This window comes from Bacillus cereus (assembly GCF_002577405.1).
Classification (GTDB): Bacteria; Bacillota; Bacilli; order Bacillales; family Bacillaceae_G; genus Bacillus_A; species Bacillus_A cereus_AU.
This window is the reverse complement of sequence record NZ_NULR01000017.1, coordinates 1-48,360: the sequence shown is the minus strand read 5'-3', so window position 1 is coordinate 48,360 and position 48,360 is coordinate 1. Positions and strand designations below refer to the sequence as shown.

The following is a 48,360-nucleotide window of genomic DNA, read 5'->3' as shown; positions in this document are numbered from 1 at the left end:
AGTAGGACGTCGCCAAGCAAGATAAAAACACAAGTCATTTGACTTGTGTTTTTTTGTGTTGTTAAACAGTATGTAAAAGAAGTAAAGGTAATACAAACACGTTGCCCAAGAGTAAATCATATTATATAAGAGATTGATGTATATTTTTCTGTAAATTGTTAAGGAATAGTAGTACAAAATATGTCCATTTAAATAAGGGAGGAAAGGATATGAAATTACAAAGTGAAATTTGCATTGTTTGTGAGACAAAAAGAAGAGAAGGTATATATGTTTATAATAATTTGATATGTCATGAATGTGAAAAGGCTATGGTGAATACCGAGACAGATGATCCGAAATATATACATTACTTAAAACAACTTCGAAAATTAGAAGTATCATATTTTTAAATAGGCATATGCCTATTATTTTTTTTGTCTTAATATCTGTATAATAGATACAGAATGAATAATAAGGAAGAGATATATATGAACCAAAATCGTATGCCTTTATATGAGGCGTTAATAGAGTTTAAAGAAAGAGGACCACTATCCTTTCATGTTCCAGGTCATAAGAATGGCGTAAACTTCCCTCAGGAAGCCGCTAGGGAGTTTAAAGATATACTATCCATTGATGTAACCGAACTAACAGGATTAGACGATTTACATAGCCCGTTTGAATGTATAGATGAAGCACAACAATTATTAGCTGATGTATATGGTGCGAAAAAAAGTTATTTTTTAATTAATGGTTCAACAGTGGGAAATTTAGCAATGATTTTGTCTTGCTGCGGGGAACATGATATTGTCCTTGTGCAAAGAAACTGTCATAAATCAATTATTAATGGTTTAAAACTAGCAGGAGCGAATCCAATCTTTTTAGACACATGGATTGATGAGGTGTATAACGTACCAGTGGGGATTCGTGATGAAGTTATTAAGGAAGCAATTGAAAGATATCCCAATGCTAAAGCGCTCATTTTAACGCATCCCAATTATTATGGTATGGGAATGGATTTGGAGGCAAGCATCGCTTATGCACATGCACATAAAATACCTGTTCTAGTAGATGAAGCACATGGGGCACACTTTTGTATAGGAGAGCCATTTCCAAAGTCAGCATTAGCATATGGTGCAGATATCGTAGTTCATTCTGCGCATAAAACATTGCCCGCGATGACGATGGGATCCTATTTACATATAAATAGTCGTTTAGTGAAAGAAGAAAAAGTTTCTACTTATTTGAGTATGCTACAATCTAGTAGTCCGTCATATCCAATTATGGCTTCTCTTGATATAGCTCGCTTTACACTAGCGAGTATAAAAGAAAAAGGTCATGATGAGATTGTCGAGTTTTTCCGGAGATTTAAAGAGGGGTTGTGTTCTATTCCACAAATAGCTATTTTGCAATATCCATTGCAAGATGAGTTAAAGGTTACTGTACAAACTCGTTGTCAGTTATCGGGATATGAATTACAGTCTTTATTTGAAAAGGCCGGGATATATACAGAAATGGCAGATCCATATAATGTCCTATTTATTTTACCCATGCAAGTAAATGAGCAGTACATGAAAGCTATAGATATAATGCGAGTAGCGTTGCAACGTTATGAGGTGAAAGACAAGAGTGAATCTATTCGTTATACTTATAAAGGGGGATTTTCTCCTTTACCGTATACGTATAAGCAATTAGAGGGATGCAAAACGAAGGTAGTACCTATAGAAGAAGCAGTTGGGATGATAGCGGCGGAAATGGTAACTCCATATCCACCTGGAATTCCATTAATTATATATGGGGAAAGAATTACTTCAGAACATAAAGAGCAAATTATGTATTTAGAGAAAATGGGAGCCCGTTTTCAAGGTAGCACGAAAGATATGAAAGTGTATGATATAGAAAGTAGGTTTTAGGATGAAGGGATTATTTGTAACAATTGAGGGGCCAGAAGGTTCGGGTAAAACAACGTTAATTAAAAAATTATTACCATACTTTGAGCAGAAAGAACAAAAGGTGATGGCGACGAGAGAACCAGGCGGTATTGCAATTTCTGAGGATATTAGAACGATTTTACATAAACAAGAATATACGATGATGGAAGCACGTACAGAGGCGCTTCTGTATGCTGCTGCACGTAGACAACATTTAGTGGAAAAAGTTATGCCAGCACTTGAGGAAAACTGTCTTGTACTATGTGATCGTTTTATAGATAGTTCTTTAGCGTATCAAGGATATGCAAGAGGCTTAGGTATGGATAAAGTATTTGAGATTAATCGTTTCGCAACGGAAGATTGTATGCCTAGTTTAACAATTTATTTAGACATTGAGCCAGAGGTTGGGTTAGCGCGAATTGAAAAGGATGCAGGACGCGAAGTAAATCGACTAGATATGGAAGACATCTCTTTTCATAAACGCGTGCGTGAAGGGTATTTACAAGTTGTAGAGCGCTTCCCTAATCGCATTGTAGTAGTAAATGCTGATCAGCCAATGGAACAACTTATAGAAGAAGTTGTTCAGATTATAGAAGAGAAATTGTTATAATAGAAGGAAAGAATGAAATAAGTGAGGTATGCATTATGATTAAGACGTGGGAGCAGCTTTCTGCTATACAGCCCATCGGTGTCAAAATGTTGATGAATAGCATTGCAAAAGAGCGTATATCCCACGCTTACTTGTTAGAGGGAGGGAAAGGAACGGGGAAGTTTACGACAGCAATTCAAATGGCAAAGAGCTTTCTCTGTTCTCAAAGGGATGGGGTAGAGCCTTGTCATGTATGTACAAATTGTAAGCGAATTGATTCAGGTAACCATCCTAACCTACATATTGTAAAACCAGACGGATTATCTATTAAGAAGCAGCAAATTCATGATTTACAAGAAGAGTTTTCAAAAACAGGATTAGAGGCAAATAAAAAAGTATATATTATTGAGCATGCAAATCGCATGACAGTAAATGCAGCGAATACACTTTTGAAATTTTTAGAAGAACCAAGTAGTGATACGACAGCCATTTTACTTACTGAACAAAGTCATCAAATTTTAAATACGATTTTATCTCGCTGTCAAGTTGTTACGTTTAGGCCGTTACCTACGGAATCTTTAATTAGAAGATTACAGGATGAAGGGATTACAACGTCTTTATCGACTCTTGCTGCGCAACTTACGAATAGTTTTGAAGAAGCTTTAGCTTTGTGTAATGATGAATGGTTTGCACAAGCACGAGCTTTAGTGATAAAATTATGTGAAGCGCTCGAAAAAGATAAAGCCTCTATTTTTTTTGTACAAGAAAAATGGGGAAAACACTTTGGAGAGAAAGAACAATTACAGCAAGGTTTAGATATGTTACTCCTTATTTATAAGGATTTATTATATGTTCAACTTGGAGAAGAAGATCGTCTTGTTTTTCATGAGCAGAAAGAGATGTTTGAATCTTTCTCATATGCTCAGAAGCGCATTGTATCAGCTCTCTTTAATATATTAGAGGCAAAAAATAGAATCAACGCTAATGTAAATGCGCAGCTTGTGTTCGAACAGTTAGTGTTGCGGTTGCAGGAGGGATGACCGTTTTGTATGATGTAGTAGGTGTTCGCTTTAAGAAGGCCGGAAAGGTATATTACTTTGATCCGAATCAGTTCGATATCTCTGAAAATGAGTTTGTAATTGTAGAAACGGTAAGAGGTATTGAATACGGAAAAGTAGTTATTACCAAAAAGCAAGTTGATGAAAACGACGTTGTATTACCGCTAAAAAAGGTTATTCGTATTGCAAATGAAAATGATCGTACCATTGTTGAAGAGAACAAACATGCTGCGAAAGAAGCATATCAAGTTTGTCAACAAAAGGTAGTAGAGCATAATCTTGACATGAAACTTGTAGATGTAGAGTATACGTTCGATCGTAATAAGATTATTTTCTATTTTACTGCGGATGGTCGGATTGATTTCCGCGAACTCGTGAAGGATTTAGCGGCAATTTTTAGGACAAGAATTGAACTAAGACAGATTGGTGTTCGTGATGAAGCAAAGATGCTTGGTGGTATTGGTCCATGTGGTCGTATGCTTTGTTGTTCTACTTTTTTAGGAGATTTTGAACCTGTGTCCATTAAAATGGCTAAGGATCAAAATTTATCATTAAATCCTGCAAAAATCTCTGGTTTATGTGGTCGCTTAATGTGTTGCTTAAAATATGAGAATGATGAATATGAGGCAGCAAAGGAACAACTCCCTGATTTAGATCAACGTATACAAACCCCGCATGGTACTGGCCGTGTTATCGGATTAAATATTTTAGAAAGATTAATTCAAGTGGAACTAGTAGACAAGGAACGGATAGTAGAATATACGTTAGATGAATTAGTGAATAAAGGGGTCGTTTCGAGTCAAACCACAGATTAATGAGGTGGGTGCTTGTGGAGAAAAAAGATATTTTTGCATCGGTTTCTAGTATGGAAGAGCAAATTGGACATTTATACAAACAGTTGGGAGAATTAAAACAACATCTTGCAGAGTTGTTAGAAGAAAACCAACATATAAAAATGGAAAATGAAAATTTGCGACACCGTTTTGAAGAAGTGAAGATTAAAGAAAAACAAAAAACTCAAAAGCGTAAAGAAGTGAAGCCGAAGACCGATATTGGTGAAGGCTACGATAATTTAGCAAGATTGTATCAAGAAGGGTTTCATATTTGTAATCTACATTATGGAAGTTTGCGCAAAGAGGGAGATTGTTTATTCTGTCTTTCATTTTTAAATAAAAAGTGAAATTACCTTTCCAATTATAATTGGAAAGGTAATTTTTTATACATGAGAGTAGAATGACATGGTTTTTATATTAGTAGAAGATCAAATAGGGTAGGTTAAGTGTAAGAAAAGGAGTAATATATGAATTTATATGAAGATGAACGTTTAGATTACTTATTAGCGCAAGATATGAAGATTATACAAAGTCCATCAGTGTTTAATTTTTCTTTGGATGCTGTTTTACTTGCGGATTTTGCTTGGGTGCCAATTCAAAAAGGTAATTTACTTGATTTGTGTACAGGTAACGCAGTTGTACCTCTTCTATTAAGTACAAGAACAAAAGGGAATATTACAGGCGTGGAGATTCAAGAACGTTTATACGATATGGGAATAAGAAGTGTCCAGTACAATAAGTTAGAAGAAAGAATTCACTTAATACATGGAGATTTGAAAGATATGCCAGAGAAACTTGGACGCCATCAATATGATGTCGTCACGTGTAATCCTCCTTATTTTCAAACACCACAAACTTCTGAGAAAAATATGAATGAACATTTAGCAATAGCTCGTCATGAAATTATGTGTACACTAGAAGATGTTGTATATGCAAGTAGCCAGCTAGTGAAGCAGGGCGGGAAAGTAGCATTTGTGCATCGCCCAGGTCGGTTACTCGACATCGTTACATTAATGCGTAAATACAAAATCGAGCCGAAACGTGTGCGATTTGTTTATCCTAAGGCTGGTAAAGAAGCAAACACATTATTAATTGAAGGAATTAAGGATGGAAATGCAGATTTAAAAATCTTGCCACCCCTTTTTGTGTATGAAGAAAATAACGAGTATACGAAGGAGATTCGTTCAATTTTATATGGAGAAGAATAAGCATTGTTTTTATGTGGTAGAGTGTTCTGATGGGAGTTATTATGCTGGCTATACGAATCATCTAGAAAAGAGGATTCAGACGCATAATAGCGGGAAAGGGGCTAGGTATACACGAGCTAGACTTCCTGTCGTTTTAAAATATGTAGAGTATCATGATGATAAACGAACGGCTATGCAAGCTGAGTATCACTTTAAGCAATTAATCAGGAAACAAAAAGAAGAATATATGCAAAAAGGAGAACGCTATGTGGCAGCAAAAAAGCTTTCAGCAAACTGAAAAAGGAATGTTATATCTAGTACCGACCCCAATTGGAAATTTAGAGGATATGACATTCCGTGCGATCCGAATTTTAAAAGAGGCAGATGTTATTGCAGCGGAAGATACAAGGCAAACGAAGAAGCTTTGTAATTATTTTGAAATTGAAACACCAGTTATGAGTTATCATGAGCATAATAAAGCAGTAAGTGGACGTAAAATTTTAGATAAGTTAGAAGAGGGTCAGACTGTAGCTATTGTAAGCGATGCTGGTATGCCGTGTATTTCCGATCCAGGCTATGATATTGTTGTCGAGGCAGTAGCTGAGCAATATCACGTAATTCCGCTTCCTGGAGCAAATGCAGCTCTTACAGCATTAATTGCCTCAGGCCTTGAAACAAAACAGTTTTATTTCTATGGGTTTTTACAAAGAAATAAAAAGGAAAGAAAACTGGAATTAGAAAAGCTTCGATATGTACAAACTACAATGATGTTTTATGAAGCACCTCACCGTCTAGATGATACTTTAATCTCGATGAAAGAAGTATTGGGAGATAGAGAAATTGTATTATGTCGAGAGCTAACGAAGAAGTTTGAAGAATTTATTAGAGGCACAATTGAGGAAGCAATTGAGTGGACAAAGCAAAATGAAGTCCGTGGCGAGTTTTGTATTTTAGTAGCTGGTTCAACGGAAGAACCTGCTCCAGAAGAACAATGGTGGGAATCTGTTTCAGTATATGATCATATTGAACATTATATAAATGAAAAAGGCATGAATTCAAAAGAAGCGATTAAAATAGTCGCTAAAGATCGAGATTTGTCGAAAAGGGATGTATATCAAATCTATCATGTCGATAAAAAATAAGCTTCTCATAATTGAGAAGCTTATTTTGCTGTTTCGATATAATCTTGAAGCTCGTTTAAGATTTGCTCAGCGCCTTCTTTGCTTAAGATAATTTTACCTTCAGCTAAAGATAGGTTACCATCAGATACTTCACCAGTTACTTGGCAAGTCATGTTTGGTTTATATTTCTTTAAGATGATCTTTTCGTCATCAACGTAGATTTCAAGAGCATCCTTTTCTGCAATACCTAAAGTACGGCGTAATTCGATTGGAATTACCACGCGACCTAATTCATCAACTTTACGAACGATACCAGTAGATTTCATAATTCTTTTCCTCCTAAATAAATAGTTTATAAGTTACGAGTCTATTTTTTGATTCGTCATTTTTCGACAAAATACCCTATGGACATATGATACCAATCATTTACATTTCCGTCAATTCTTAAATTCTATATTTTTTAAAAAGATTTATAGATTTCTTACTTCTTATATATAATAGAATGTAAGTAAATTCTACAATTATTTCACTTTAATTTCTGAAAAGTCTATGAATTACGGATGGGTATTGTATATTTTTTGAAATATGAGTAATAGATGGTAAAGATATATTGAGAATTAGCTCGTTTTTATCCAGCTATTTGTGAGTAGTAAGACTCGCACCTTAAAATTAGGCTGGAGCAAAGAAGTTAAGTGGGAGTCGGGTTATTAGTAAAAGCCTGTTTGGTGAAGGGAAATAATCAGCGGGGGAGGAACAAAACCCTTGCTGATTAAAGTTTCACTTTATATATGAGTTTTTGATATACTGTTTATAAATACATATGAGGTTATTCGGGAGGTCCAAAACAATGACAGAGGAAAATAAGTCCTTTTATATCACTACCCCAATTTATTATCCAAGTGGAAAATTACACATTGGACATGCTTATACGACAGTAGCAGGAGATGCAATGGCGCGATATAAGCGTATGCAAGGATACAATGTTCATTATTTAACAGGAACTGATGAGCATGGACAGAAGATCCAAAAGAAAGCAGAAGAATTAAATGTTACGCCACAAGCGTATGTGGATAACATTGTTTCAGGAATTAAAGAACTTTGGGAAAAAATGGATATATCTTATGATGATTTTATTCGCACAACTGAAGATCGTCATAAAGATGTTGTTGAAAAAATCTTCAAGCAACTAGTAGACCAAGGTGATATTTATCTTGATGAATATGAAGGTTGGTATTCTGTACAAGATGAAACATTCTATACTGCACATCAATTAGTAGATCCAATTATGGAAGGTGACAAAGTAGTTGGAGGAAAAAGCCCAGATAGTGGTCATGATGTAGAACTTGTTCGTGAAGAATCATATTTCTTTAGAATGGGTAAATATGTCGACAGACTATTAAAGTTCTATGAAGAGAATCCTCATTTCATTCAGCCAGAGTCTCGTAAAAATGAAATGATTAATAACTTCATTAAACCGGGATTAGAAGATTTAGCAGTTTCTCGTACTTCATTTGACTGGGGAGTTCGTGTTCCAGGTAACCCAAAACACGTTATTTACGTATGGGTTGATGCATTATCTAACTATATTACGGCATTAGGATACGGAACAGCAAATGAAGAAAAGTATAAGAAATTCTGGCCGGCAGATGTGCATTTAGTTGGAAAAGAAATTGTTCGTTTCCATACAATTTATTGGCCAATCATTTTAATGGCATTAGATTTACCTCTTCCGAAAAAAGTCTTTGCTCATGGTTGGATTTTAATGAAGGATGGAAAAATGAGTAAGTCAAAAGGGAACGTAGTAGATCCAGTTACATTAATTGATCGTTACGGATTAGATGCATTACGTTATTACTTACTTCGCGAAGTTCCATTCGGATCTGATGGCGTGTTCACACCAGAAGGATTTGTTGAACGTATTAACTTTGATTTAGCAAATGACTTAGGTAACTTATTAAATCGTACAGTAGCTATGATTGATAAGTACTTTAACGGAGAAATCCCTGCATATAAAGCAAATGTAACGGAGTTTGATGAAACGTTAGTAACGTTTGCAAAAGATACATTGAAAAAAGTAGAAGAAGCAATGGAGAATATGGAATTCTCTGTAGCGCTAAGCTCAATTTGGCAATTGGTTAGCCGTACGAATAAATATATTGATGAGACACAACCATGGGTACTAGCGAAAGATGAGAATGATCGTGAGAAATTAGCCTCTGTAATGGCTCATTTAGCAGAAGTTCTTCGTCAAACGGGTATTATGCTTATGCCGTTCTTAACAGTAGCACCAAGCAAAATGTTTGCTCAACTAGGCCTTACTGATGAAGCGCATAAATCTTGGGAAAGTCTATCTGCAATTGGCTGTATTCCAGTTGGAACAAAAGTAGAAAAAGGACAACCGATCTTCCCGCGCTTAGAAATGGAAGTAGAAGTAGAGTATATTAAAGAACAAATGAAAGGTTCTGCTCCGAAAGTCGAGGAGAAAAAAGAAGAAGAACCGAAAGCAGAAGAAATTACAATTGATGATTTCTTCAAAGTAGAATTACGAGTAGCGGAAGTAATATCGGCTGAACCTGTGAAAAAAGCAGATAAGTTATTAAAAATTCAGCTTGATTTAGGTACAGAAAAGCGTCAAGTTGTTTCGGGAATTGCAAAATTCTATTCTCCAGAAGAACTAAAAGGTAAGAAGGTTATTTGTGTAACGAACCTAAAGCCTGTAAAGTTACGCGGTGAATTATCACAAGGTATGATTTTAGCGGGTGAAGAGAATGGCGTATTGTCATTAGCATCAATCGATCAAAATCTACCAAATGGTACGAAAATCAAGTAATTAAGACAAGAAAAGAGATGTTTCACGTGTAACATGTGTGAAGCGTCTTTTTTCTTTTTACACTCTCTATTTTTGCATTAAAATTGTAGTATTGTTATCGTTAAGTTATTAAAGGGCTTATTGTTGTAGAATAAATTTGATTTCAATATAAAAGGAGTTATTTATTATGTTGTTTGATACACATTCACATTTGAACGCAGAGCAATTTGAAGAAGATTTACAAGAAGTTATTGCACGAATGAAAGAAGTGGGAGTTACATATACAGTTGTTGTTGGATTTGATGAAGTGACGATAAAAAAGGCGATTGAATTAGCGGAAACTTATGATTTTATTTACGCTGCGGTTGGATGGCATCCTGTGGATGCCATCGACATGAAAGAAGAACATTTAGCTTGGTTAGAAGAATTAGCTTCCCATCCTAAAGTAGTTGCAATTGGAGAAATGGGACTAGATTACCACTGGGATAAGTCACCAAAAGAAATACAGAAGGAAGTATTCCGTAAACAAATTGCATTAGCTAAAAAGGTGAAATTACCGATTATTATACATAACCGCGATGCAACTCAAGATATTGTTGATATTCTAGAAGAAGAGAATGCAGCTGAAGTAGGGGGCATTATGCATTGCTTTAGCGGTAGTGTAGAAGTAGCACAGCGATGTGTCGATATGAACTTTTTAATTTCATTAGGCGGTCCAGTTACATTTAAAAATGCTAAGAAACCGAAAGAAGTTGCTGTGGAGATTCCGTTAGAGAAATTGTTAATAGAGACAGATTGTCCATATTTAACACCACATCCATTTCGCGGGAAACGAAATGAACCGAGTTATGTAAAACTCGTAGCAGAAGAAATTGCGAATTTAAAAGGAATTTCTTATGAGGAAGTAGCAGAAATAACAACAAAAAATGCAAAAGCTTTATTTGGTGTTGAATAAAAGGAATGGGGAATCCCATTCTTTTTTTGTTTTTTTGAGAAATGAAATAGTAGAAGTGACAGGAAAGTAATGGCGAATCAGGGAGGTGTTACAATAAGGAGGGAGAACAAAGATTTTAGCCATCTACTTTTTAAAATGTAAGAATGGGGAAAATAATAATGGAAAAGTCGCCGTTTTTTTGTTTTACTAAGTAGAGACGAAACGAGTGTGGAGGCAAGCATGAAAATTAAAGAGATTATCGTTGTAGAAGGTAAAGATGATACAGTTGCAATTAAGCGTGCTGTTGATGCGGATACAATTGAAACGAACGGTTCAGCAATCGGTGATCATGTTATTGAACAAGTTAAATTAGCGCTGCAAAAACGAGGCGTTATTATTTTCACGGATCCGGATTATCCTGGAGAGCGTATTCGAAAAATTATTTCCGATAAAGTGCCTGGATGTAAACATGCCTTTTTACCGAAGGAAGAAGCACTTGCTAAAAGAAAAAAAGGTGTTGGAATTGAACACGCTTCTAATGAATCGATTCGCCGTGCTTTAGAGAATATACATGAAGAAATGGAAGCTTATACAAGTGAAATTAGTTGGAGCGATTTAGTCGATGCAGGCTTAGTGGGCGGAGAAATGGCAAAGAGTCGCAGAGAAAGAATGGGTAAGCTATTAAAGATTGGTTATACAAATGCAAAACAGTTACATAAACGTTTACAGATGTTTCAAGTTTCAAAAGAGACGTTTGCAGAAGCTTATAAACAAGTAATACAGGAGGAAAAGAAATGAAAGATATCGCAACGCCGAATCGTACGAAAGACATCGTTGAAAAGTATGGATTCTCATTCAAAAAAAGTTTAGGACAAAATTTCTTAATTGATACAAATGTATTGAATCGTATTGTTGATCACGCAGACATCGGTTCAGAAAGTGGTGCAATTGAAATTGGGCCAGGTATCGGTGCGTTAACAGAGCAATTAGCGAAGCGCGCTAAAAAAGTAGTGGCTTTTGAAATTGACCAGAGGTTATTACCGATTTTAGATGAGACGTTAGCTCCATATAGCAACGTTACAGTTATAAATAAAGATGTACTAAAAGCAGATGTACATGAAGTGTTTAGTGAGCAATTTGAAGAAGGACAAGATGTAATGGTAGTAGCTAACTTACCATACTATATTACAACGCCAATTTTATTTAAATTGCTGGAAGAGAAATTACCGGTTCGTGGATTTGTTGTTATGATGCAAAAAGAAGTTGGAGATCGTTTAGCGGCTAAACCTGGAACGAAAGAGTATGGTTCTTTATCAATTGCTATTCAGTATTATACAGAAGTAGAAACAGTTATGACTGTACCGCGTACAGTGTTTGTACCACAACCAAATGTTGATTCTGCGATTATTCGTCTTCTAAAGCGCCCGAAACCAGTTGTAGAAGTGACAGATGAGACGTTCTTCTTTGAAGTAGTACGAGCAAGTTTCGCACAGCGTCGTAAAACTTTAATGAATAATTTATCAAATAATTTAAATGGTTTCCCGAAAGATAAAGAGCTGTTAGATCGAATTTTAACAGATGTAGGAATTGATCCGAAGCGCAGAGGCGAAACGCTATCTATCGAAGAGTTTGCAACATTAAGTAATGCATTAGTTCTTCATAAATTATCATAAGAATATGAAAGGGACAGCTCAAGTTGAGCTGTCCCTTTTGTCACCTTTATGCTCCTAAATTCATACTTTAAAAACAGGTAAGATGGCCTAATGAGTTTGGGGGTAGGAGAATGGCTTTACATGTTGGAGAGTTAGTGGAACGATATTCTCATAATAGGGATATCCTTTTTCGTATTATAGAAATAAAAGGTGAAACAGCAATATTGTTTGGAGAAGAAATTAGACTTGTGGCGGATGCACCACTTGAAGATTTGGTTAGTATAGATCAACGAGAACATAAAAATAGAGTGAAGCGTGAAAAAGAAACAATGGAGCGTACGTACCGTTTATTTCAGCAAGATTACGTATTGATGAAACAAAGGCATGAACACACTTCAACTGGTGGTTACACAAGTGAAGTGAATTATTTTCAAATGCCAGGGCGTGTATTGCATATAGATGGAGATCCGTTATACTTGCGCAAGTGCTTAGATTTATATAATAAAATTGGTGTGCCTGTACAAGGTATTCATTGTAAGGAAACGGAGATGCATGAAAAGGTAGTAGATTTAATAGATCATTTTCGTCCAGACATTTTAGTTATTACAGGACATGATGCATATACAAAATCCAAAGGGGTAAAAGGAGATTTAGCAGCATATAGGCATTCAAGGCATTTTGTACAGGCTGTTCGAGAAGTACGAAAAAAATATCCATCATTGGATCAACTCGTCATTTTTGCTGGGGCATGCCAATCGCACTTTGAGGCATTAATTCGAGCAGGCGCTAATTTTGCTAGTTCGCCTTCTAGAATTAACATTCACGCACTAGACCCTGTATATGTGGTTGGTAAAATTAGTTTTACCTCATTTATGGAGAGAGTCAATGTATGGGATGTTGTACGTAATACTATTACTGGTGAAAAGGGGCTAGGCGGGATTGAAACGAGAGGGATTTTACGAACTGGATTACCCTTTCAACATTATGAAGAATAAGCAGGATACATACGTATCTTGCTTTTTTATATGGAAAGGATTTGAATGAACTTGGATAAAAAGAGACAAGAACGTACAGACTACGTAATGATACTTTTACAATATAGTATTTCTTCTATCTATTCAAACGCAGAATGCTTTTATAATGATATTAGCTGTGAATTGCGGTTAATCATTGGGATAGATATATCGTGTTTTAAGTGTTCAATCTAAATTACAGCGAGGTGTAGCAAGGGATATGTCAAAACGTTTAGATGATATTAAAAGCGAATTAGATCACCATCTTGGACAGCGACTTATGTTAAAGGCGAATAGTGGAAGAAGAAAAACTGTGGAGCAATCGGGTGTACTTGCAGAAACGTATCGTTCTGTCTTTGTTGTACAATTAGATCAGCAAGAAGACGCATTGCAACGTGTATCGTATAGTTATGCAGATGTTTTAACAGAGACAGTAGAGTTAACATTTTACGATGAACCCCAGAATGAAGCATTTTATAATTAATGTGTTATTTGTTACATATATTCCCATAAATGAAAAGCTATATTATTTTGCATACTAATTATACCGTAGCAAAATAAGGAGGGACTCTGCATTGAGTAGACGAAGAGGAGTCATGTCAAATCAATTTAAAGAAGAGCTTGCAAAAGAGCTTGGCTTTTATGATGTTGTTCAGAAAGAAGGATGGGGCGGAATTCGTGCGAAAGATGCTGGTAATATGGTGAAACGTGCTATAGAAATTGCTGAACAGCAATTAATGAAACAAAACCAGTAGTTGTAAGATACTTTCTATGCTACGGTAGCCGAGGAGAGATTCCTCGGCTTTTTGCACGCTAAAAGGTGCCATCATTTGACATAAGTAGTTTCATTCTGAATGCTTTTCGTTATAATTAGGGAAGTGTCATCGTCTTACTATAAATTTATGGTAAAATAAACGATAAAAGATTGAGTACATAGAGTGGGTGAATAGATTGAAGCTACTAGTGAAAGCACCAGCAAAGATTAATCTGTCGTTAGATGTACTGGGAAAAAGACAAGACGGATATCATGAAGTGAAAATGATTATGACGACAATTGACTTAGCGGATCGTTTAGAGTTAATGGAATTAGCAGAAGACCGTATTGAAATTTTGTCTCATAATCGGTATGTCCCAGACGACCAACGCAATTTAGCTTATCAAGCGGCGAAATTATTAAAAGAGAAGTTTAATGTAAAAAAAGGTGTATCTATTACGATTGAAAAAACGATTCCAGTAGCAGCTGGATTAGCAGGTGGAAGTAGTGATGCAGCGGCGACATTACGTGGCCTTAATAAATTATGGGATTTAGGGCTTACAATTGACGAGTTAGCAGAGCTTGGTACAGAAATTGGATCAGATGTATCGTTCTGTGTATATGGCGGGACAGCACTTGCCACTGGAAGAGGAGAAAAAATTGAGCATATAAAGACTCCGCCTTCTTGTTGGGTTATTTTAGCGAAGCCCCATATTGGTGTATCTACTGCTGATGTGTATGGAAACTTAAAATTAAATCGGGTTACACATCCAAATGTAGATAAAATGGTTGAAGTCATTAATGACGGGGACTATAGGGGGATTTGTGATACTGTTGGTAACGTTTTAGAAGATGTGACATTTGCGATGCATCCTGAAGTTGCACGTATTAAGGCGCAGATGAAACGATTCGGTGCAGATGCAGTATTAATGAGTGGGAGTGGCCCAACTGTATTTGGTCTTGTACACCATGATTCGCGAATGCATCGTATATATAACGGATTAAAAGGATTTTGCGAACAAGTATATGCCGTACGTTTATTAGGAGAGCGAGAAACTCTTGAATAAAGACGTATAATACGTTATGATTTGTTTAAAATATTCGTGATTTGAGGTGAGGGTATGAAAATTAGACGAAGTACAAGATTGGTCGATATGACCTATTACTTGCTACAAAATCCTCGTCAGCTAGTTTCTCTCACTTTTTTTGCTGAAAGGTATCAATCAGCTAAGTCTTCCATTAGTGAAGATTTAGTTATTATTAAGCAAACGTTTGAACAACAAGGGGTCGGCACATTGCAAACGATACCAGGAGCAGCAGGAGGAGTGAAATATATTCCCTATATAAGTGAAGAAGAGGCAAATCTGATTATTAATGAGCTTTGTAGCTTATTTGAAAATCCAGATCGTATTTTGCCTGGCGGTTACTTATATATGACGGATCTTTTAAGTAATCCTCGCCAGATTAATGGTGCGGGTCGTTTATTTGCTTCTGTTTTTGCTAGGCAACCAATTGATGCGGTTATGACGGTGGCAACGAAGGGGATTCCGCTTGCTTATGCAGTGGCAAATTACTTAGATGTACCAGTAGTAATTGCGAGGAAAGATAATAAGGTAACAGAAGGCCCAACTGTTAGTATTAACTATGTATCAGGTTCCTCTAAGCGAATCCAAACGATGACTTTAGCAAAGCGTAGCCTTCCAGAAGGGTCCAATGTTTTAATTATTGATGATTTTATGAAAGCTGGCGGAACCATTCAAGGTATGATGAGCATGCTAGAAGAGTTTAAAGCTAATGTTGTTGGAATTGGCGTATTAGTAGAATCTACGGATATCGAAGAAAGACTTATTAATAATTTTGTATCATTAATTCGTCTGTCAGAAGTTGATGTAAAAGAAAAAGCAATTCAAGTGGAAAAGGGAAATTATTCACTTGCACCATTTGATGAAGGGCTTGTAGAAGCTGAATAAAAAGGTAAAGCAGATAGCTTTATCTTTTTTTTATTCTATTTATAAATAATAAAATAGATGGACAAACTGCCTTTCGTACACTATTTTTAAAGAGTAAAAATAAATAATAAAAGGGTGAAAAGTATGAAAGTTGTTCAAACAAGCAATGCACCACAAGCAATTGGACCGTATTCACAAGGGATTATTGTAAATAATATGTTTTATAGTTCAGGACAAATTCCATTAACTGCAAGTGGAGAGCTTGTAGCAGGAGATGTAACAGTACAAACAGAGCAAGTGTTTCAAAATTTACAAGCGGTATTAGAAGAAGCTGGTGCTTCATTTGATACAGTAGTAAAAACAACAGTATTCTTAAAAGATATGGATGATTTTAACGCTGTTAATGAAGTGTACGGCTCTTATTTTTCTACTCATAAACCAGCTCGTTCTTGTGTACAAGTGGCAAAATTACCGAAAGATGTTTCTGTTGAAATTGAAGTAATTGCCCTAGTTAAGTAACCTTTTATAAGCGATAACCTCTACTAATCCTTATATTCAATTACTTTAAAAATTTTTATCTTAAAAATTTTTAAAAAATTAAAGGAAAAATAGAAATTTTGTGGAATTTATACAAATATATCGCTTATTTAGAAAAGGGTGGTGAACACAAGATGGAAGTGACTGACGTAAGATTACGCCGCGTAAACACAGAAGGCCGCATGAGAGCAATTGCCTCTATTACTCTAGACCATGAATTTGTTGTTCATGATATTCGTGTGATTGATGGTAATAATGGATTATTTGTAGCAATGCCAAGTAAACGTACTCCAGATGGAGAATTCCGTGACATTGCACATCCAATTAATTCTAATACACGCTCTAAAATTCAAGATGCGGTTTTAACAGAGTATCATCGTTTAGGCGAGTTAGAAGAGGTTGAGTTTGAGGAAGCGGGCGCTTCGTAAAATTCGAATGAAAAGGGCTTTTGAAAGAAAGCCTTATAATTTTGTAGCAAACCCCTGTAAATATTTACAGGGGTTTGTTTTTTTGATTTTATATAATTTGTATCTGAAAAATTCAAAATGTATTAAAATAAAAGAGGAGAAACTTCTAATATTTTCAAATTTTTTTTAAGTAGTATAGCTTATTTCTTAAAAAAGATACTAAAGAGTAAAACATCTTATAAGAATTATGGTAAAATTTAATAGTTAAAATGTGTTTCTTGAAATATATGATGATTTAGGATAATATCGTTAATGGATAAATAGGTTGCGATGGAGGGTCTATATGTCAAACAGATTTGCAGTGATTCTAGCTGCAGGTAAGGGCACACGTATGAAGTCTAAGCTCTACAAAGTGCTTCATCCTGTATGTGGAAAACCTATGGTAAAACATGTTGTCGACCAAGTATCTCAATTAGGATTGCAGAAACTTGTAACAGTCGTGGGACATGGTGCTGAAATGGTACAAGAACAGCTAGGAAACGTAAGTGAGTTTGCATTACAAGCAGAACAACTTGGTACAGCGCATGCTGTAGATCAAGCTGCAAGTGTACTTGCAAATGAAGAAGGAACAACTTTAGTTATTTGTGGTGATACGCCGCTAATAACTGCTGAAACAATGGAAGCATTGCTTCAGCAACATAAAGAAGCAGGGGCAATGGCAACGGTGCTAACAGCTTACATAGAAGAACCTGCTGGATATGGTCGTATCGTTCGTAATGAGAATGGTCATGTTGAGAAGATTGTTGAGCATAAGGATGCAAATGAGAAAGAATTAGCTATTAAAGAAATCAATACAGGTACGTATTGTTTTGATAATAAAGCTTTATTCGCGTCACTTTCTAAAGTTTCAAATGATAACGTACAAGGTGAATATTACCTTCCAGATGTTATTGAAATTTTAAAAAATGAAGGTCATATCGTATCAGCTTATCAAACAGAGCACTTCGATGAAACGTTAGGTGTTAACGACAGAGTCGCTCTATCGCAAGCGGAAATTATTATGAAAAACCGTATCAACCGAAAGAACATGGTAAATGGGGTTACAATTATTGACCCAAGTAACACATACATTTCTGCCGACGCAATTATTGGTAGTGATACAGTTCTTCATCCAGGAACAATTATTGAGGGTAATACTGTAATTGGTTCTGATTGTGAAATTGGACCTCATACAGTAATTCGCGATAGTGAAATTGGAGATCGTACGGTAATTCGTCAATCTACTGTACATGACAGCAAACTTGGTACAGAAGTAGCGGTTGGTCCATTTGCACATATTCGCCCAGATTCAGTTATTGGAGATGAAGTACGCGTTGGAAACTTCGTAGAAATCAAAAAAACTGTTTTTGGTAATAGAAGTAAAGCTTCACACTTAAGTTATATCGGAGATGCACAAGTTGGAGAAGACGTGAATCTTGGTTGTGGTTCAATTACGGTGAATTACGACGGCAAGAATAAATTCAAAACTGTGATTGGTAACGGGGTATTCATTGGATGTAATTCAAATCTTGTTGCGCCAGTAACAGTTGAAGATGGTGCTTATGTGGCAGCAGGATCTACAATTACAGAGAATGTTCCATCGAAAGCATTATCGGTAGCACGTGCACGTCAAATTAATAAAGAAGACTATGTTGATCAATTGCTGAATAAGAAAAAATCATAATGTGGAGGGTTAATCTAGATGTCGACTCAATATCTAAATTCTAATTTGAAAGTATTCTCTTTAAACTCTAATAAGGAACTTGCTGAGCAAATCGCAAAGCATATTGGAGTAGGACTAGGAAAATGTTCTGTTGATCGTTTTAGTGATGGAGAAGTTCAAATTAACATTGAAGAAAGTATCCGTGGTTGCGATGTATTCATTATTCAATCTACAAGCTTCCCAGTAAACGAACATATCATGGAATTACTTATTATGATTGATGCATTAAAGCGTGCATCTGCGAAAACAATTAATATTGTTATTCCTTACTATGGTTATGCGCGTCAAGACCGTAAAGCGCGTTCTCGTGAACCAATTACATCGAAACTTGTAGCAAACTTGCTTGAAACAGCAGGTGCAACTCGTGTAATCACTCTAGATTTACATGCTCCACAAATTCAAGGGTTCTTTGATATCCCAATCGACCACTTAATGGGTGTACCAATTCTTTCAGATTACTTTGAAACAAAAGGTCTTAAAGATATTGTAATCGTGTCTCCTGACCACGGTGGTGTAACTCGTGCTAGAAAAATGGCAGACCGTCTAAAAGCACCAATCGCTATTATTGATAAGCGTCGCCCTCGTCCGAACGTATCAGAGGTTATGAACATTATCGGTAATATCGAAGGTAAAACAGCAATTTTAATTGATGACATCATTGATACAGCTGGTACAATTACATTAGCAGCAAACGCTCTTGTAGAGAACGGTGCTTCTGAAGTATATGCTTGCTGTACACACCCAGTATTATCTGGTCCAGCAATTGAACGTATTCAAAATTCAAATATTAAAGAGTTAGTTGTAACAAACTCTATCGTATTACCAGAAGAGAAGAAAATCGACAAAGTACATGAGCTTTCAGTTGCTCCATTAATCGGAGAAGCGATCATTCGTGTATACGAAGAAGAATCTGTAAGTGTATTATTCAATTAATTGGATAGAATGAGACGTAACCAAGCTTGGTTACGTCTTTTCGTATCGAAAAAAGAAAGTAGTGGTACAAGAATGAAATTGATAGTAGGACTTGGGAACCCGGGTAGAGAATATGAATTAACAAGGCATAATATTGGATTTATGGCGATTGATGAACTTGCAAAGCGTTGGAACATTTCTTTAAATGAACAAAAATTTAAAGGAGTATTTGGTGCAGGATTCGTTAATGGAGAAAAAGTAATCTTATTAAAGCCACTTACATATATGAATTTATCTGGAGAAAGTATTCGACCACTCATGGATTACTATAAAATTGACGTTGAGGACTTCGTTGTTTTGTACGATGATTTAGACATCCCTGTAGGTAGATTACGCCTTCGTATGAAAGGTAGTGCGGGTGGACATAATGGTGTGAAATCGACAATTTCGCATTTAGGAACACAAGAATTTCAACGTATCCGTATGGGAATTGATCGTCCGAAAAATGGAATGAAGGTAGTAGATTACGTATTAGGACGCTTTACATCTGAAGAGATTCCGGATGTTAATCATTCTATTGAAAAAGCAGCGGATGCATGTGAAGAATGGTTAAATAAGCCTTTTCTCCAAATTATGAATACTTTCAATAGTTAAGTGTATAATCTGGAATATTTTGTTTTAGTTTAACCCATACTAGTAGTAATTGTATATTTAGGAGGCTAGTATGGAAGGGTATTATTATTGCAGACATTGTGGGAGTAATGTAGGATCAATTGCTGCAGAAAAAGTATATAGCGACGTTTTATTTCAACTAACAGAGCAAGAAGTAGTAGAGATGATTCATTTTCATGAAAATGGAAATATATACATAAAAACGATTTGTGAATCGTGTCAAGAAACGCTCACATCTTATCCTGAGTATTATGAATATGAAAAATTTCTGCAATAAAATGTTGTCGCTTTGGCGTGTCCAAAGCATTTTTCTGTTTTCTTTTTCCAAAATATTTGCATAAAATATAGTAACTTGCTCTTTATGTTGAGAGGGGTTTTGATAATGATAGGTTTATTAGAGCAATTTTATAAAAATGAAGAGATACAATCGGTTATTAATGGGTTAGAAGATGGCCTAAAAGAACAACTTATATCAGGTATGGCAACATCTTCTCGTTCATTATTAATGGCAGCTTTATATAAAAAAACGAAAAAATCACAACTTATTGTAACGCATAATCTATATCAAGCGCAAAAAGTACATGAAGATTTAGTGGCGTTACTTGGTGAAAAAGATGTATGGCTATATCCAGTAAACGAATTGATTGCATCAGAGATCGGTGTTGCAAGTCCGGAATTAAAAGCACAGCGCATTGAGGTGTTAAATCGTTTAGCGGCAGGAGAGAATGGGGTTATTGTAGCACCAGTCGCAGGTTTGCGTAGATTTTTACCGATAAAAGAATTATGGAAGCAAAAGCAAATTGAAATTAATCTAGGGCAAGAGATTGATTTAGAGGCGCTCTTGCATACGTTACATCATATTGGCTATGAACGTAAGTCGATGGTAGAAGCTCCAGGGGAGTTCAGTTTACGCGGGGGAATATTAGATATCTATCCATTAACTGAAGAATTACCATTTCGTATTGAATTCTTCGATACAGAAGTCGATTCTATTCGATTATTTGATGTGGATGAACAGCGCTCTCAAGATAAAAAGGAAAGTGTTAGGTTCGGTCCGGCAACAGAATTTTTATTTTCACAGGAAGAATTGAAATCGGGAATTAAGCATCTTGAAGAAGGTTTGACTAAGACGATGCAAAAGCTTTCCGACGATAAATTAAAGACTACAGTGCTTGAGACAGTAAGTCATGAAATTGAAATGTTGAAAAACGGGCAAAGTATAGAACAAATGTTTAAATATTTATCTATTTTCTATAAAGAACCTGCTAGTCTAATAGATTATTTACCAGATGATGGTGTTGTAATTTTAGATGAAATCTCTCGTATTCAAGAAACAGCATCACATCTTGAAACGGAAGAGGCGGAATGGTATATATCACTTCTTGGTGAAGGAACAATTATTCAGGATTTATCTTTCTCCCACTCATTTGAGGGATTTCTTCATCATAAGAAAAGAAGTTTTGTATATTTGACACTATTCTTACGTCATATTGCACACACACATCCGCAAAATATTGTGAATGTAACATGTAAAACAATGCAAGATTTTCATGGACAGATGAACTTGTTAAAAACAGAAATTGATAGATGGAATGAAGGACATTTTACGACTGTTGTACTCGGAACAGATGATGAGCGTGTCAAAAAACTACAACATATTTTAAGTGATTATGATATTGAAGCAGATATTGTAGAGGGCACAGATATTTTATTGCCTGGAAGGTTACAAATTGCTGTAGGTGATTTACATGCAGGGTTTGAAATGCCAATGCAAAAGTTCGTTGTCATTACTGAAAAGGAGCTTTTCCATAAAAAAGTTAAAAAATCACAACGCAAGCAAAAGTTATCCAACGCCGAACGTATTAAAAGTTATTCGGAATTAAAAGTTGGAGACTATGTAGTTCATGTAAATCATGGTATAGGTAAATTTTTAGGCATTGAGACATTAGAGATTAATGGTGTTCATAAAGATTATTTGAATATTAAATATCAAGGTAATGATAAGTTATACGTTCCGATTGAACAAATTGACCAAGTGCAAAAATATGTAGGATCTGAAGGCAAGGATCCGAAAGTTTATAAATTAGGCGGAAATGATTGGAAGAAAGTTAAGTCGAAAGTTGAAAAATCTGTACAAGACATAGCGGATGATCTAATTAAATTATATGCCGAGCGCGAGGCTTCAAAAGGTTATGCGTATACACCAGATACGGCAGAACAACAAGAATTTGAGTCTTCTTTCCCGTATCAAGAGACAGAGGATCAATTACGTTCTATTGAAGAGATTAAGAAAGATATGGAACGAGGACGTCCTATGGATAGGCTTCTTTGTGGTGATGTAGGATATGGAAAGACAGAAGTAGCTATTCGTGCGGCATTTAAAGCAATTATGGACGAAAAACAAGTTGCAATTTTAGTGCCGACAACGATTCTTGCACAACAACACTATGAAACAATTCGAGAGCGTTTTCAAGATTATCCAATTAATATAGGGTTATTAAGTAGATTCCGTACGAGAAAACAGCAAAATGAAACAATTAAGGGTTTAAAAGATGGCACGGTAGATATTGTAATCGGAACGCATCGTATTTTATCTAAAGATGTTACTTATAAAGATTTAGGGCTTCTTATTATTGATGAAGAACAAAGATTTGGTGTGACGCATAAAGAAAAGATTAAACAATTGAAAGCAAATGTTGACGTATTAACATTAACGGCAACTCCGATTCCGCGTACACTCCATATGTCTATGCTTGGTGTGCGTGACTTATCTGTTATTGAAACACCGCCAGAAAATCGTTTCCCAGTCCAAACGTATGTAGTAGAGTATAATCCGGCATTAATGCGAGAAGCAATAGAGCGAGAGCTTGCAAGAGGTGGTCAAATTTACTTCCTATATAACCGTGTGGAGGATATCGAAAGAAAAGCAGAAGAAATTTCGATGTTAGTTCCAGACGCCCGTGTAACATACGCACATGGGAAAATGAACGAAAGTGAATTAGAATCTGTTATGCTATCGTTTTTAGAGGGACAGCATGATGTTCTTGTAAGTACAACTATTATTGAGACAGGTGTAGATATTCCGAATGTAAATACATTAATTGTATTTGATGCAGATCGTATGGGGTTATCGCAGTTGTATCAGCTTCGTGGGCGCGTTGGACGTTCTAATCGCGTTGCATATGCATACTTTGCATACAAACGTGATAAGGTGCTATCAGAAGTTGCAGAGAGACGTCTACAAGCAATTAAGGAGTTCACAGAGCTTGGATCTGGTTTCAAAATTGCAATGAGAGATTTATCAATTCGTGGAGCGGGTAATTTGCTAGGGGCAGAGCAACATGGATTTATTGATTCTGTAGGGTTCGACTTATATTCTCAAATGTTAAAAGATGCAATTGAACAACGTAGAGGAACAGACGGAGTTGAAAATACAGTTAATGTTGAAATTGATTTAGAAGTAGATGCATATTTACCAGATGCTTATATCTCAGATAGTAAACAAAAAATTATGATGTATAAACAATTTAGAGGTGTTTCTACAATTGAGGATATTGAAGAGTTGCAGGAAGAAATGATCGATAGATTTGGGGATTATCCGCAAGAGGTTGGATATTTATTACAAATTGCAAATATTAAAGTGTTGGCAATAAAAGAACAAATTGAGTTAATTAAGCAAAATAAATTTGAAGTAACGTTCCTGTTTTCTGAACAAGCGAGCCAAAATATCGATGGTGGAAAATTATTCATGCTTGGAAATAGTTTTGGTCGTATGATTGGTCTTGGAATGGAAGGGTCACAATTGAAAATCGTCATGAAAACGAACGGTTTAGAGACATCGAAGTGGTTAACAATTGCTGAAAATTTATTAAAAGGCTTACCAAATGTAAAAAAAGAAGTAATAAATGCCTAATATAAGATAAAAAATACAATTCGACGTGCATAGAAGAACTAATGTGTAAAATACTATGTCTAACAGTTGGTGATTTTTACATGAACAGGTAAATTCACCACTTTGATCATCAGTAGAAAGTGAGGCAGCATTAGAATGAAAGCAACTGGAATCGTACGTCGAATTGATGATTTAGGCAGGGTAGTAATCCCGAAGGAAATTCGTAGAACTTTACGTATTCGAGAAGGAGACCCACTAGAAATATTTGTTGATCGCGATGGAGAAGTAATTTTGAAAAAATATTCACCGATTAGTGAACTAGGTGATTTTGCAAAAGAATATACGGAAGCTTTATACGATAGCTTAGGACATAATGTGCTTGTATGCGATCGTGATTCTATTATCGCAGTAGCAGGCATATCTAAAAAAGAATACTTAAATAAAAGTGTTGGCGATTTAATTGAAAAGACAATGGAAGAGCGTAAATCTGTAATTATGACAGATGAAAGCGAAATTTCAATTATTGATGGAGTAACAGAAAAAGTTAGTTCCTATACAATTGGCCCGATTGTGGCGAATGGGGATCCAATTGGAGCTGTTATTATTTTCTCTAAAGAGGCTATTATAAGTGAAGTAGAACATAAGTCAGTAAATACAGCTGCAAGCTTTTTAGCGAAACAAATGGAGCAGTAAGGTCATATCGAATTTTAGAAGTAGCAATCTTTCCTAATTATGATATTTCTTTTTTGAGAAATCAATTATTTGGAGATATATGTATATTGAATGAAGGTAGCGCTTTGCTGCCTTTTTTCGTTGAACATTTTTAATGTTGCACGAACTCATTATTACTCGTGTAGGTAAGGAAGTTTGTTCTTTTCTTTATGATATAATACGAGGGGTGAGAATAGAAAAAGGAGTTTTCTTGTATGGAAGCGAAGAAGTATCAAGCCTTTTGGCGTGGGGCTATTATATTAACAATCGCAAGTTTTGTTACGAAAGTATTAAGCGCTTTTTACCGTATTCCATATCAAAATATAGCGGGTGATATTGGTTTTTATATTTACCAACAAATTTATCCGTTTTATGGATTTTGTTTAATTTTAGCCACTTATGGATTCCCTGTTATAATTTCAAAAATTGTCGCAGAAAGATTAGAACGAGGAAAACAAGAGGAAGCAGAAGAAATAATCTGTGTATCTTTTTGGTTCTTATTAGGAATTGGTTTTATAGGCTTTTTCACATTATTTTTTGGCGCCGAAACAATTGCAATAGCTATGGGCGATATACACTTAGATAAGTTACTACGTGTTATTTCGTTTTCATTCATATTGATGCCGTTTTTATCTGTAGCAAGAGGATATTTTCAAGGATTTAATAATATGATGCCAACAGCTGTTTCGCAAGTAATGGAGCAAACGATTCGGGTTTCTATTATTGTATTTTTATCCCTATTCCTAATTGCTCACGGATTTGATTTATATACAGTTGGTGCAGGTGCTATGTTAGGTTCAATTGCAGGTGGACTGATTGGGATTATCGTACTTGTATTTTATATGCGTCGTGATTTTCGTTCTATATTCTTCAAAAGTTTGAAGAATATTAGGGGTAAAGGAAGGATAATTAAAATCCTTTTTTGGCAGGGATTGGCAATTTGTATTAGTAACTTAGTACTTATTTTTATACAAATGGCTGATTCTATTTCCTTCTATTCTTTACTTATTGGGGCAGGAGAACAAGCTGAAAGTGCAAAGGTATTAAAAGGTGTTTATGATAGAAGTATCCCGCTTATGCAATTAGGTACTGTCGTGACAACTTCTTTCTCGTTGTCACTTATTCCAATTATTACAGCGGCGAAAGAAAGAGGAGATCTTTCCTTTATTCGAGAAAAGGTAAGGTTAGCAATGAAAATAACATTCGTTATTGGATTCGCGGCGGCTATTGGATTAACTTGTATTATTCAACCTACGAATATTATGTTGTTCGAAAATAGTGATGGATCAGATGTTTTATCTATTTTATCCGTATCTATTTTATTTAGTTCATTGTCAATTACAACCGCTTCTATCTTACAAGGGTTGGGACAAACGTTAAAACCAGCCATATTCGTTGTATTTGGAGGGTGTTTAAAGTTAGCTTTAAACTATATGCTAATGCCTTATTTTGGTGTAAAGGGAGCTGCAATTGCAACCTTAGTTGCGCTAATTGTAATTTCGATGCTAAATAGTGTGTTGCTTATGCGAGCTGTATCGAAATCGCTTATTGATAAGCGGAATATGCTACGTGTAGTTATTAGTGGCGTTGGTATGGGATTTGTATTAATAATGTTTATACGTGTGTTGCAAATGTCTGGACTAGTAATTGATGCGGGGCATAGAGGAATCGCAACACTTGAAGCGTTGTTAGGTGTAGCCATCGGCGGATTAACATATTTGTTTTTCATTTTAAAATTACGTGTATTTACAAAAAAAGAGCTAGGAACCGTTATGAAACAAGAGAAAAAAGAAGGTTCATTGAAGAAGAGTGGATAGAGGTGGCAGATTGTGAGTGGAATCATTACTATTTTGGGCCTAGGTGCTGGTGAGTTAGATCAGTTAACGATGGGTGTATATCGAAAAATAAAAGAAGCGGATCATATGTTTGTTAGAACGAAGGAACATCCCGTTATAGAAGAATTAGAGAACGAAGGTATACAATATACGGCTTTTGACAATGTATATGAAGCGCATGATACATTTGAAATTGTATATGAAACAATTGCGAATACATTGCTAGAACAAGCTAAAGGTACAGAAATCATCTACGCTGTTCCAGGGCACCCGCTCGTAGCGGAAAGAACAGTTCAGCTACTGTTGCAAAAAGGAGAAGTAGCAAATGTTGAAGTGCGGATTGAAGGTGGACAAAGCTTCCTTGATCCGATGTTCGCAAGTCTGAAAATCGATCCGATTGAAGGGTTCCAACTAATTGACGCTACATCATTTGAAAGAGGACAATTAGAATTACGTCAACATTTAATCTTTTGCCAAGTGTATGATGCGTTCGTTGCTTCAGATGTGAAGTTAACATTAATGGAAATGTTACCGGATGATTATGAAGTGTATATCGTAACAGCTGCAGGAACTTCGTTCGAACAAGTCAAAAAGGTACCGTTGTACATGTTAGATCATGAAACAGAATTGAATAATTTAACGAGTGTATATGTACCACCAGTTCAGGAACGTGCGTCCTTGTATCAACAGTTTGATGTACTTAGAGAAATTATTGCAGACCTTCGTGGGCCAAATGGTTGTCCGTGGGATAAAAAGCAAACACATCAATCGTTAAAGAAATATTTAATTGAAGAAGCATATGAAGTGTTAGAAGCAATTGATGAAGAGGACGATGATCACTTAGTAGAAGAATTAGGCGATATATTATTACAAGTTATGCTTCATGCTCAAATTGGGGAGGATGAAGGTTGGTTCTCTATAGATGATATCATTCGAACTTTATCTGAGAAAATGGTTCGTCGCCATCCACATGTATTTGGAAATACGGATGTAAATAATGCCGATGAAGTGATTGCTAATTGGGAAGAAATTAAAAAACAAGAAAAAGGATCCGTGAAAGAATCTGTTTTAGCGGGTATTCCAAAAAGTTTGCCGCAGTTACTACGCGCTTATGAAGTTCAGAAGAAAGCTGGCAAGGTTGGATTCGATTGGGCTGATGTGCAGCCGATGATAGAGAAAGCCGTAGAAGAATGGCAAGAATTTCAGCAAGAAGTTGCAAACATGGATGAGGAAAAGATGTTAGGTGAATTTGGCGATTTACTATTTGCGTTTGTTAATATAGCCCGTCATTATAAAATAGATCCAGAAGAGGCGTTGCGTTCAACTAATGAGAAGTTTATTAGTCGTTTTTTATACATGGAAGCAAAAGTAGCTGAAATGAATAAAGAGATGCAAGATCTATCATTAGAACAGTTAGATGTTTTATGGGAAGAGGCAAAACAAACAGAGCGTTAATAGGGGGATTTTATATGCGTCTAGATAAGTTTTTGAAAGTATCACGTTTAATTAAAAGAAGAACATTAGCGAAAGAAGTAGCTGACCAAGGAAGAATAGCAATTAATGGTCAAGTGGCAAAAGCGAGTTCAGATGTGAAAGTGGCTGATGAATTAACAATTCGTTTTGGTCAAAAAATAGTAACTGTAAAAATAAATGAATTAAAAGAAACGACTAAAAAAGAAGATGCAGCAAACATGTATAGCTTAGTTCGCGAGGAAAAAGTAAAAGCGGAAGAAGGCTTGTTCTAAAATAGGTCATCCCCTCATACATTACTATTAGCTAGTATAAATATATGGGGGGATTTACGTGAATAATGGTTACTCACCTATGTCTTCTAATCAACAAAACGTTTCTGTAGAGCATGATATTATTATGCGCGGCAGGCGTGTAATCGATATTACTGGTGTAAAGCAGGTAGAGAGTTTTGATAGCGAAGAGTTTTTGCTTGAGACCGTAATGGGTTTTTTAACGATTCGTGGTCAAAATTTACAAATGAAAAATTTAGATGTAGAAAAAGGCGTTGTATCGATTAAAGGCAAAGTTCATGAGATGCTGTATATTGATGAGAATCAAGGGGAGAAAACTAAAGGTTTCTTTAGTAAGTTGTTTAAATGAGCCTAACAATTCAGTTGTATACAATGCTTTCAATGATTGGAATGGGCGCTTGGATTGGAGCATCTTTAGATACATATCAACGTTTTTTAAAGCGTCAAGAACGTAAACGTTGGCTTGTATTTATACATGATATACTATTTTGGATTGTCCAAGCATTATTCGTTTTTTATGTATTACTGCTTGTGAATGAAGCTGAACTACGTATATATGTGTTTTTGGCATTATTATGTGGTTTTGCGGCATATCAAAGCTTGTTGAAGGCATTATATATGAAGCTGTTAAATTTTCTCATCTATATTTTTATGCAAACAACACATTTTTTTGTTCAAATTATAAAGCTACTCATGATAAAACCTGTTATTATTATAGCGCAGCTATTTATTGCATTTATATTATTCTTATTTCGTATACTGCTTTCAATTGGACATGTGTTATGGAGAATGGTGATTTGGATATTACTTTTCACATGGAAAGTTTTTTTCTGGCCTGTTCGATTTATTGCTTCGCTCATATGGAAACTTCTCCCTAATCGTGTTAAACTTTTTATAATGAAACATGTAGGGTTCCTGCAATATATAGCGAAATTGAAGGGACATATCTTCCAATTATGGGAGCGTATAAAAAAGAAGTTAGGGGGACCTCGGAAATGAGGGAACTGAGACAAAGAACAATCGAAAAACAGAGTCCAAATCCTGTTAAAGAGCATATAATACAAACGGATGAGAACAGGAAGCGACTTTATCGCCGTTTAGCGGTTTTTCTTGTCTTTGCTTTTACAATTATTGCGAGTATTAGTGTAACGTTTTATCAACAAAACAGTTCCATTAAGGCAAAAGAAGCAAAAGTTAAGGACATGAAAAAAGAACTGGATTCATTAACGAATAAAGAAAAAAGTCTAAAAGACGAAGTTCAAAAGTTAAATGATGAAGAGTACGTATTAAAGATTGCTAGAAGGGATTATTTCTTCTCTGGAAAAGGGGAGATAATTTTTCCTGTATCTAAGTAGAGTATGTCTTATTGACACTATATTTTAGGATTATATATAATAAAGTAAAATTTGACTTTTTAACCACTAAGGAGGAGCATTTTTTTTATGTCAATCGAGGTAGGCAGCAAGTTACAGGGTAAAGTAACAGGTATTACAAATTTTGGGGCTTTTGTGGAGCTGCCAGAAGGCTTAACGGGTCTTGTTCATATTAGTGAAGTTGCTGATAATTATGTAAAAGATATTAACGATCACTTAAAAGTGGGCGACCAAGTAGAAGTAAAAGTTATTAACGTTGAAAAAGATGGTAAGATTGGTTTATCTATTAAAAAAGCGAAAGAGCGTGAAAAAACAGAAGGAGATCGTCCACGTGGTGAATACCAACGCGGTGGCGGCGATCAACAACGTTCTGGACGTCCACAACGTAATAATAATCGTTCTTTCAACAGAGATAACCGCGGTGGCGGTAACGACCGAGCTCCAAAAGAAACATTTGAACAAAAGATGGCGCGCTTTTTAAAGGATAGTGAAGATCGTTTAACTTCTTTAAAGCGTAACACAGAATCTAAACGTGGTGGCCGTGGCGCACGTCGCGGATAATAAGACCGTTTAATTCTTAACATATAGAGAGGTACCCGGAGTAATTGCTCGGGGTGCTTTTTTATGTGAGAAAATATATTTTTAAAAAAGTTTTCAAGATATGTTGACTTTAAATTATATCTGATGTAAGATACTAATTGTCCGTTAAATAAAACGACATGGCGGTGTAGCTCAGCTGGCTAGAGCGTACGGTTCATACCCGTGAGGTCGGGGGTTCGATCCCCTCCGCCGCTATATTTATTTTAACGGCCCGTTGGTCAAGTGGTTAAGACACCGCCCTTTCACGGCGGTAACACGGGTTCGAATCCCGTACGGGTCATCTAAAAAAGATCATGCAAATTTGCATGATCTTTTTTTGTGAAATAAATTAAGAGATACAATACTTCTACAAAATCACCCTATATTTTCTGAATATTCAATTTAAATTCCGAGAATAAATTACATACCGTGTATATATGTAGAGTTATTTCGAATAAAAAGTCGAACGATTATAAAAGTGAAAACTGTTGTTTTGACAAAAATCCCAATAATCATCTTTTATAATGACAGTAATTAAACTATGCAGGTGGTGTTAAAAATATGCCTAAAGCAGGAAGGAATACTATGAATACAAGTGCATTGGCAATGAATGAGAGTCAGCTTGGAGCAATAAAGTGGACGAGTAAGTTGCGAATGAAGTTTGAGCAAGTTTTCTTTAGATGGGGATTTATTATTGTTGTTATTGGTTTTCTTTTGGGACGAGCATATATATTAACGAACATTTTACCGTTTGCACTGCCATTTTTCGCTGCTGTTTATGTTATGAAGCGGGATAAAATGCCGCTCGCGTTCTTGGCTCTAATGGGGGGAGCACTTTCAGTTTCGATAGATAATCTATTTTTTACTTTTGCATCTATTTTTACCTTCTTCATTTATAATATCTTCTTTAGTCGGTTTACACGTAAAACTGTTGGACTTGTTCCATTCCAAGTATTTATCTCCGCATTAACCGCACATTTAGTTGTAGTCTATTTCGCACAACAAACTGTCACCATGTACGATTTACTCGTTAGTACGATTGAGGCAGGGCTTAGCTTTGTATTAACTATGATATTTTTACAAAGTGTTCCGCTTTTAGTAGAAAGGAAAGGGAAACAGCAAGCATTAGAGACAGAAGAAATTGTTTGTTTAATTATATTACTAGCATCTGTATTAACGGGTACAACAGATTGGTTTGTATATGATGCTTCTATTCAACATATTTTTACTAGGTATTTGGTGCTAGTGTTTGCATTTATTGCAGGTGCTGCTACAGGGTCTACAGTAGGAGTCGTTACTGGATTGATATTAAGTTTAGCAAATGTGTCCAGTTTGTCTCAGCTCAGTTTACTTGCCTTTTCTGGATTGCTTGGTGGGTTGTTAAAAGAAGGGAAGCGTCTAGGCGTTAGTTTGGGTTTATTAATTGGAACAAGCTTGATTACGCTATATGTAGACAAGCAAACAAACATTGTAACAACTTTAATTGAATCTGGTGTGGCCATTGTGTTCTTTTTATTAACACCGAAACTTGTTATGGATCGCATTGCTAAATTTATGCCAGGTACACAGGAACATTCGCAAGATCAACAGCAATATTTAAGAAGAATGCGTGATGTTACAGCGACTAAAATCAATCAATTTGCAAATGTGTTTGCTGCTCTATCTAATAGTTTTTCTGTATATGGGTACGTGGAAGAGGAAGATAAAGAGACAGAAGCAGATTTGTTCTTAAGCACAATTACGGCAAAAACATGTCAAACGTGTTTTAAAAAGGACCAATGCTGGGTGGTTAATTTCGATAAAACGTACGACTATATGAAACAAATAATGAGTGAAACAGAAGAAGGGACATTGCAACATAATCGGAAGTTAGTTCGTGAATGGGACAAGCATTGTGTAAGAGGAAAAAAAGTGACGGATTTAGTAGCAGGTGAATTAGATCACTTCTATGAGGGACAGAAATTACGAAAACAAATGAAGGAAAATCGTAGAATAGTAGCAGAACAATTATTGGGTGTATCAAAAGTTATGGAGGATTTTGCTAAGGAAATACAAAAAGAGCGAGAAAATCATCAAGTACAGGAAGAACAGATTTTGCAAGCGTTTCGTGATTTTGGTGTCGAAGTAGAGCATGTTGATATTTATTGCTTAGATAGAGGAAGTATTGACATTGAAATGTTGATTCCAGCTGCATCTAATGAACATGGAGAGTGTGAGAAGCTGGTTGCTCCTATGCTTTCAGATATTTTAAAAGAAAATATTGTTGTTAAGCATGAAGAGAAATCCTCTTATCCAAATGGTCACAGTTTAATATCATTTGGTTCAGCGAAGACGTATTCCCTTGATACAGGATTGGCCACAGCTGCAAAAGGTGGTGGGTTTGTCTCAGGTGATTCTTATGCGATGATGGATTTAAGCGTTGGTAAATATGCGCTTGCGATTAGTGATGGTATGGGAAATGGACAAAGAGCTCATATGGAGAGTAAGGAAACGGTAAAATTATTACAAAAAATACTCCAATCAGGTATTGATGAGGAAATAGCAATTAAGTCTATTAATTCAATTCTTTCTTTAAGAACGACAGAAGAGATGTTTACGACGTTAGACTTAGCTATGGTAGATTTACGGGATGCGAGTGCAAAGTTTTTAAAGATCGGATCAACGCCGAGTTTTGTTAAACGCGCAAATAATATTTTGAAAATTGAAGCAAGTAACTTACCGATGGGAATTATCGAAGATGTTGAAGTTGATGTGGTTGGTGAGCAATTAAAAACGGGTGATATCCTTATTATGATGAGTGATGGGATCTTTGAGGGAGCACAACATGTGGAGAATCATGAACTATGGATGAAACGAAAAATTAAAGAATTGCAAACTGAAGACCCGCAAGAAATTGCCGATATCATTATGGAAGAAGTGATTCGCTCTTGTGATGGTTATATAAATGACGATATGACTATTGTTGTGGCGAAAGTGAAGAAAAATATGCCGAAGTGGGCTACGATTCCGATTGTAGGAATGCAGGCGCAATAAAGTGAACTTTTATTCAGTAGGTGGTTATCAGCTGTTGATTAATATAAGTATATTCCCAAAAAACCTAGGTAGATGCCTAGGTTTTTTTTGTAGGAAAAGTTAATGCTATTATTTTTGTGAATATGCACGGAGGATGTAAGATAAAAATGTAATTTTTGTATATCTTTTTTTTGCACAATGTTTGTAAAAGTTGTACCATTATAGACAAGGCAATTAACGTTGCTGTTCTTGTTTAATGAAAGGTGATTACGAAGTTGAAAGATACATTTGTTGAAAAGGTAGATGACTTTGTAAAGCAGCATGATGTATTAAAGGAACGTTCAACAATTGTTGTAGGAGTTTCTGGTGGTCCTGATTCTTTAGCTCTTCTATATTATTTGTTAGAAAAAAGAGCAGAAAAACAATTGGGAATTGTAGTAGCGCATGTGGATCATATGTTTAGAGGCGATGAATCGCATGAGGATCTACAGTTTGTGCAGGATCTTTGTAGAGGACTTGGAGTTACTTGTGAAACGATAAGGGTTAACGTGTCGCAATATCAAAAACAATACGGGATGAATGCGCAGGTTGCTGCTAGAGAATGCAGATATGCATTTTTGGAAAGAATAATGAAGAAATATGATGCGAGATATGTAGCTCTTGGGCATCATGGAGATGATCAAGTAGAGACGATTTTAATGCGCCTTGTACGAGGGAGTACTCCGAAAGGGTATGCAGGAATTACGGTGAAGCGTCCTTTTCATAATGGATATTTAATTAGGCCGTTACTTGGAGTAACAAAGGAAGAAATTATTGATTACTGTAATAAGCTAAATGTAATTCCCCGTATCGATCCGAGTAATAAAAAGGAAGTATATACAAGGAATCGATTACGTAAATATGTTCTTCCTCATTTGAAAGAAGAAAACCCACAAGTGCATGAGAAATTTCAAAAATTTAGCGTGCAGATGCAAGAGGATGAGGCTTATTTGCAGGAATTAGCTTTTGAGAAAATGAATAAAGTAATTACAAAAAAAAGTGATAAACAAATTAGCTTATCAATTCCTGCCTTCGAATCCATGTCTTTGCCTTTACAAAGGAGAGGGATTCAACTAATATTAAATTATCTTTATGAATATAAGATTCCGTCTTCTCTTTCTTCTATACATATTGACAAAGTGATTGAGTTTTTTAAACGGACACAACCTTCGGGTTCACTTGATTTCCCAGGTGATTTAAAAATTGTCCGCACATACGAGGAGTGTAGCTTTAGATTTAAACAAGAAATTGTTTCTCCTTTTTCGCAAGATTTATCAGTACCCGGGATAATTACATTATCGAACGGAGATAAACTTGTAACAGAGGTGAGCGAAGATATACCAAGTAACATGAATGAAACAGTATTTGTTGCTAAGTATAATGATATATCATATCCACTTCGTATTCGTTCTAGAGAAAATGGAGATCGCATGTCAATACAAGGTATGGATGGCACAAAAAAGATAAAAGCTATTTTTATCGAAGCGAAAGTACCAAAAGAAAAAAGGGAAGAATGGCCGGTCGTTTGTGATGCAAGTGGAAATATTATTTGGGTACCCTTGTTGAAGCGATCTGCATTTGCTATTTCGAAAGAAATAGCAAAGAAGGATAAATATATGATTATTCACTACAAAAGCAAGGAGTCTTCCGGGAGGATAATGAAATGATGAATCAAGATATCGAAAAAGTATTAATTTCTGAAGAACAAATACAAGAAAAGGTGCGCGAACTAGGTGCAATTATTGCAGAGGATTACAAAAACACAGTACCTCTTGCAATCGGTGTATTAAAGGGCGCAATGCCATTTATGGCAGATTTATTAAAGAGAACAGATACATATCTTGAAATGGATTTTATGGCTGTATCTAGCTACGGCCACTCTACAGTTTCAACAGGTGAAGTGAAAATTTTAAAAGACCTTGATACTTCTGTAGAAGGTCGCGATATTTTAATCGTTGAAGATATTATTGATAGCGGTCTTACACTAAGCTACTTAGTAGATCTATTCAAATATCGTAAAGCAAAATCTGTAAAAATTGTTACGTTATTAGATAAGCCAACAGGTCGTAAGGTTGATCTGAAAGCAGATTATGTTGGGTTTACTGTTCCGCATGAATTCGTTGTAGGATATGGATTAGATTATAAAGAACAGTACCGTAATCTTCCTTATGTGGGAGTATTAAAACCAAGTGTTTACTCAAATTAATTAAATACAGGCGTTACAATTGTATAGGAAAGTTTTTCTATGTTACGATTTACTATAGTGTTTATGCCGTGAGAGGAGGTTAGGAATGAATCGTATCTTCCGTAATACCATCTTTTATTTACTGATATTCCTAGTAGTAATTGGAATCGTGAGCTATTTTAATGGTTCGACGCAAAAAACGACACCAGTTAGCTACGATAAATTCATTACTAAACTAGAAAAGGGTGAAGTGCGCAATGTGCAACTTCAACCGAAAAATGGTGTGTTTGAAGTAAAAGGACAATTTAATAACTCTAGCCAGGGAGAACAATTTGTTACTTACGCACCAAATACTGAGGAATTACAAAAGAAAATTAATGATAAAGCGCAAGGTGCTGAAGTTAAGTATCAACCAGCAGAAGAAACAAGTGCTTGGGTAACATTCTTTACTTCTATCATTCCGTTTGTCATTATCTTCATTTTATTCTTCTTCTTATTAAACCAAGCTCAGGGTGGCGGTAGCCGTGTTATGAACTTCGGGAAAAGTAAGGCGAAGCTATACAATGATGAAAAGAAAAAAATTCGTTTCAGAGATGTTGCAGGAGCGGATGAAGAGAAACAAGAACTTGTTGAGGTAGTTGAATTCTTGAAAGACCCTCGTAAGTTCGCTGAAGTTGGTGCCCGTATTCCGAAGGGTGTTCTATTAGTGGGACCTCCAGGTACAGGTAAAACTTTATTAGCACGTGCTGTTGCAGGTGAAGCAGGCGTTCCGTTCTTCTCTATTAGTGGTTCTGACTTCGTAGAGATGTTTGTCGGTGTCGGTGCATCCCGTGTACGTGACTTATTTGAAAATGCAAAGAAAAATGCTCCTTGTATCATTTTCATTGATGAAATTGATGCGGTAGGACGTCAACGTGGCGCGGGTCTTGGCGGTGGTCATGATGAGCGTGAACAAACGTTGAACCAATTGCTTGTTGAAATGGATGGATTCGGTGCAAACGAAGGTATTATTATCATCGCTGCGACAAACCGTCCTGATATTCTTGATCCAGCATTATTACGTCCAGGTCGTTTTGACCGTCAAATTACAGTAGATCGTCCAGATGTAAATGGTCGTGAAGCTGTACTGAAAGTACACGCTCGTAATAAACCGCTTGATGAGAATGTCAACTTAAGAGCAATTGCAACTCGTACACCAGGATTCTCTGGTGCCGATCTTGAAAACTTATTAAACGAAGCTGCTTTAGTAGCTGCGCGTCAAGATAAGAAGAAAATTGATATGAGTGACATCGATGAAGCAACGGATCGTGTTATTGCAGGTCCTGCTAAGAAAAGTCGTGTTATCTCTGAAAAAGAACGTAATATCGTTGCATTCCATGAAGCTGGCCATACTGTAATTGGTGTTGTCCTTGATGAAGCAGATATCGTTCATAAAGTAACCATTGTCCCTCGTGGTCAAGCTGGTGGATATGCGGTAATGCTTCCGAAAGAAGATCGTTACTTCATGACAAAACCAGAGTTACTTGATAAAATCACTGGTTTACTTGGTGGTCGAGTAGCTGAAGAGATTGTATTTGGTGAAGTAAGTACAGGTGCTCACAACGACTTCCAACGTGCGACTGGTATTGCTAGACGTATGGTTACGGAATTCGGTATGAGTGATAAGCTTGGACCAATGCAATTCGGTAGCTCACAAGGTGGTCAAGTGTTCTTAGGAAGAGACTTCCACTCAGAGCAAAACTATAGCGATGCAATTGCACATGAAATTGATGTGGAAATGCAAACTATTATGAAAGACTGTTATGCTCGTGCAAAACAAATTCTTACTGAAAAACGTGATAAGCTAGATATTATTGCGAAAACGTTACTTGAAGTAGAAACATTAGATGCAGAGCAAATCAATCATTTATATGATTACGGCAGATTGCCAGAGCGTCCAACATCTTCAGATGATGTGAAAGTAAACATCAACAAGAAGAAAGATGATGAAGACGCAGAAGATAAATAAGAGATGAAGGAGTGACAATGGTCACTCCTTTTTTATTTGTTTAATGAATTTAATGGCAAAAGAATTTAAATAAAACTATTATTAAAAATTGAAATAGAGAGCAATCTTTTTGTACAATGATGAGTATAGAAAAACTGATTATATTAGTATGTGTGATATGATGTTTTTATAAGTTTTATACATACTGCACAGATATAGATTAAATAAGATAAGTGGTGAGAATATGATTTTTGTATTGGATGTAGGGAACACAAATGCGGTATTAGGTGTGTTTGAAGAGGGGAAACTTCGTCAGCATTGGCGCATGGAAACAGATCGTCATAAAACAGAAGATGAGTATGGGATGCTTGTAAAGCAGTTGCTTGAGCATGAGGGTCTTTCGTTTGAAGATGTGAAAGGTATTATTGTGTCTTCAGTCGTACCGCCAATTATGTTCGCTTTAGAGCGTATGTGTGAAAAGTATTTTAAAATTAAACCGCTTGTAGTAGGGCCTGGAATAAAAACTGGCTTGAATATTAAATATGAAAATCCACGTGAAGTAGGCGCGGACCGAATTGTAAATGCGGTAGCAGGAATTCACTTGTATGGAAGTCCGCTTATTATTGTTGATTTTGGTACGGCTACTACATATTGTTATATTAACGAAGAAAAGCATTATATGGGTGGCGTTATTACGCCAGGAATTATGATTTCAGCAGAGGCTTTATATAGTAGGGCGGCAAAACTTCCTCGTATTGAAATTACAAAACCAAGTAGTGTTGTTGGGAAGAATACAGTAAGTGCGATGCAATCAGGTATTCTTTATGGATACGTTGGACAAGTGGAAGGTATTGTTAAGCGTATGAAAGAAGAAGCTAAACAAGAACCGAAAGTTATTGCAACAGGTGGACTAGCGAAATTAATTTCAGAAGAATCAAATGTAATTGATATTGTAGATCCATTCTTAACGTTAAAAGGTTTGTATATGTTATATGAACGTAATGCAAATTTACAGCATGAGAAAGGTGAATAAACAAGTATGAAAGATTATTTAGTAAAAGCGTTAGCATTTGATGGAGAAGTACGTGCGTATAGTGTGCGTACAACAAACACGGTAAGTGAGGCGCAAAAACGTCATGATACATGGAGAACAGCTTCAGCAGCACTTGGTCGCTCGTTAACTGCTGGAACAATAATGGGGGCGATGTTAAAAGGTGACCAAAAGTTAACAATTAAGGTAGAAGGTAACGGTCCGATTGGCCCAATCTTAGTAGATGCTCATGCAAATGGAGATGTACGTGGTTATGTAACGAATCCGCATGTTGATTTTGAAGGAACAGAACAAGGGAAATTACGTGTATATCAAGCGGTAGGTACAGAAGGATTTGTAACAGTAATTAAAGATATTGGTATGCGTGAGCCGTTTGTCGGCCAATCTCCAATCGTTTCGGGAGAATTAGGAGAAGACTTCACGTATTATTTCGCAGTTTCTGAGCAGACACCTTCTTCTGTAGGTGTTGGTGTTCTTGTAAATGGAGATGACAGCATATTAGCAGCGGGTGGATTTATTCTTCAAATTATGCCAGGCGCACAGGAGGAAACAATCTCATTCATTGAAGATCGTTTGCAAAAAATTCCGCCTGTATCAACATTGATCGAACAGGGGCTTTCTCCAGAAGAGGTACTATATGCAGTCCTTGGGGAAGATAAAGTAAAAGTATTAGAAACGATGGATGTTCAATTTAATTGCACGTGCTCACGCGAACGTATTGAGAGCGTGTTAATTAGTTTAGGTAAAACAGAGTTAGAGCAAATTCGTGAAGAAGAAGAAGAGACAGAAGTTCATTGCCATTTCTGTAATGAACGACATAAGTTCTCTAAAGAAGATATTACAAATTTAATTGAGAATTTATAATAAAGGGATTAAGGAAAACGATCCTCTAAACAGATTGACAAACAGGGAATTTTCTGACAAAATCTAAATATATATAAAACCAATAAAAATACTCGGTGTTAGGAGTGACAGGAATGCGAGTGGCACAATCAGTTTCAGAATTAATCGGGAAAACGCCGATCGTTAAGTTGAACCGCATCGTAGAATCAGACAGCGCAGATATATACTTAAAATTAGAATTTATGAATCCGGGAAGCAGTGTTAAAGATCGTATTGCATTAGCTATGATTGAAGATGCTGAAAAAAAAGGATTATTAAAAGAAGGCGATACAATCATTGAGCCAACAAGTGGTAACACAGGAATTGGTTTAGCGATGGTAGCGGCTGCTAAAGGATATAAGGCAATTTTAGTAATGCCAGAAACAATGAGTGTTGAGCGTCGTAATTTATTACGCGCTTACGGTGCTGAATTAGTATTGACTCCAGGGCCTGAAGGAATGGGCGGAGCAATTCGTCAAGCGACTGAATTAGCGAAAGAGCATGGCTACTTTATACCGCAACAGTTCAAAAATCAATCGAATCCAGAAATTCATCGTTTAACAACAGGTCCAGAAATTGTTGAACAAATGGGTGATCAACTAGATGCGTTTATTGCGGGTATTGGTACAGGTGGGACAATTACCGGTGCTGGTGAAGTGCTGAAGGAAGCGTATAAAGATATTAAAATTTATGCAGTAGAACCTGCGGATTCGCCAGTGTTATCTGGTGGAAAACCGGGTCCACATAAAATCCAAGGAATTGGAGCGGGATTTGTTCCGGAGACATTGGATGTAGAGATATATGATGAAATCATTCAAGTAAAGGCAGAGCAAGCGTTCGAATATGCGAGAAGAGTGGCTAAAGAGGAAGGTATTTTAGTTGGTATTTCTTCAGGGGCAGTTGTTTATGCAGCGACAGAAGTTGCGAAAAAGTTAGGTAAAGGGAAAAAGGTACTTGTTATTATCCCAAGTAACGGTGAACGTTATTTAAGTACACCGCTTTATCAATTTGAATCATAATTAAATATGATTGAAAAAGCATCCTTGAAAAAGGATGCTTTTTCTTTTTGGATTGGAAATAGGAAAAGAGTGAATGACTAGAAAACTTCATGTAAAATAAGAGGTAGTATAATTAATTTATTTTCACGAGCCTTCGAGTATAATCATTCTCTATATAAATAACTTATGTAGTTTGAGGTGGTTCATCTAAGAGGGTGGGATAAAAGAAGACGGGGTGTTGATATGCAACGAAGAAAATCTTTAGCGCTTTCTATTCCATATCAGTTAGATTTTTTTAAGCAGTATAAATTTCTTTCTCAGGATAAGCCGCAACATATTTTATTAGAAAGTGGCCGCGGTGGTCGTTATAACATTGTGGGGCTGGATCCAGTAGCGGTAATCCAAGGGAAGGGTGAGACGTTACATATAAGTGAAAGCGGTAAGGAAACAATAAAACGAGGAAACCCATTAGATTTAATGCAAGAATATATGGAGAAATGGAAAACAGACTATAATCCAGAGTACCCGCCTTTTCAAGGTGGTGCAATTGGCTACTTTAGTTATGATTGTATCCGTTATATCGAAAAACTTCCTTCTCTTGCAGAGGATGATTTGAATATACCTGATATATTCTTTTTATTATTTGATGACGTGTTTTTGTACGATCAAAAAGAACAAGTGTTATGGATTATTACGCATTATGTAGACGAACATGAAGAGGCAGAAGAGCGATTGAATAAATGGAAAGATCTTTGGGTGAAAGAAATGCCTGAAGTGACTATACCGTTTGAGCGTCCGGAAAACAACGATGAGGTAGTTGCGTTTACGGAAGAAGGTTTTATGAAAGCTGTTGAACGTATTCAAGAATATATTGGAAATGGTGATGTATTTCAAGTTAACTTGTCAACAAGACAAGAAAGAACGTTACAAACACATCCGCTAGAAATTTATACGAGTCTTCGTGAAATTAATCCATCTCCATATATGGGTTACTTGGAGCTAGGTGATTTTCAAATTGTTAGTGGATCGCCAGAATTACTAATTAAGAAACAAGGGAAAGAAGTAAGTACAAGGCCGATTGCTGGTACAAGATCCCGAGGAGCGAATGAGCAAGAGGATGAAGAATTGGCAAGAGAATTAATTGAAAATGAAAAAGAAAGAGCAGAGCATGTAATGCTTGTAGATTTAGAACGAAATGATTTAGGGCGCGTTTGTAAATATGGCACTGTAGAAGTAGATGAGTTTATGGTGATTGAAAAATACTCACATGTTATGCATATTGTTTCTAATGTACGTGGTGAGGTGGAAGGAGATAAAGATGCTTTCGATTTAGTGAAGGCTGTATTTCCTGGTGGAACAATTACTGGTGCCCCGAAAATACGTACGATGGAAATTATTGAAGAATTAGAACCTGTCCGTCGAGGGATTTATACAGGTTCAATTGGTTGGATCGGTTATTCTGGAGATACGGAATTGAATATCGTCATTAGGACGCTTCTTGCGAAAGATGGACAAGCGCATGTACAGGCAGGAGCGGGAATTGTAATTGATTCAAATCCGAAGAATGAATATAAAGAGTCGTTAAAAAAAGCGATTGCTTTATGGCGTGCAAAAGAAAGTAGCGAAGAAACGGTTAGGTGAGAGAAATGATATTAATGATTGATAATTATGATTCTTTTACATTTAATTTAGTGCAGTTTCTTGGGGAACTTGGACAAGAGCTTGTTGTTAAGCGTAATGATGAAGTGACTATTTCAGATATTGAGAAGATGAAACCGGACTTTTTAATGATTTCACCAGGTCCGTGTAGTCCAAATGAAGCGGGTATTAGTATGGAGGTTATTCAATACTTTGCAGGAAAGATTCCGATTTTTGGAGTTTGCCTTGGGCATCAATCCATTGCACAAGTGTTTGGTGGAGAAGTTGTTCGAGCAGAGCGATTAATGCATGGGAAAACTTCGCTTATGCATCATGACGGAAAGACGATTTTCGCGGACATTCCTAATCCATTTACTGCAACGCGTTATCATTCCCTTATTGTTAAGAAAGAGACGTTACCAGATTGCTTAGAGGTAACATCTTGGACAGAGGAAGGGGAGGTTATGGCGCTTCGTCATAAAACATTACCAATTGAAGGTGTACAGTTCCATCCGGAATCTATTATGACTTCTCATGGGAAAGAGTTACTACAGAATTTCATTCGTAAATATAGTCCAAGCGTGACATCATGTTAATCTACGTAAATGGTGAGTACGTAGAAGCGAGTGAAGCGAAAATTTCTCCTTATGACCATGGTTATTTATATGGGCTTGGAGTTTTTGAGACGTTTCGTATTTATAATGGTCATCCCTTCCTGTTGGATGATCATTATGCTCGTTTAATAGATGCGTTGGATACATTGCAAATTAAATGGACCATGACGAAAGATGATGTAATGCTTATTTTGAAAAATTTGCTCGTGAAGAATGAATTGGAGCATGCATATGTACGCTTTAATGTATCGGCGGGTGTAGACGAAATAGGATTGCAAACAGAAATGTATGAAGAGCCGTCGGTTATTGTTTTTATAAAACCTTTGGCAGCCCCGGGGGATATAGTGGAAAAAGAAGGGGTTATTTTAAAACAAGTGCGAAATACACCAGAGGGTGCATTTCGCTTGAAGTCCCATCATTATTTAAATAACATTTTAGGGAAACGCGAAATTGGAAATGGTGTGAATAAGGAAGGTATTTTCCTTACTAAAGCAGGTTATGTTGCAGAGGGTATTGTTTCGAATCTCTTTTTTGTTAAGGGAGATACTTTGTATACTCCTTCATTAGAAACAGGGATTTTAAACGGGATCACTCGTGCGTTTATTATAAAGGTTGCTGAAGAGCTGGGTATAGAAGTAAAGGAAGGTTTCTTTACAAAAGATGAGTTGCTTTCAGCGGATGAAGTGTTCGTAACGAACTCTATTCAAGAGATTGTCCCTCTTTATTGTATAGAGGGAGAAGATTTCCCGGGTAAAGCGGGAATGGTTACAAAAAGATTTATGGTTCTTTATGAAATGCAGAGAGAGCAATTGTGGAGCAGAAATGAATTGCGAAGAGGAGATGTGTAGTTTGAAGTGGGATTATGATTTGCGCTGCGGCGAATATACATTGAATTTAAATGAAAAGACATTGATTATGGGGATTTTAAATGTAACACCAGATTCGTTTTCTGATGGTGGGAGTTACAACGAAGTAGATGCTGCGGTGCGCCATGCGAAAGAAATGAAAAATGAAGGTGCTCATATTATTGATATCGGCGGCGAATCTACTCGCCCGGGTTTCGCTAAAGTTTCAGTAGAAGAAGAAATCAAACGAGTTGTTCCGATGATTCAGGCGGTTTCAAAAGAAGTGAAATTGCCTATTTCTATTGATACGTATAAAGCTGAAGTTGCGAAACAAGCGATTGAAGCGGGTGCTCACATTATTAATGATATTTGGGGGGCGAAGGCGGAACCGAAGATTGCTGAAGTTGCAGCTCATTATGATGTACCAATCATCTTAATGCATAATCGCGGTAATATGAATTATCGTAATTTAATGGCTGACATGATTGCTGATTTGTATGAAAGTATAAAAATTGCTAAAGATGCTGGTGTACGAGATGAAAACATTATTTTAGACCCAGGCATTGGTTTTGCGAAAACACCTGAGCAAAATTTAGAAGTGATGCGTAATTTAGAGCAGTTAAATGTATTGGGTTACCCAGTTCTATTAGGTACTTCAAGAAAGTCCTTTATTGGGCATGTATTAGATTTACCGGTGGAGGAGCGTCTTGAAGGAACGGGTGCTACCGTTTGTCTTGGTATTGAAAAAGGCTGTGAGTTTGTTCGTGTTCATGATGTGAAAGAAATGGCGCGTATGGCTAAGATGATGGACGCGATGATTGGTAAGGGGGTAAAGTAATTGGATAAAATTTATGTCCATGATATGGAGTTTTACGGTTATCATGGTGTATTCCCAGAAGAAAATAAGTTAGGTCAGAGATTTAAAGTGGACTTAACGGTGGAATTGGATTTGAAACGTGCAGGAGAAAGTGATGACTTGGAGCATTCTGTCAATTACGGGGAGCTTTTCGAACTATGTAGAAAAGTTGTTGAAGATAGAACATATAAGCTTGTAGAGAGTATCGCTGAAAATATCGCTACAGATATATTGAAACAATATGAGAGTATTTCACGGTGTACGATTAAGGTAATTAAACCAGATCCGCCAATACCGGGGCATTATCGTGCTGTAGCAGTAGAAATTACGAGAGAACGACCATGAATAATATAGCGTACATTGCGTTAGGTTCGAATATTGGAGAGCGTTATACGTATTTAACTGAAGCGATTCAGTTTTTAAATAAAAACCCGTATATCCAAGTTGATGATGTTTCGTCGGTATATGAAACTGATCCGGTTGGATATACTGACCAAAATTGCTTTTTAAATTTGGTTATAAAAATTTCTACCAATTTATCACCGCAAGAATTATTGAAAGTAACACAAAAGGTAGAGAATGATTTAGGAAGAAAAAGGGAAATCAGGTGGGGTCCGAGGACCATCGACCTTGACATTTTACTATATAATCAAGAAAATATTGAAGCGGAGAATCTTATTGTTCCGCATCCGCGGATGTTCGAAAGAGCTTTCGTTATCGTTCCGTTGTTAGAGATTAATCAAGATATCAAACAAGACATTTCACGTTCACAAGTAGAAGAAATGAAAAGGCGAGAGGGAGTAACGGTATGGAAGCAGAAAAATGGGGAAGACGCATTCGTGCTTTTCGAAAGCTAAAAGGTTATACGCAAGAAGGTTTTGCTAAAGAATTAGGGGTATCTGTATCTGTTTTAGGAGAGGTCGAGAGGGGAAATCGATCGCCTTCTCAAGACTTTGTAGTAGAAGTTGCGAAAGCATTAAAGGTTTCAGTAGATGAATTAATGCCGAAGTGACCGTAAAGGAAGGAGTAAGTCGGTTGTTAAAGATTGCAAATATTGAGATGAAAAATCCGGTTGTATTAGCACCGATGGCGGGAGTGTGTAACTCTGCATTCCGTTTGACGGTAAAAGAATTTGGTGCAGGTTTAGTTTGTGCTGAAATGGTAAGTGATAAGGCGATATTACTTAATAACAAAAGAACATTAGATATGTTATATATTGATGAGAGAGAAAAGCCATTAAGTTTACAAATTTTTGGTGGAGAGAAAGAAACTCTTGTAGATGCTGCGAAATACGTAGATAAATATACGACGGCAGACATTATTGATATTAATATGGGTTGCCCAGTACCGAAAATCACTAAGTGTGATGCGGGAGCGAAGTGGCTTTTAGATCCAAATAAAATATATGAAATGGTAGCAGCGGTTGTAGACGCTGTTGAAAAGCCAGTTACAGTTAAAATGCGTATCGGTTGGGATGAAGAACATATTTTCGCAATTGAGAATGCAAAAGCTGTTGAGCGTGCTGGTGGACAGGCGGTAGCAGTTCATGGGCGTACACGTGTGCAAATGTATGAAGGTAAAGCAGATTGGGATATTATTAAACAAGTAAAGCAAGCTGTAAATATTCCGGTTATTGGAAATGGTGATGTCGAAACACCACAAGATGCAAAGCGTATGCTTGATGAAATTGGTGTAGATGGCGTTATGATTGGTCGTGCTGCCCTTGGTGATCCGTGGATGATTTATCGTACAGTGAAGTATTTGGAGACAGGTGAATTAATGCCGGAACCGACAGTGCGCGAGAAGATTGATGTATGTATGTTGCATCTAGATCGTCTTATCGATTTAAAGAATGAAAATGTCGCTGTAAGAGAGATGAGGAAGCATGCGGCTTGGTATTTAAAAGGTGTTCGTGGTAACGCGAGTGTACGTAATGGTATCAATACTTGTAACACACGTGAAGATCTTGCGAATGTATTAGGTGCATTTGTAGAAGAAGTAGAAGCGAAACAACAAACAATTTACGTTGGTTAATGAGGTGACATAGGAGATTGACATTCTTCTATACACTTCCTATAATTACGTGAAAGAAAGAAGAACTGCCAGTTAGATGCTGGCAGTTTTTCTAGTTGAGTAGAAAATGCTATACTGTATATATTGTAAAAATTAATAGAGCTGGAGTGATATCAATATCATGGATAACATGAACCACGAAGAATTAAACGACCAATTGCTTGTTCGTCGTGAAAAGCTACATAACTTACGTGAACAGGGAATCGATCCGTTCGGTAAACGATTTGAACGCACAAATTCAACAAATGACTTATTAAGCTTATATGGAGAGTTCTCTAAAGAGGAATTAGAAGAGAAAGAAATCTCTGTTTCTACCGCTGGTCGTATTATGACAAAACGCGGTAAAGGAAAAGCGGGATTTGCACACATTCAAGATTTGCATGGGCAAGTTCAAATTTATGTTCGTAAAGATGCTGTTGGAGATGAAGAGTACGAATTGTTTAAAACAGCAGATTTAGGTGACTTAGTAGGTATTGAAGGTAAAGTGTTCAAAACGAATGTTGGAGAACTTTCAGTAAAAGCAACAGGATTTACACTATTAACGAAATCTCTTCGTCCATTACCGGATAAATACCATGGATTAAAAGATGTTGAACAACGCTACCGTCAACGTTACTTAGACTTAATTACAAGTATGGAAAGCCGTGAAACGTTCGTTACTCGTAGTAAAATTATTCGTGAGATGAGAAGATATTTAGATGACAATGGTTATCTTGAAGTAGAAACGCCTATGATGCATGCAATTGCAGGTGGAGCGTCTGCTCGTCCTTTCACTACACATCATAATGCGTTAGATATGGAATTATATATGCGTATTGCAATTGAACTTCATTTAAAACGCCTTATTGTGGGTGGATTAGAAAAAGTTTATGAAATAGGCCGAGTATTCCGTAATGAGGGTGTATCAACTCGTCATAATCCTGAGTTTACGATGATTGAATTATATGAAGCGTACGCTGATTATAATGATATTATGAAACTAACAGAAGATATGGTTGCTCATATCGCCAAAAAAGTATTGGGTACAACAACAATCCAATATGGTGATTATGAAATTAATCTAGAACCAGAATGGACACGTCTTCATATGGTAGATGCGATTAAGCAATACTCTGGAGCAGATTTCTGGAATCCAATGAGTGTAGAAGAAGCGCGTGAACTTGCAAAAGAACATAATGTAGAAATTAAGGATACAATGGAAGTTGGTCATATTATTAATGAGTTCTTCGAACAAAAGGTAGAAGATAAATTAATTCAACCAACATTTATTTATGGTCATCCAGTAGAAATTTCGCCACTTGCGAAAAAGAATGACAAAGATCCGCGATTCACAGATCGTTTCGAGTTATTTATCGTTGCACGTGAACATGCAAATGCATTCACTGAGTTAAATGATCCAATTGATCAAAAGGAACGTTTTGAAGCTCAATTAAAAGAACGCGAGCAAGGTAATGATGAAGCTCATATGATGGATGATGATTATATCGAAGCTCTTGAGTACGGTATGCCACCTACGGGCGGATTAGGAATTGGTATTGATCGTCTTGTTATGTTATTAACAAATGCACCATCTATTCGTGACGTACTATTATTCCCTGCTATGCGTCATAAACAAGACTAAGCTTTGGAGATTTCTCCAAAGCTTTTTTTATTTTACTATGAGGAACTTGAAGAGAGTGGATGATAGGTGTGGAAATTATATTTATATAGAAGAAATGTGCTGTTTTTATACTTTTTTACTAAGTTAAAAATTTTATTAGAAAAACTATTGCATTTTAATAATCAAACTGGTATATTTATATTCGTTGCCACGGAAGGTAACAAAAGAAACAAACGAAAAACAACTTATTGAAAAAAGTTGTTGACGAAAATATAACGAAATGTTATATTAATAAAGTCGCTTCTGAGCGACAAACAAGTTCTTTGAAAAC

The 48,360-nt window shown here is 36.2% G+C and carries 50 protein-coding genes and 2 tRNA genes; 51 read left to right on the top strand and 1 reads right to left on the bottom strand.

Annotated elements, in window-relative coordinates; translation table 11 throughout:
- Positions 1–209 precede the first annotated feature (209 nt).
- The 9 genes from COC96_RS21210 (at position 210) to rsmI (ending at position 6,716) form a co-directional block, all read left to right on the top strand.
- Positions 210–389 carry a sigma factor G inhibitor Gin gene (locus COC96_RS21210; RefSeq protein WP_097905097.1) on the top strand — a complete coding sequence of 60 codons (180 nt, stop codon included), beginning with the start codon at positions 210–212 and terminating at the stop codon, positions 387–389.
- A gap of 78 nt (positions 390–467) precedes the next feature.
- Positions 468–1,889: an aminotransferase class I/II-fold pyridoxal phosphate-dependent enzyme gene (locus COC96_RS21205; protein WP_098269524.1), complete on the top strand. Its 1,422-nt coding sequence runs from the start codon at positions 468–470 to the stop codon at positions 1,887–1,889.
- A gap of 1 nt (position 1,890) precedes the next feature.
- Positions 1,891–2,517: a dTMP kinase gene (tmk, locus tag COC96_RS21200; RefSeq protein ID WP_097905095.1), complete on the top strand. Its 627-nt coding sequence runs from the start codon at positions 1,891–1,893 to the stop codon at positions 2,515–2,517.
- 35 nt (positions 2,518–2,552) lie between these two features.
- Positions 2,553–3,536 (top strand): DNA polymerase III subunit delta', encoded by a 984-nt coding sequence (holB, locus tag COC96_RS21195; protein ID WP_098269525.1) that lies wholly within the window; start codon positions 2,553–2,555, stop codon positions 3,534–3,536.
- Between the two features lie 5 nt (positions 3,537–3,541).
- Positions 3,542–4,369 carry a PSP1 domain-containing protein gene (locus tag COC96_RS21190; RefSeq protein WP_000272429.1) on the top strand — a complete coding sequence of 276 codons (828 nt, stop codon included), beginning with the start codon at positions 3,542–3,544 and terminating at the stop codon, positions 4,367–4,369.
- A gap of 14 nt (positions 4,370–4,383) precedes the next feature.
- A complete protein-coding gene (gene yabA / locus COC96_RS21185; RefSeq protein ID WP_141436465.1) occupies positions 4,384–4,734 on the top strand; it encodes a DNA replication initiation control protein YabA in 351 nt (116 codons plus the stop codon).
- A 120-nt stretch (positions 4,735–4,854) separates the two neighbouring features.
- Positions 4,855–5,595 (top strand): tRNA1(Val) (adenine(37)-N6)-methyltransferase, encoded by a 741-nt coding sequence (locus COC96_RS21180; RefSeq protein WP_097905092.1) that lies wholly within the window; start codon positions 4,855–4,857, stop codon positions 5,593–5,595.
- Positions 5,582–5,872 carry a GIY-YIG nuclease family protein gene (locus tag COC96_RS21175; protein ID WP_098269526.1) on the top strand — a complete coding sequence of 97 codons (291 nt, stop codon included), beginning with the start codon at positions 5,582–5,584 and terminating at the stop codon, positions 5,870–5,872. Before COC96_RS21180 ends, COC96_RS21175 begins: the two co-directional genes overlap by 14 nt.
- A complete protein-coding gene (gene rsmI, locus COC96_RS21170) occupies positions 5,841–6,716 on the top strand; it encodes a 16S rRNA (cytidine(1402)-2'-O)-methyltransferase (RefSeq protein ID WP_098269527.1) in 876 nt (291 codons plus the stop codon). Before COC96_RS21175 ends, rsmI begins: the two co-directional genes overlap by 32 nt.
- Before the next feature lie 20 nt (positions 6,717–6,736).
- Here the strand turns inward: rsmI and COC96_RS21165 are convergent, their stop codons facing one another.
- The gene (locus tag COC96_RS21165) at positions 6,737–7,021 is read right to left on the bottom strand and encodes an AbrB/MazE/SpoVT family DNA-binding domain-containing protein (protein ID WP_000843036.1); all 285 of its coding nucleotides are present in this window, start codon (positions 7,019–7,021) and stop codon (positions 6,737–6,739) included.
- Positions 7,022–7,515: 494 nt separating this feature from the next.
- Between COC96_RS21165 and metG the strand changes: the two genes are divergently transcribed.
- The 42 genes from metG to lysS all read left to right on the top strand — a co-directional run bounded on the left by metG (position 7,516) and on the right by lysS (position 48,050).
- Positions 7,516–9,525, top strand: coding sequence for a methionine--tRNA ligase (metG, locus tag COC96_RS21160; protein WP_098769299.1), 2,010 nt, complete (start codon positions 7,516–7,518; stop codon positions 9,523–9,525).
- A 166-nt stretch (positions 9,526–9,691) separates the two neighbouring features.
- A complete protein-coding gene (locus tag COC96_RS21155) occupies positions 9,692–10,459 on the top strand; it encodes a TatD family hydrolase (protein WP_097905088.1) in 768 nt (255 codons plus the stop codon).
- A 219-nt stretch (positions 10,460–10,678) separates the two neighbouring features.
- Positions 10,679–11,236: a ribonuclease M5 gene (gene rnmV / locus COC96_RS21150; protein WP_097905087.1), complete on the top strand. Its 558-nt coding sequence runs from the start codon at positions 10,679–10,681 to the stop codon at positions 11,234–11,236.
- Positions 11,233–12,111 carry a 16S rRNA (adenine(1518)-N(6)/adenine(1519)-N(6))-dimethyltransferase RsmA gene (rsmA, locus tag COC96_RS21145; protein ID WP_098269529.1) on the top strand — a complete coding sequence of 293 codons (879 nt, stop codon included), beginning with the start codon at positions 11,233–11,235 and terminating at the stop codon, positions 12,109–12,111. The genes rnmV and rsmA overlap by 4 nt, the downstream gene beginning before the upstream one ends.
- 110 nt (positions 12,112–12,221) lie before the next feature.
- Positions 12,222–13,085, top strand: a complete 864-nt coding sequence (gene yabG, locus COC96_RS21140; RefSeq protein WP_088233024.1) for a sporulation peptidase YabG — start codon at positions 12,222–12,224, stop codon at positions 13,083–13,085.
- Between the two features lie 238 nt (positions 13,086–13,323).
- Entirely contained in the window at positions 13,324–13,587 is a 264-nt protein-coding gene (gene veg, locus COC96_RS21135) for a biofilm formation stimulator Veg (protein ID WP_098269530.1), read from the top strand.
- A gap of 91 nt (positions 13,588–13,678) precedes the next feature.
- The gene (gene sspF, locus COC96_RS21130; RefSeq protein ID WP_001985066.1) at positions 13,679–13,858 is read left to right on the top strand and encodes an acid-soluble spore protein SspF; all 180 of its coding nucleotides are present in this window, start codon (positions 13,679–13,681) and stop codon (positions 13,856–13,858) included.
- Positions 13,859–14,054: 196 nt separating this feature from the next.
- A complete protein-coding gene (ispE, locus tag COC96_RS21125) occupies positions 14,055–14,924 on the top strand; it encodes a 4-(cytidine 5'-diphospho)-2-C-methyl-D-erythritol kinase (protein ID WP_141436464.1) in 870 nt (289 codons plus the stop codon).
- A gap of 54 nt (positions 14,925–14,978) precedes the next feature.
- On the top strand, positions 14,979–15,827 hold the full coding sequence (gene purR / locus COC96_RS21120) for a pur operon repressor (protein WP_097905084.1): 849 nt from the start codon (positions 14,979–14,981) through the stop codon (positions 15,825–15,827).
- A gap of 123 nt (positions 15,828–15,950) precedes the next feature.
- Positions 15,951–16,325, top strand: coding sequence for a RidA family protein (locus COC96_RS21110; protein ID WP_097905083.1), 375 nt, complete (start codon positions 15,951–15,953; stop codon positions 16,323–16,325).
- 152 nt (positions 16,326–16,477) lie between these two features.
- Complete coding sequence (gene spoVG / locus COC96_RS21105) at positions 16,478–16,771, top strand: septation regulator SpoVG (RefSeq protein WP_000454042.1); 294 nt, start codon at positions 16,478–16,480, stop codon at positions 16,769–16,771.
- Between the two features lie 322 nt (positions 16,772–17,093).
- Positions 17,094–18,473, top strand: coding sequence for a bifunctional UDP-N-acetylglucosamine diphosphorylase/glucosamine-1-phosphate N-acetyltransferase GlmU (glmU, locus tag COC96_RS21100; protein ID WP_097905082.1), 1,380 nt, complete (start codon positions 17,094–17,096; stop codon positions 18,471–18,473).
- An 18-nt stretch (positions 18,474–18,491) separates the two neighbouring features.
- Complete coding sequence (locus COC96_RS21095) at positions 18,492–19,445, top strand: ribose-phosphate diphosphokinase (RefSeq protein ID WP_000107420.1); 954 nt, start codon at positions 18,492–18,494, stop codon at positions 19,443–19,445.
- Positions 19,446–19,517: 72 nt separating this feature from the next.
- Entirely contained in the window at positions 19,518–20,078 is a 561-nt protein-coding gene (gene pth / locus COC96_RS21090) for an aminoacyl-tRNA hydrolase (protein WP_098269544.1), read from the top strand.
- 70 nt (positions 20,079–20,148) lie between these two features.
- Positions 20,149–20,373, top strand: a complete 225-nt coding sequence (locus COC96_RS21085; protein WP_098769298.1) for an anti-sigma-F factor Fin family protein — start codon at positions 20,149–20,151, stop codon at positions 20,371–20,373.
- A gap of 105 nt (positions 20,374–20,478) precedes the next feature.
- Positions 20,479–24,009, top strand: coding sequence for a transcription-repair coupling factor (gene mfd / locus COC96_RS21080; RefSeq protein WP_098769297.1), 3,531 nt, complete (start codon positions 20,479–20,481; stop codon positions 24,007–24,009).
- 135 nt (positions 24,010–24,144) lie between these two features.
- The gene (gene spoVT / locus COC96_RS21075; RefSeq protein ID WP_000648310.1) at positions 24,145–24,681 is read left to right on the top strand and encodes a stage V sporulation protein T; all 537 of its coding nucleotides are present in this window, start codon (positions 24,145–24,147) and stop codon (positions 24,679–24,681) included.
- A 233-nt stretch (positions 24,682–24,914) separates the two neighbouring features.
- Entirely contained in the window at positions 24,915–26,516 is a 1,602-nt protein-coding gene (locus tag COC96_RS21070; protein WP_098269532.1) for a putative polysaccharide biosynthesis protein, read from the top strand.
- A gap of 12 nt (positions 26,517–26,528) precedes the next feature.
- On the top strand, positions 26,529–27,989 hold the full coding sequence (gene mazG, locus COC96_RS21065) for a nucleoside triphosphate pyrophosphohydrolase (RefSeq protein WP_098269533.1): 1,461 nt from the start codon (positions 26,529–26,531) through the stop codon (positions 27,987–27,989).
- A gap of 14 nt (positions 27,990–28,003) precedes the next feature.
- On the top strand, positions 28,004–28,279 hold the full coding sequence (locus COC96_RS21060) for an RNA-binding S4 domain-containing protein (protein ID WP_001234875.1): 276 nt from the start codon (positions 28,004–28,006) through the stop codon (positions 28,277–28,279).
- 58 nt (positions 28,280–28,337) lie between these two features.
- Positions 28,338–28,646: a sporulation protein YabP gene (yabP, locus tag COC96_RS21055; RefSeq protein ID WP_001059101.1), complete on the top strand. Its 309-nt coding sequence runs from the start codon at positions 28,338–28,340 to the stop codon at positions 28,644–28,646.
- On the top strand, positions 28,643–29,296 hold the full coding sequence (gene yabQ, locus COC96_RS21050) for a spore cortex biosynthesis protein YabQ (RefSeq protein WP_098269534.1): 654 nt from the start codon (positions 28,643–28,645) through the stop codon (positions 29,294–29,296). The genes yabP and yabQ overlap by 4 nt, the downstream gene beginning before the upstream one ends.
- A complete protein-coding gene (divIC, locus tag COC96_RS21045; protein ID WP_001208736.1) occupies positions 29,293–29,652 on the top strand; it encodes a cell division protein DivIC in 360 nt (119 codons plus the stop codon). Before yabQ ends, divIC begins: the two co-directional genes overlap by 4 nt.
- A gap of 87 nt (positions 29,653–29,739) precedes the next feature.
- Positions 29,740–30,231, top strand: coding sequence for a S1 domain-containing RNA-binding protein (locus COC96_RS21040; RefSeq protein WP_097905077.1), 492 nt, complete (start codon positions 29,740–29,742; stop codon positions 30,229–30,231).
- Between the two features lie 160 nt (positions 30,232–30,391).
- Positions 30,392–30,465 (top strand) — tRNA-Met (locus COC96_RS21035).
- A 13-nt stretch (positions 30,466–30,478) separates the two neighbouring features.
- Positions 30,479–30,550 (top strand) — tRNA-Glu (locus COC96_RS21030).
- Positions 30,551–30,810: 260 nt separating this feature from the next.
- Positions 30,811–33,282, top strand: a complete 2,472-nt coding sequence (spoIIE, locus tag COC96_RS21025) for a stage II sporulation protein E (RefSeq protein WP_141535921.1) — start codon at positions 30,811–30,813, stop codon at positions 33,280–33,282.
- Between the two features lie 254 nt (positions 33,283–33,536).
- Positions 33,537–34,967: a tRNA lysidine(34) synthetase TilS gene (tilS, locus tag COC96_RS21020; RefSeq protein ID WP_098269535.1), complete on the top strand. Its 1,431-nt coding sequence runs from the start codon at positions 33,537–33,539 to the stop codon at positions 34,965–34,967.
- Positions 34,964–35,506 carry a hypoxanthine phosphoribosyltransferase gene (hpt, locus tag COC96_RS21015; RefSeq protein ID WP_000981842.1) on the top strand — a complete coding sequence of 181 codons (543 nt, stop codon included), beginning with the start codon at positions 34,964–34,966 and terminating at the stop codon, positions 35,504–35,506. Before tilS ends, hpt begins: the two co-directional genes overlap by 4 nt.
- A gap of 85 nt (positions 35,507–35,591) precedes the next feature.
- On the top strand, positions 35,592–37,493 hold the full coding sequence (ftsH, locus tag COC96_RS21010) for an ATP-dependent zinc metalloprotease FtsH (protein ID WP_098269536.1): 1,902 nt from the start codon (positions 35,592–35,594) through the stop codon (positions 37,491–37,493).
- Between the two features lie 223 nt (positions 37,494–37,716).
- Positions 37,717–38,505, top strand: coding sequence for a type III pantothenate kinase (locus COC96_RS21005; protein WP_097905074.1), 789 nt, complete (start codon positions 37,717–37,719; stop codon positions 38,503–38,505).
- 6 nt (positions 38,506–38,511) lie between these two features.
- A complete protein-coding gene (gene hslO / locus COC96_RS21000) occupies positions 38,512–39,387 on the top strand; it encodes a redox-regulated molecular chaperone HslO (protein ID WP_098269537.1) in 876 nt (291 codons plus the stop codon).
- A 113-nt stretch (positions 39,388–39,500) separates the two neighbouring features.
- On the top strand, positions 39,501–40,424 hold the full coding sequence (gene cysK / locus COC96_RS20995; protein ID WP_098269538.1) for a cysteine synthase A: 924 nt from the start codon (positions 39,501–39,503) through the stop codon (positions 40,422–40,424).
- A gap of 222 nt (positions 40,425–40,646) precedes the next feature.
- A complete protein-coding gene (gene pabB / locus COC96_RS20990) occupies positions 40,647–42,044 on the top strand; it encodes an aminodeoxychorismate synthase, component I (RefSeq protein WP_098269539.1) in 1,398 nt (465 codons plus the stop codon).
- A 5-nt stretch (positions 42,045–42,049) separates the two neighbouring features.
- The gene (gene pabA / locus COC96_RS20985; RefSeq protein WP_098269540.1) at positions 42,050–42,637 is read left to right on the top strand and encodes an aminodeoxychorismate/anthranilate synthase component II; all 588 of its coding nucleotides are present in this window, start codon (positions 42,050–42,052) and stop codon (positions 42,635–42,637) included.
- Positions 42,631–43,503: an aminodeoxychorismate lyase gene (pabC, locus tag COC96_RS20980; protein WP_098269541.1), complete on the top strand. Its 873-nt coding sequence runs from the start codon at positions 42,631–42,633 to the stop codon at positions 43,501–43,503. Before pabA ends, pabC begins: the two co-directional genes overlap by 7 nt.
- Positions 43,478–44,338 carry a dihydropteroate synthase gene (gene folP / locus COC96_RS20975; RefSeq protein ID WP_098269542.1) on the top strand — a complete coding sequence of 287 codons (861 nt, stop codon included), beginning with the start codon at positions 43,478–43,480 and terminating at the stop codon, positions 44,336–44,338. Before pabC ends, folP begins: the two co-directional genes overlap by 26 nt.
- Complete coding sequence (gene folB / locus COC96_RS20970) at positions 44,339–44,701, top strand: dihydroneopterin aldolase (RefSeq protein ID WP_097905067.1); 363 nt, start codon at positions 44,339–44,341, stop codon at positions 44,699–44,701.
- Positions 44,698–45,213 (top strand): 2-amino-4-hydroxy-6-hydroxymethyldihydropteridine diphosphokinase, encoded by a 516-nt coding sequence (gene folK / locus COC96_RS20965; RefSeq protein WP_097905066.1) that lies wholly within the window; start codon positions 44,698–44,700, stop codon positions 45,211–45,213. The genes folB and folK overlap by 4 nt, the downstream gene beginning before the upstream one ends.
- Positions 45,165–45,368 (top strand): helix-turn-helix domain-containing protein, encoded by a 204-nt coding sequence (locus tag COC96_RS20960; RefSeq protein WP_097905065.1) that lies wholly within the window; start codon positions 45,165–45,167, stop codon positions 45,366–45,368. The genes folK and COC96_RS20960 overlap by 49 nt, the downstream gene beginning before the upstream one ends.
- A gap of 23 nt (positions 45,369–45,391) precedes the next feature.
- On the top strand, positions 45,392–46,390 hold the full coding sequence (dusB, locus tag COC96_RS20955) for a tRNA dihydrouridine synthase DusB (protein ID WP_097905064.1): 999 nt from the start codon (positions 45,392–45,394) through the stop codon (positions 46,388–46,390).
- A gap of 160 nt (positions 46,391–46,550) precedes the next feature.
- Positions 46,551–48,050, top strand: a complete 1,500-nt coding sequence (gene lysS, locus COC96_RS20950; protein WP_098269543.1) for a lysine--tRNA ligase — start codon at positions 46,551–46,553, stop codon at positions 48,048–48,050.
- The last annotated feature ends 310 nt before the right edge of the window (positions 48,051–48,360 follow it).

What these genes read in the sequence shown, in the direction of transcription:
- pabC (WP_098269541.1), top strand. Translation starts at nt 42,631, where the DNA reads ATGTTAATCTACGTAAATGGTGAGTACGTAGAAGCGAGTGAAGCGAAA.
- divIC (WP_001208736.1), top strand. Translation starts at nt 29,293, where the DNA reads ATGAGGGAACTGAGACAAAGAACAATCGAAAAACAGAGTCCAAATCCT.
- COC96_RS21175 (WP_098269526.1), top strand. Translation starts at nt 5,582, where the DNA reads ATGGAGAAGAATAAGCATTGTTTTTATGTGGTAGAGTGTTCTGATGGG.
- lysS (WP_098269543.1), top strand. Translation starts at nt 46,551, where the DNA reads ATGGATAACATGAACCACGAAGAATTAAACGACCAATTGCTTGTTCGT.
- pth (WP_098269544.1), top strand. Translation starts at nt 19,518, where the DNA reads ATGAAATTGATAGTAGGACTTGGGAACCCGGGTAGAGAATATGAATTA.
- hslO (WP_098269537.1), top strand. Translation starts at nt 38,512, where the DNA reads ATGAAAGATTATTTAGTAAAAGCGTTAGCATTTGATGGAGAAGTACGT.
- COC96_RS20960 (WP_097905065.1), top strand. Translation starts at nt 45,165, where the DNA reads ATGGAAGCAGAAAAATGGGGAAGACGCATTCGTGCTTTTCGAAAGCTA.
- rnmV (WP_097905087.1), top strand. Translation starts at nt 10,679, where the DNA reads ATGAAAATTAAAGAGATTATCGTTGTAGAAGGTAAAGATGATACAGTT.
- COC96_RS21165 (WP_000843036.1), bottom strand. Translation starts at nt 7,021, where the DNA reads ATGAAATCTACTGGTATCGTTCGTAAAGTTGATGAATTAGGTCGCGTG.
- COC96_RS21085 (WP_098769298.1), top strand. Translation starts at nt 20,149, where the DNA reads ATGGAAGGGTATTATTATTGCAGACATTGTGGGAGTAATGTAGGATCA.
- COC96_RS21110 (WP_097905083.1), top strand. Translation starts at nt 15,951, where the DNA reads ATGAAAGTTGTTCAAACAAGCAATGCACCACAAGCAATTGGACCGTAT.
- COC96_RS21060 (WP_001234875.1), top strand. Translation starts at nt 28,004, where the DNA reads ATGCGTCTAGATAAGTTTTTGAAAGTATCACGTTTAATTAAAAGAAGA.
- pabB (WP_098269539.1), top strand. Translation starts at nt 40,647, where the DNA reads ATGCAACGAAGAAAATCTTTAGCGCTTTCTATTCCATATCAGTTAGAT.
- holB (WP_098269525.1), top strand. Translation starts at nt 2,553, where the DNA reads ATGATTAAGACGTGGGAGCAGCTTTCTGCTATACAGCCCATCGGTGTC.
- folK (WP_097905066.1), top strand. Translation starts at nt 44,698, where the DNA reads ATGAATAATATAGCGTACATTGCGTTAGGTTCGAATATTGGAGAGCGT.
- yabQ (WP_098269534.1), top strand. Translation starts at nt 28,643, where the DNA reads ATGAGCCTAACAATTCAGTTGTATACAATGCTTTCAATGATTGGAATG.
- COC96_RS21040 (WP_097905077.1), top strand. Translation starts at nt 29,740, where the DNA reads ATGTCAATCGAGGTAGGCAGCAAGTTACAGGGTAAAGTAACAGGTATT.
- ftsH (WP_098269536.1), top strand. Translation starts at nt 35,592, where the DNA reads ATGAATCGTATCTTCCGTAATACCATCTTTTATTTACTGATATTCCTA.
- COC96_RS21070 (WP_098269532.1), top strand. Translation starts at nt 24,915, where the DNA reads ATGGAAGCGAAGAAGTATCAAGCCTTTTGGCGTGGGGCTATTATATTA.
- yabG (WP_088233024.1), top strand. Translation starts at nt 12,222, where the DNA reads ATGGCTTTACATGTTGGAGAGTTAGTGGAACGATATTCTCATAATAGG.
- COC96_RS21205 (WP_098269524.1), top strand. Translation starts at nt 468, where the DNA reads ATGAACCAAAATCGTATGCCTTTATATGAGGCGTTAATAGAGTTTAAA.
- COC96_RS21095 (WP_000107420.1), top strand. Translation starts at nt 18,492, where the DNA reads ATGTCGACTCAATATCTAAATTCTAATTTGAAAGTATTCTCTTTAAAC.
- glmU (WP_097905082.1), top strand. Translation starts at nt 17,094, where the DNA reads ATGTCAAACAGATTTGCAGTGATTCTAGCTGCAGGTAAGGGCACACGT.
- tmk (WP_097905095.1), top strand. Translation starts at nt 1,891, where the DNA reads ATGAAGGGATTATTTGTAACAATTGAGGGGCCAGAAGGTTCGGGTAAA.
- purR (WP_097905084.1), top strand. Translation starts at nt 14,979, where the DNA reads ATGAAAATTAGACGAAGTACAAGATTGGTCGATATGACCTATTACTTG.
- COC96_RS21005 (WP_097905074.1), top strand. Translation starts at nt 37,717, where the DNA reads ATGATTTTTGTATTGGATGTAGGGAACACAAATGCGGTATTAGGTGTG.
- metG (WP_098769299.1), top strand. Translation starts at nt 7,516, where the DNA reads ATGAGGTTATTCGGGAGGTCCAAAACAATGACAGAGGAAAATAAGTCC.
- spoVT (WP_000648310.1), top strand. Translation starts at nt 24,145, where the DNA reads ATGAAAGCAACTGGAATCGTACGTCGAATTGATGATTTAGGCAGGGTA.
- COC96_RS21155 (WP_097905088.1), top strand. Translation starts at nt 9,692, where the DNA reads ATGTTGTTTGATACACATTCACATTTGAACGCAGAGCAATTTGAAGAA.
- folP (WP_098269542.1), top strand. Translation starts at nt 43,478, where the DNA reads ATGAATTGCGAAGAGGAGATGTGTAGTTTGAAGTGGGATTATGATTTG.
- rsmI (WP_098269527.1), top strand. Translation starts at nt 5,841, where the DNA reads ATGTGGCAGCAAAAAAGCTTTCAGCAAACTGAAAAAGGAATGTTATAT.
- veg (WP_098269530.1), top strand. Translation starts at nt 13,324, where the DNA reads ATGTCAAAACGTTTAGATGATATTAAAAGCGAATTAGATCACCATCTT.
- mfd (WP_098769297.1), top strand. Translation starts at nt 20,479, where the DNA reads ATGATAGGTTTATTAGAGCAATTTTATAAAAATGAAGAGATACAATCG.
- hpt (WP_000981842.1), top strand. Translation starts at nt 34,964, where the DNA reads ATGATGAATCAAGATATCGAAAAAGTATTAATTTCTGAAGAACAAATA.
- rsmA (WP_098269529.1), top strand. Translation starts at nt 11,233, where the DNA reads ATGAAAGATATCGCAACGCCGAATCGTACGAAAGACATCGTTGAAAAG.
- COC96_RS21180 (WP_097905092.1), top strand. Translation starts at nt 4,855, where the DNA reads ATGAATTTATATGAAGATGAACGTTTAGATTACTTATTAGCGCAAGAT.
- spoIIE (WP_141535921.1), top strand. Translation starts at nt 30,811, where the DNA reads ATGCCTAAAGCAGGAAGGAATACTATGAATACAAGTGCATTGGCAATG.
- spoVG (WP_000454042.1), top strand. Translation starts at nt 16,478, where the DNA reads ATGGAAGTGACTGACGTAAGATTACGCCGCGTAAACACAGAAGGCCGC.
- COC96_RS21210 (WP_097905097.1), top strand. Translation starts at nt 210, where the DNA reads ATGAAATTACAAAGTGAAATTTGCATTGTTTGTGAGACAAAAAGAAGA.
- cysK (WP_098269538.1), top strand. Translation starts at nt 39,501, where the DNA reads ATGCGAGTGGCACAATCAGTTTCAGAATTAATCGGGAAAACGCCGATC.
- pabA (WP_098269540.1), top strand. Translation starts at nt 42,050, where the DNA reads ATGATATTAATGATTGATAATTATGATTCTTTTACATTTAATTTAGTG.